The sequence below is a fragment of the Tepidibacillus sp. LV47 genome, assembly GCF_048381575.1.
GTDB lineage: Bacteria > Bacillota > Bacilli > Tepidibacillales > Tepidibacillaceae > Tepidibacillus.
The window spans coordinates 288,110-345,780 of sequence record NZ_JBLWIF010000001.1; the positions used below are offsets into that span (position 1 = coordinate 288,110).

Sequence of the window (57,671 nt, forward strand, 5' to 3'; positions counted from 1 at the left end):
ATAAAACGTGAATGGTATGATTGTAAGCTGAAGAACCTTACCAGCCTCTCTGGACTGCTTTAAAGGTTTCTTGATTTTATAAATTATAAACTTGCTTTTATCGTTTTTCTATTGATCGAACTTTGTGCTAAATTGTCCGTTTCTTCTACTTCTATTTCATTTTCTCCTTGTTTATTCGTTGGTAATACAAGGTTAAGAATCACTCCGACAATTGTTGCTAGTGCCATTCCTTCAATGTCTATATGAATCCCTTTTAAATGAAGGGCTGCATTCCCTACACCAATCACCATAATCACCGAAGAGATCACAAGATTTCGCTTATCGCTATAATCAATTCCATTTTCCACTAACATACGCAGACCTGCCGAAGCGATGATTCCAAATAAGAGTATGGATACTCCACCCATGACAGGTGTTGGAATCGTTGAAATTAATGCTCCTAATTTTCCGATGAAGGCAAAACTCATCGCGAAAAGCGCAGCTCCTGCGATGACATAGACACTGTATACACGGGTGATTGCCATGACACCAATATTCTCACCATAAGTGGTATTAGGCGGTCCACCAATTAACGCAGCAAGAGAAGTTGCCACACCATCACCAAGGATCGAGCGATGTAATCCTGGGTCTTTGACAAGATCCCGATTCATAATGCTACCTGTCACCATTAAGTGCCCAATGTGTTCTGTGATCGTGACTAAAGCAACAGGGACCATAATAATGGCTGCTTTCCATGAAAATTCAGGAGTTGTAAAGGTAGGGATTGCAAACCAAGGTGCTTCATAAACTTTGGTTAAATCCACGATACCTGCAAATAAAGAAATGATATATCCGCCGATAATTCCAAGTAAAATTGGTATAACACCTAAGAACCCGCGAAACATGGTACTAGCTAGGATTGCTATCGCTAGAGTAGCTAATGCAATGAAGAAGTGTTTTAGTGAATAAATCGTTTGTCCGTTAACTTTCACATTCATTGCCATATCAACAGCGACTGTAGCTAGTCCTAAACCGATAACGATAACCACTGAACCAATGACAACTGGTGGTAAGAGTTTATGAATCCATTCAGAACCAAACTTGTATATGATCAGTGCAACAATGGCATAAATGATCCCAGCAAGCAATGCTCCAAACATTGCTGCTCCTAATCCTTCTGTTTTAGAAACCGTGATAATGGGAGCGATAAAAGCAAAGGATGAGCCAAGATAGGCTGGAATTTTACCTTTTGTGATCATCAAATAGGCTAATGTTCCTATACCACTTGAAAGAAGTGCGACTGATGGATTTAATCCAGTTAAGATTGGAACCAAAATCGTTGCACCAAACATCGCAAACAAATGTTGAAAGCTAAGGGGAATCCAACTTAATAAATTTGGGATCTCATTTACATCTAAAACAGGTTTCTTATTCATGTTACTCCTCCTCTTTTCCAGAAAATTGTCTTTAAGCTTTTTAAAAGAGGTTTATATTAGTTTTTTTCCTAATAAAAAACCTCTTTCGAGACGAAAGAGGTTCAGTTCGAAGGGATTCTCGTTAAGCATTTCAATGATCCCTTACGAATAAGAACCCTTGTCAGCCTCTCTGGACTGATTTTAAAGGGTAGTCGTTTGTCGTATAACTACTTGTTCTTTTTGGTCCACTTCTTTTAATTGAACAGATATCATTTCCTGTCTTGAAGTTGGTATGTTTTTGCCAACATAATCTGGACGAATTGGAAGTTCCCGATGCCCTCGATCAATTAGAACCGCTAATTGAATCAATTGGGGGCGGCCAATATCGATCAAGGCGTCCAAAGCAGCACGAACGGTGCGTCCTGTATAAAGCACATCATCCACGAGAATAACTTTTTTTCCTTCAATGCTAAAATCGATGTGACTTCCTTGTACTAAGGGTTGATCACTTTTTTCTGATAAGTCATCACGATAAAGGGTAATATCTAATTCACCAATTGGTACGTCTTGCCCTTCAATCATCTTAATCTTTTCTCCTAGTCTCCTAGCTAGGTAAATTCCTCTTGTTTTAATGCCAATAAGAACGAGATCTTCTATTCCTTTATTCTTTTCTAAGATTTCATGTGCAATTCTTGTTAATGCTCGCCCAATTGCTGCTTCATCTAGTAATACTCTTTCTCTTACCACCTGATACACCTCCTTGCGCTCCATTTAGCGGTGATCGTGTGCATAAAAAAAAGCTTTTGCCACGAGAGGCAAAAGCTTGTAATATCAGACAACAAACACTATATCTTTTAATCATCCGATCACCTTTTCAGCCTCTCAGGACTGAGTTAAAGGAACTTTCAATTGTTATTCATATTATCTACTATCTCCATTTGTATGTCAAACATTTTTTGATAAAAACTTTAATTTTTTTATTTTCCTCTCAATTGTTCCAGCAACCGAACCATATCCTGTGGTAATTCTGAATCAAATTCCATATACTCTCCTGTTCGTGGATGGTGAAACCCTAACACTTTAGCATGTAAAGCTTGGCCATCAATATCTAGCGTTTTCTTAGGACCGTATAGAGGATCGCCCACTAATGGATGCCCAATATATTGCATATGTACGCGAATCTGGTGAGTTCTTCCTGTTTCTAACTTACATTCGATTAGCGTATACCCATTAAACCGCTCTTTTACCACAAAATGAGTGACAGCATGTTTACTATTTTTATGAACAACAGCCATTTTTTTTCGATCTTTGGGATCTCGACCAATGGGTGCGTCGATCGTCCCAAGATCATGAGGAATATTCCCATGAACCAAAGCCGTATAAACCCGATGGACGGTATGCTCCTTTAATTGGCGAACCAAAGATTCATGAGCTAAATCATTTTTAGCCACCATCATCAATCCTGAAGTATCTTTATCGATCCGATGAACAATTCCTGGTCTTAATACCCCATTAATCCCTGATAAATCCTTAATATGATAAAGTAAGGCATTAACCAAAGTTCCCGAATAGTGACCAGGTGCAGGATGAACAACAAGGCCTCTAGGCTTATTCACCACAACAACATCTTGGTCTTGATAAACGATATCTAAGGGTATGTTTTCAGGCTCTATTTCTAATTCTTTTTGGGGGGGAATCTTGACGACAATTTCATCATTTTCACTTACTTTATAATTAGCTTTCACTACTTGATCATTCACTGTGATATAGCCTTCTTTGATCCATTGTTGAATCTGTGTTCTCGACCATTGTTCAAACTGTTCTGCCAAAAATTTGTCAATTCGTTCTCCGACTTGATCCCCTTCAATTGTCCACTCATATTTTTCAAACCGATCCAATTTCACAACCTCATTCCTATTGAACTGATTTGGTAAAAAATAGTTTCCATATCATCAGAATCACACCGATCGTAATCGCTGAATCGGCAATATTAAAAATTGCAAAGTGAATAATTCGCACGTCGATAAAATCAATCACTTCGCCAAATATAATGCGATCGATTAAATTTCCAATGGCACCACCTAAGATCAGGGCCAAACCAAAAGTGAGTATTTTTTGGGTCTCCTTAACTTGCCAAATATAATAAATTAAGAAAACGGCAACAATTGATGTTAGAATGATAAAGAAAGTGCGTTGGTTCTGTAAAATACTAAAAGCAGCGCCGCGATTTCGCGTGGATGTAATGTGAAACCAGCCTTCAATCAAGGGTATGCTTTCATAAAGGTCCATGTTATGTATGACCATCCATTTACTTAATTGATCAATCAGTACAATGACAAATGATACAAGATAGTATAACAACATTGGTTCCTCCTCTATTCTTTCTCTGCCCATTGTAGCATAGGGGCGCCTCATCTACAACTTGCAAAACAAAAGCCCCCTTTTATTCCTTAAGGGGACTAAATATTTTAACTTCTTACTTCCTTTCTTCATCAATATAAATTTCTGTAATTCCTTCTTCTCCTTCATGACTTTTAATATAGGCTTCATAAGCTTTATTCCGTGCAATATCTACATGATCTACACTTGGACTGCCAGTGATATCCGTAATGATAAACCCTTCTACTTGATCCACATAACCATCTGGTTCATCGCTTTCAATGTATAAATGATCGTAATCTTCACCACGTGCAAAATAGTCGGCAGGATTCGATGTCCCATATCTTGTAACAACTTGCCAAGCATCTTCCCCATCAAATCCTGTTTCATTCTCTTTCCCATCAAAACTTGTTCTGCTAAAAGGAGGCATAAGGAATTGTTCCTCAATGGGGCGTTGTATCGAGATCTCGTTATTCGTTTGATGCTCAATACAATATTTTGCATAAGGGACTGCTTCTAATCGTTCTTTGGGTATCTCTATATGACAAGTCAAACAATACCCATAGGTTCCATTTTCAATTCGTGTTAATGCGTCGTCGATCAGAGCAAGAATATGTTTTTGGTTTTCTTTTAAAGCTAAATCTTTTCCTCGTTCAAACAGTTCTGATCCAATATCTGCTGGATGGTTATCATAAAGGGAAAGTTCTCCAATCGAATCTTTCATACTTTCATCTAAGTTAAAATGATTGTTGGTTTCCCATTCATGCAGAAGTGATTTTTTTTCTTCTAGCAATAATTCCTTGAAATGTTGAAGATCTTTTTGATTCATTATATCGCACCTCTTTTATCGAAAACTTCGCTCAATATCTAATTGGGCTTGGACAATTTTGACAATATCAGCTATATAATCCCCAATAATCGGTAAATTTAAAGCGCCTAATTTTTGTAAAATATAAATGATAGTAGCAGCAAATACGGTAAACCCAAGCGCAATCCCGATTCCCCTTGCAATCCCAGTTAAAAGGTTAATAAAAAACAATCGATGAGGCCGATTTAATAAAGCAACATAATCAGCGATTTGTACCCGTTCCAACTGTATACCTAATTCATCAATTTTTTTCCCAATCCATTCTAAGGAGTATTTTTCCTCATCCTTCTTCTCATTTTCTTTTTCAATCGATTGATTACCCTGAGTTTGATCCTTCATTTCCCTACCTCCTATATTCATTATTCATAGTTTACGCATTTTTACCATTACTAAACAAACTGACTTGGTTGATTACATAAAGTCAAGTTAAGTTATCATAGTCTGGTGGATCAACAATTTCTCTTTAGAAATAACATCCATACCCGGGCGCAAACGATAAAAGCTTAGGGCTGATTGAGCCCTAAGCTTTTATTTTTACCTTACTTATTCAGTTACTAAATGACTATAATGCTTCTCTACAATATCAGCACAACTTGGGCAGAGTTCTTCATGTTTCTTACCAACCTCTGGGCTTACCACCCAACAACGTTGACACTTTTCTCCTTCTGCCGGTGTAACGAGAACATGAAGACCTTCTAACTCCATGGCATCAGCTGGAGCTTCATGATCGTGTACATATACTTGGGAAACGATAAATAGTTTATCTAACTCATCAAATTGACGAAGTAATTCGGCCACTTCTTGTGATGGATAGATGTACACCGCTGCTTGTAAAGAATGACCAATCACTTTATCTTTTCTTGCTACTTCAAGGGCTTTTAAGACCTCATCACGAACTTTCAAGAATCGGTTCCATTTCTCCATTAACTGCTGATCCACTTCGATATGGGACCAGTCAGGCATTTCCGTTAATTGAACACTAATCTCCTCTACACCAGGAATATACTTCCACACTTCATCAGCCGTATGGGGAAGGATCGGTGCAATTAATTTGACTAAAGCTAATAAAACTTCATACAACACGGTTTGCGCAGCTTTCCTTGAAGGCGAATGTAAGGGTTGAATGTAAAGACGATCCTTAACGATATCTAAATAGAATGCACTCATATCGACGGTACAGAAGTTGTGAATCGATTGATAAACAGTATGGAATTCATATTCATCATAGGCTTTGATGACTTTATCAATGAGCAGCTTCGTTTTCATCATGGCATATTTGTCTAGTTCATTCATTTTGTCAAGAGGCACTTTATCCGTCTTTGGATCAAATCCCTCTAAGTTTCCGACTAAGAAACGAAGGGTATTGCGAATCTTCCGATAAACTTCTGAGATTTGTTTTAAGATATTATCCGAAATACGCACATCCGCTTGATAGTCAACCGATGCCACCCATAGACGAAGAATATCTGCCCCGAGTTGATCCATAATCTTTTGGGGAACAATCACGTTTCCTAAGGATTTGGACATCTTTCTCCCTTCGCCATCTAAGGTAAAACCATGGCTTAATACCGCCTTATATGGCGCTTTTCCAGTAACAGCAACACTTGTAGATAGGGAAGAGTTAAACCAACCGCGATATTGGTCAGAGCCCTCAAGATAGAGATCAGCAGGACGACGCAGTTCTTCTCTTTGGGTAAGCACCCCTTCGTGACTGGAACCAGAATCAAACCAAACATCCATAATATCCGTTTCTTTTCTAAAGTGAGTGCCGCCACAGGATGGACATTGATATCCTTCAGGCATTAATTCATGGGCCTCTCTTGCAAACCAAACATTTGTGCCTTCTTTTTCAACCAACTTGATTAGATGATTAATGGTATCATCATTTAAAATCGTTTCGCCGCAATCTTGACAATAGAAGATCGGAATAGGCACTCCCCAAATCCGTTGACGGGAAATACACCAATCACCACGTTCGGCAATCATATTATGGAGACGCTGTTCACCCCAATGTGGGACCCATTTAACATTTTTAATTTCCTCCAACATTTGTTGGCGAATTTTATCAATGGAAGCAAACCATTGTTCTGTCGCACGGAAAATCACAGGCTGTTTCGTCCGCCAGTCATGAGGATATTGATGTTTGATAAAGCCAAGTTTTAACAATTTGCCGACTTCATCTAGTTTCTTCGTCACTTCTTTGTTGGCATCCTCATAGAACATTCCCTCAAAACCTGGAGCATCACTAGTGAACTTCCCTTGGTCATCAATGGGGGATAAAACATCAAGACCATATTTTTGACCTACATAAAAGTCATCTTCCCCATGTCCAGGAGCGGTATGGACGCAACCTGTACCTGCATCTAATGTAACATGTTCCCCTAACATCACTAGGGATGTACGATCATAGAATGGATGTTGACAAAGAACACCTTCTAATTCTTCTCCTTTAAATTCTTGAAGGATTTCTACTTCTTCAAAGCCAATCTCAGCTTTCACTTGATCCAATAACTCCTTGGCAACAAGGTACTGTTGGTTATTGGCCTTAAAAAGTACATATTGGTATTCTGGATGAATGGAGATTCCTAAGTTTGCAGGTATGGTCCATGGGGTTGTGGTCCAAATGACAATATTCGAACCTTTTGGTAGTTTTCCTTTCCCATCTACTACTTCAAAAACCACATAAATCGATGGAGATTTCTTTTCTTTATATTCAATCTCTGCTTCAGCAAGAGCAGACTCGGATGATGGAGACCAATAAACAGGCTTTAATCCTTTGTAAATTAAACCTTTCTTCGCCATCTCTCCAAAAACCCGAAGTTGTCTTGCTTCGTATTCTGGTTTTAGTGTGATATAGGGGTTATCAAAATCCCCGCGTACACCAAGGCGTTTAAATTGCTCTTTTTGCTTTTCTACATAAGAAAGAGCATAGTCACGACACATATTACGGAACTCGATGGGACTGATTTCATGGCGGTTGATTTTTTGATTCTTAATAATCGCATGTTCGATAGGTAGGCCATGAGTATCCCATCCCGGAACGTAAGGAGCATCATAACCTTGCATCGTTTTAAAGCGAACAATAAAATCCTTTAATACCTTATTTAAGGCATGGCCAATATGAATATCGCCATTTGCATAAGGCGGTCCATCATGAAGGATAAACTTTGGTTTTCCTTTTTGTTTTTCTTGGACTTTATGGTAGATATCAACTTCGTCCCACCATTTTTGAATTTCTGGCTCTTTATTTGGCAAATTACCCCGCATTGGAAAATCTGTTTTTAACAGATTTAATGTTTTTGTATAATCCACCTTCTTCACTCCTCATGATTTTTTTCTATCGTAACAATGATACTAAAGGAATAAAAAAACCTTCTCAACCCAAATCTAGGGACGAGAAGGTTACCCGCGGTACCACCCTAATAGCTAAAAGCCACTTCATTCAGATAACGGCATACACCGACTTTTCCTACTTGCAGATACTTGCTTTCAGAAAGCAACTCATGGGTGATATTTCAATAAAATGAGATTACTAGGCTTCCACCAATCCCTAGCTCGCTTGGAATCCATTCTAATGAAACGTGTCCCAATCATAGTTTTTTGTATTTAAGATATATAATGAACAAATATACATTAATTATCGACAAAAAGTCAACGTTTATACGTCAATTATCTTTTTCTAATTGCTCAAGAGAATCAAGTTGTTCCATTTCATCCCATGCTTTTTCATCCAACATCTCTAATTGTGCTTCTAAAAGAGTACGGAATCGTTTGCGATAAATACTTGCTTTTTTCTTTAATTCCTCAATTTCTAAAGCGATGGTTCTTGCTTTAATCAATGCTTCATTAATGATGCGGTCAGCATTTTTTTCTGCCTCTTTGATGATTAATTGAGCTTCTTTTTTGGCATTGGCTTTCACTTCTTCCGCAGTTTCTTGAGCAACTATAATCGATTTGCTTAAACTTTCTTCAATATTGGTAAAATGTTGTAATCTTTCATTGGCTTGAAGAATTTTTTCTTCTAAATCTTTATTTTGACGGATCAACGCTTCATAATCCTTAATAATTTGATCAAGAAATTCATTCACTTCATCTTCATCATACCCACGGAATGCTCGACTAAATTCTTTATTATGTATATCCAGCGGTGTTAAAGGCACCAAAAACACCTCCAAAAAGTATATGATCGAAAATCTTTTTCGATTTCAATTTCGACATCAAAGGGAAAAATCCTTCATTTTCTTGCAACTTTTTTAAATGATTTTCCCTACTTTTATCAAGATTCGACCTTTTTTTGTTGTTCCATCTTCCTCTAAGATTTTAAATCGGCCAAATTTTCTTAACGATACCATATCGCCAACTTCTAGTTTGTAATCAACTTGATCTACAATTTGCCAATTCACTTTTAAGTGTTTTCCTTTAATCCATTCTGCTACTTTTGAACGAGATTGACGAAAAACATGAGCCACGACAGTATCCACCCGTAAAGAATGTACTGTAAATTGTAAATTCTCATATTGGATTAAAGGAGGATTTAAATGATCCCTTGTAATCGACTCTAAATTGATCTTGGTTTTGCCAATTTGCTTGAGTTCCATCCTTACGTAATCTGCTACTTCACTTGCTACGATCAATTGTTTTGTGGTATCCGTGATTAAAATGTCGCCAAATTTTTCTCGTTTTAAGCCAATGTTTAATAATGCACCTAACACATCTTTATGGGTGATTACGAAAAATTTATTTTCACCATAGATTTGAAAATAATGAAGCCCTAAATCTTCTTCTGAATAAAAATATGATGGAGCGATCAAAATTCTACCCCGTTCTGCCTCCTGATAACCTCCATCAAAAAACATCGTCAAATCCATATAAGAATTAACGATGTTTTGTACAATGACCTTTTGTCTTGGATCAACAAAATCCGTTCTAATCGGCTTGTGGCTTAGTGAAACTCGTTCACAAAAATCGATTACTCTTTCAACAAATGGTTGTTCCTCTTTGCGGTAATGATTTAATATATGTTCAAATTTCATCTGTTGTTACCCCAATATTGTAAAAAGATAACCAAGAACAGAATTGGCTCCTAAATAGATAAACCATAATGCGATTAATGCCGCAATAGGTGAAATATCGATCATCCCAATTGGCGGGATTAATCTGCGAAATGGACGTAAATACGGTTCAACGAGCCGAGCTAATAACTCGCCAATTGGACTATGTGCTAACTGTGGTAACCAAGACATAATAATGTATGCCAAGATCATATAATAATAAATCCTATAAGCGTAGTATAGTATTGTCATTAATGCTACCATGCTGTCACCCTTTACTGTTTATTTTCAATCGTTATTCTTCAATCATCTCCGTAATCGTACCTTCAATGGTAATATTTTCAGGTGTTAAGACAAAAATACTTGCTCCAACTTTTGAAATTTCTCCATTTAATGCATAAACACAACCGCTTAAGAAATCAACCATACGCCTTGCTTGATCCGAATTCATTCGTTGAAGATTAACAATCACAGGACGATGTAAACGCAAATAATCAGCGATTTGTTGCGCTTCTTCATAGGACCTAGGTTCGGATAAAATCACCTTGACATTTTTTTGGCTATGTATGCTAACTACGTTATTTTTATGCTTACGACTAGGTAAAAATTCTTCTTCTCTAACCTCTTCTTCTTGTTCTTCAGTGATCTCTTCTTCCTCATCGTTTAGGCCAAGAAAACCCATCAGCTTCCCCATCATAAGAAAACGCTCCTCCTTTTCTTTCCCTTTAATTTTTAAATAAAACACTTCCTAAACGGATAAAAGTTGCTCCTTCTTCGATCGCAATTTCAAAATCGTTCGACATTCCCATCGATAATTCTTTTATCGGTTCATGAAAGATTTTTTGTTGATTAATCTGATCTCTCCATTCTCGGAGACTTCTAAAGACAGAACGAATCAGCTCTTGATTCGCCGTATAAGGTGCCATTGTCATTAAGCCTACCACTTGAATGGTATCATATTGGCGAATCGCCTTGCAAAATTCGATTAATTCGTCAGGATTGACGCCACCTTTGCTCTCTTCACCTGAAATATTCACCTGAATGAAACATTTCACTTTTGTTTGTAATTGGTTTGCCCGTTTATGGATCGCCTCTGCCAAAGAGAGCCTATCCAAAGAATGAATATAATCGAACTTTCCAACGACTTGTTTAACCTTATTCGTCTGCAAATGGCCGATAAAATGCCAGACTCCCATTGAAGATAATGCTTCGTATTTAGGAAGCGCGTATTGAACCCTGTTCTCGCCAATATGTTCGATACCTAAGTCAAGCACTTCTCTTGTCTGTTCGATTCCAACGTATTTCGTAACTGCAATCATCTTCACTTCATTTTCTTCTCGCTTACTTTTTTCACACGCCTTTTTTATTCTTTGCTTTACTTGTTGAATATTTTCTTTTAGGGACATTATGACTCATCCTTCCTTAAGCCAATCCAAGCCGCCATTCGACCTGTTTTCCCTTTGTCTTTTCGATGGGAGAAGAATAAATGATGATCACAACTGGTACAATATGAAGAAACTTCGATATGATTCGGCAAAATTCCTGCATGAATTAGTATTTGTTGGTTTAATTTTTTTAAATCTAAATCATAATGTCCATTGTTTTTGTCGAAAATGATATCCTCCGGAATAAAAGAAAATGTAGATTGAATGGGCTGGATCACTTTTCCATCAACTTCATAACAACATTGCCCAATCGAAGGGCCGATTGCAACATGAATATCTTCACGATTTGATCCAAAGGCAAACACAAAAGTTTCGATCATTTTTTCTGCTATTTTCAATTGTGTTCCTTTCCAACCAGCATGAGCTAGACCAATTACTTTTTTTACTGGGTCTAGAAAAAATAATGGGACACAATCGGCATAAAATGATGTAAGTAAAATATTCGGTTCATTCGTAACCATTCCATCTGTATCTTGAATCGCATCTTCTCGTGATAATCGCCCTTTTCCTCGTTTCTCTTTAGAAATGATCTCGATATGATTCCCATGAACTTGTTCAGCTGATGTCCATGCATCAAAAGAAAAACCTAAAGCGTTCGTAAGCATTTTACGGTTGCTAATCACATCTTCTTCTTGATCGTTAACATGGAGGGCTAAATTCATCGTGGCATAAAAACCTTTACTTACTCCACCCTTTTTCGTACTAAATCCGACATTTAAACCAGGAACAAGTTTTTGCCATGATTTGATCACAAGATGGGGAATGGGTTGCTCCTGTAATTGAAATGGTTCCATCTCATCCACTCCTTTTTCACATTTTATCATATTGACTATCTTCATTGAATATAGCATATGAACTTATGTTCAAGGCTTTCAAACTTAAAATAGGTTTGTAATATACAAACCCAAAAGCTACAAAAAAAAAAGACAAGGAACTAAATCCTTGCCATCTATTCATTAATATTTTTTAAACGGATCAGCATCATCACCAGATTCGATTGACCGAAATGCACGATGATCATCCAGCTTTACCAATACCACATCAAGGCCAATCTTCACAATATTCTTCCAAGGAATGATATACTCCGTACCATTCCCGAATAGACCAAATAACTTCCCTTGATTCGGGATGACCAATGCCTCAACTCGACCAGTTTTTAAATCGATTTCAACATCCTGCACAATACCCAATTTTTTACCATCATAAATATTTACAACATCCTTAGTCTGAAACTCAGAAATTTTGATCATGATACTCACCTATCTTCTTCTGGTCTTTTAATATATATATGTAAGATAGGTGAAAAATGTACGAACGATTTTCAAGCGCGAATATATTTTTGCATTTGATGAATCGCAGCTTTTTCTAATCTAGAAACTTGTGCTTGTGAAATTCCAATCTCCTCAGCGACCTCCATCTGTGTTTTCCCTTCATAGAACCTCATGGATAGAATCATTTTTTCCCGCTCATTTAATCGATCAAGAGCTTGTTTGATTGCGATTTCTTCTAACCATTGAACGTCTTTATTCTTATCGTCACTAATTTGATCCATGACATAAATGGGATCGCCGCCATCATGGTAAATGGGTTCAAATAAGGAGACAGGGTCTTGAATGGCATCCAAAGCAAAAACAACATCTTCCTTTGGTACATTTAAAGCTTCAGAAATTTCATAAATGGTTGGTTCGCTTGCTTTTTGATTGGTAAGGGAATCGCGAACCTGTAAGGCTTTATAGGCAATATCCCTAATAGACCTTGAGACACGGATCGGATTATTGTCCCTTAAATAACGACGGATTTCGCCAATAATCATTGGCACCGCATAGGTGGAGAATTTTACATTTTGACTTAAATCGAAATTATCAATCGCTTTCATTAAACCGATGCATCCAACTTGAAAAAGATCATCCACATATTCCCCTCGATTATTAAAGCGTTGAATCACACTTAAAACTAAGCGAAGGTTGCCATTGATTAATTGTTCTCTTGCAGATCGATCTCCATTTTGGAGCTTCACAAATAGTTCTTTCATGACATCATTCTTGAGTACAGGCAGTTTCGATGTATCTACACCACATATTTCAACTTTATTTCTTGACATTCTTCTCCCTCCTATCGGAGTACCAGATATGTAAAGTATCTCCTCGGAGGGAATATTTTATGCTTTAAGTCATCTTATTAAATTCTTTTCGCAATCGTCTGATTATTTTCTTTTCAAGGCGTGAAATGTAAGATTGGGAAATTCCGAGCATATCAGCAACATCTTTTTGCGTTTTTTCGACGCCATCTTTTAAACCAAAACGAAGCTCCATAATCATTTTTTCTCGATCACTTAACTTTTCCAATGCTTTTTTCAATATTTTTTTATCTACTTCTTCTTCGATATTGCGGAAAATGGTATCATTTTCTGTTCCTAAAATATCGGATAATAATAATTCGTTTCCATCCCAATCGATATTTAATGGTTCGTCAAAAGAGACCTCAGTTTTCATTTTATTATTTCGTCGTAAATACATGAGGATTTCATTTTCAATACAACGAGAAGCATATGTTGCCAGCTTAATATTTTTTTCTGTATCAAAAGTATTCACCGCTTTTATTAAACCAATCGATCCAATTGAAACGAGATCTTCAATGCTAACACCGGTATTATCAAATTTTCTTGCAATATAAACCACGAGTCGAAGATTTCTTTCTATTAACATCGTTTTGACTGCTGGATCACCTTTTGGCAGTTTTTCTAATAAATGTTCTTCCTCTTCCTTTGTTAATGGTGGTGGAAGAGTGTCGCTACCGCCAATATAATAAACTTCCTCAGACTTTAATCCCAGTAAAAATAAAAGACGATACCAAATAAGAATCAATTGGATCTTCCATTTCTTAATCATTTGAGACCCCCTTGAAAAGCAATTTTTTACGATGCGATCAATAATTCCGGATGAATAATCGCTTGGTAAGACCTGTCAATCGATAATTGACCATAGTCTAAACCAATGAGAACCTTATTTGTCTCTATACGTTTTTCTCCGTTTTGGATCACCACCTTATCTGGCCGTAATGCCAGAAGAAATTGCATTTCTTTCGCCACACTACGAAATGGAATCAAATGAATTCTTGATAACCAATTTGGATCAATCTTATCGGCAATTTGTTCAAATTTATCCAATATAAATTGACGATTGTCAAAAGCTTGCTGAAGAACATCAGGTAAAATCGTAAGATCCTTAGCTTCGATGATTAATACCGGTTTTCGCGAAATAGGATCATAAAGTTGGTTCCCTGTATCCACTAATCCTTTGAATTGATAAGATTGATTTAATATGGTCAGTTCAACATCTACCAAATCCTGTTGTATCAATGTTTTTCTTCTTAGCGAATAATAGGTCTTATTCGAAAATAACCAAATCATAACTGGAGCGATGACAAGAAAAAGAAGATAAACAATGGAACCAGAAGAATGATGTATATAGATCCCATTGATGATTTCATGATCAATCTGTAGAAGGTATTGAAGTCCAAACACACCACCCCCAAATACAAAAGATACAAAATAAAATGTTGCCAACATTCGAATAAAATGGAAGAGATGAATAAAACCAAAAGATATAAGAACCATTGCTATAGAAACTAAGATTTTGGTTAAAAGAATATGAACAATCGTAAGAGACGGGATAAGAAAAATAAACGTATAACAAGCACCGATTCCAGCTCCCATGAACAAACGAAATTTTTTACTATTTAGTTGAAGAAATTTCCCTGTCGTCCATAAGATCAAATAATCAATGATAAAATTTAATAAAAATACGAAATCGGCATAAACAACCATCTTCTCCGCCCCTATTCGTTACCTCACTGAGACTATTTTTTTCATATAACTTGTAAGAATGAGAAAAGTATATAATAAAAATATATTCAAAGTCTGTCTAAACTTGCCGACAAGCTATCAATTTTTTTGTCAGCAAAACAAATTTTTTAGCGAAAAACTGAGATAAATAGGTTTGTATATTCCAACGCGCTTTGTTGTCCGTGTATTTCTTTGTAAGTTTTCCCTCCTACCGTTTATTCAGGGAGAACCGTAAGGTTAGGAGCAGTTAGAATATACAAGCCATAAAAAAAATAGACCATAAATGGTCTATTGAGAAAAGTTCATTTATTATTTATTACGATTTCTTAAAAATGTGGGAATATCTAAATTATCACTAATTTGAGTATTGAATGGTTTAATGTTTACATTCCCTTTGTTCCCTAAATGTTGTTGATCTTTTAAAGATTTTTGCGAAGGCTGACCAGATTTTTCTTCGTCAAACCCTGTTGCGATGACGGTCACAATGATTTCATCTTTTAAATTCTCATTTATGACAGCCCCAAAGATCATATTGACTTCAGGATCAGATGAAGATGCGACAATATCTGCAGCTTCATTTACTTCGTAAAGACTTAGATTTGTGCCACCAGTAATATTCATCAATACACCCTTTGCTCCGTTAATAGAAGTTTCAAGAAGAGGACTGCAAATTGCCTTTTTCGCTGCTTCGGCTGCACGATTTTCTCCAGTAGCAATCCCAATCCCCATTAGCGCCGAACCTTTCTCTGTCATAATCGTTTTTACATCAGCAAAATCTAAGTTAATTAAACCAGGAACTGCAATTAAGTCGGAAATTCCTTGTACGCCTTGTCGTAATACATTATCCGCTAGGCGAAAGGCTTCCAACATCGGTGTATTTTTATCGACGATTTCCAATAGACGATCGTTAGGAATGACAATTAGGGTATCCACTTTTTCTTTGAGAGCTTGTATCCCCATTTCAGCTTGAGCTTGTCTTTTTCTTCCTTCAAAACTAAATGGGCGAGTTACAACACCTACTGTTAGGGCACCAAGTTCCTTTGCGATTTCGGCAATGACAGGAGCTGCTCCCGTTCCTGTTCCGCCACCCATACCTGCCGTAACAAAAACCATATCCGCTCCTTTAAGCAGGTTTTCAAGTACTTCTCTACTTTCCTCTGCTGCTTTTTTTCCAATCTCAGGATTCGCACCAGCTCCTAATCCTCTTGTTAACTTTTCACCGATCTGTGATTTATGTTCAGCTAATGAACGGTTTAACGCTTGAGCATCCGTATTAACGGCGATAAATTCAACACCTTTTACCCCAGCTTCAATCATACGGTTAACGGCATTACTTCCTCCGCCACCAACACCAATGACTTTAATTTGTGCTAATTGCTCCATTTCAAGGTCAAATTCTAACATGAATATCCCCCTTACTCATCATAGGCACGCATTTCTGGATGATTAAATAAATTCACTAAACCAATTTTTTACTCGTTCAAAAGAACTTAATCCTTTTGATTTACGAGCAGACTGTTTTGAAGGAGTTGTAGATACAGCTTGTTTCATTTGGTTTGAAGCTTTTTTATATCTCTTTGCTGCATAGAGGATTAAACCGACTCCACTCGTGTAAGAAGGGTCTCTTACGCCAATGTAATCAGGCATGGAAATTCGTACAGATGAATGAAATTCTTCTTGGGCTACTGACAAAATTCCATTCATGGCTACAACCCCACCTGTTAAAACATAGCCGCCTGGTAATTCATTCGTATAACCCATTCGATAAATTTCCTGTAGAACCAATTGAAACATTTCTCGAATCCGCGGTTCTATAATAAAAGCAATATCTTTTTGATTAAACTCTTTCTCCACATTACTACCAATGCGAGTAACTTTAAATTTTTCTTCTTCAGAAGCCTCTTCAATACTAGCAACACCAAATTTCATCTTAACTTTTTCAGCGACGTCAAACTGAGTGCGAAGTCCAATCGATATGTCATTTGTGATATATTCCCCACCAATTGGTAGAACGCTCAATTTTGTAAGGCCACCTTGTTCGTAAACAGAGATGGTGGTTACTCCCTCACCCATATCGATTAAAGCAACTCCAAGATTCATTTCGTCTTTGGAAAGAGCAACTTGACTTGTCGCTAATGGCGTTAAGATAAAGCCGGCAATCTTTAATCCCGCTTTTTCAATGGTTCGTATTAAATTATGTATGATGGTTTTTGCACCAGTGATAATGGTCGCCTCGACCTCAAGGCGGACACCAATCATTCCTCTTGGATCATGAATACTACTTAAACCATCTACCATGAATTGTTTAGGAACTACATCGATAATTTCTCGATCAGGAGGTAAAGGAATCACTTTTGCAGCCTGAATCACTCGATCTATATCTACATCGCCGATTTCTCGGTCTTCACTAGAAACGGCGACTACACCATGGCTCGTTTCTAATTCAATATGATTACCAGAGATACCTACAAACACGTCTTCTATCGTAATTCCTACCATTCTCTCAGCATGATCTACTGCTTGACGAATCGATTGTACTGTTTGGTCGATATCGATAATGGCTCCCTTTTTCATTCCTAAGGAGTCAGCGGTTCCAACACCGATAATATTTAATGATCCATTATTCATTTCGCCAATGATTACTCGAACCTTGGACGTACCGATGTCTAAACTAACGATTACGTCGTTGTTGCCCAATCCTTGGCACCTCCTTTATTTTTCGATAGATTCAATTCTATTATACTAACGAGAAAACGAATGAACGAGAACAAAATTGTTTTCAAACAAATATACTAATTTATAATTTAACATATTTATAATTCAACATAATTTTGTTTTTCCCTTTTTTTTCGATCACTTTTTCTAATATTTTTTAGAAAAATCCCAAAATGATCATTTATGCCTATTCCTGAGTCTTTTGACCTATTTTCGGAAATTTGTCCAACAAGATTCTACGAATGACCGCAATATTATTAAATAATCTTACACCAAACGCCACGATTGCAGCTAGATAAAGATCAACGCCTAATTGAACCCCAATAAAAACAATTCCAGCTGCAAGCAAGGTATTAAAAAAGAAACCAGAAATAAACACAGTCGAATCAAAAGTTTTTTGCAAGTTAGCCCGAATACCACCAAAAACGGTATCCAATGCAGCCAATACAGCGATGGATAGGTAATTACTATATGCTTCAGGTACACGAATATCTGCATTGAATCCTAAGAAAAGTCCTATTAAAAGAGCTAAAATGGGAAGCCACATTATTTTTCACCAACTTCTTTTGGTTTCATATATTTTGGTTGAATATCTCCTACATAAGCAGGAACTTCTATTTCGTCTTTTTTCTCTATAACTAATTCTTTATTTAAAAGTTTAAAATAATCGAATAAACCTGCTACCTGTAATCCTGCTTTCATTTTTTCTTGATCTCCTATGGCATTGATTTGATAGGGAAACTGGATAAATTGCTGATTCACTTGAATCTGATTTCCTACATTGCGAATGGCAGTATTCGCAATAATCCTTTGGCCATTAATAGAAATGGCTTGTGCTCCATTCGCAAATAATTCATTGATTAGTGTTCGTAGATCTTCATCAACCACCATATTTTCAATTCCTTGATCAGAATTTGCTTGTCCGTTTGATTGAATCGTGAGGATTAGCCCTTTTCCCTTTACTGGAATAAGACCAGCCAACATTTGAGACTTCTTTAATTCTTCTTTCATGATATCAGTTGTTTCTTGGTTTTTATGATTATTTTTATATTGAGACAGAAGTTCCTGCTTTTTTTCCAGATCTTTTAAAAGCGCTTCTTTTCTTTCCATTTCTTTACTTAAATCTGACCGAAGTTCTGTAATATCCCTTGAATTAGAAGACAAGATTTCTTGTGTTGAATGATATTGAATGGAAATCATAAAGCCAGTAATCATACTGATCAAAATAATCACTGATGGGATTTTCTTTTTCATAAAATGGGACATCTTTTGATCATTCTCCTACCTGAGAAGTGTTTAATAGAGACAGTTTATTGGAATTTGTCGTACCCACATAACTTGGTATTACAATTTTATCTTTTTTTTCTGTGGTGATTTGAATTTCCCAATTTCGTAAGGTTTGTAGTACTCCTCCGGGCATTTCCAAACCACTCAATAATGTGTCAGGGTCACCAATCGCTTTGATCTCAAATGGCGGCGCCTTCTTGATCGAATTCACAAGAATCGTCGGCCCAACACAGGTAATGGTACTTGTAGCGATCATTCGCTCGCCATTGACACTTACAGCTTCTGCACCCGAAGCAAACAATTCATTCACTACTCTACGCAAATCCTGTTCATGAACAATATAGCTCGAAACATCACCTGAAATCTCTTTTGCTTTTTTGCTATCATTTAATGTTACAATGATCCCTGGACCTTCAACATCCATAAAACCTGCTAACATTCGCGTATTATTGAGCGTTTCGTGAATTTCTGCTAGCTCATTTTGATCAGTCTGAGCTTTTTTTTCGATTCGTTGAATCTCATCCTCCACTTCACGAATTTGTTCCTCTAATTGTTTATTTTCTTTTTTTAGATTGACAAGTTTTTCAGAAATGAGTTGCTCTTTATTCCAAGAGTATGTAGTTTCTAGTTGTTCCCGTTTATTTGTAAGCTGATATTGAAATCCGATTAAAAAACCTAAAAATAAAAAAACAACGCTTAAGTAGAACTGTAACTTATTCACTTTCATTCTTCTCACCACGATTTTTAAATTCCTCAAAGCGAATGGATTCAAGCATATAAATATCCCCTAGTTTCGTTGTTTTCCCTTTTACATTTTCGATGATACTTGGATATAAATTCATCTGGCTTGCGAGTTTTTCAAGGGGAACGTGGACCTTATACCCCTCATTCATAATGAGTAAAAGTCTAGTAGGATCATCAACTTGACCATTTTGGCGGATTTCTGAAATTTGTTTGAGAACATGAGGTTGAATTTTTTTTAATTCGTCGATGAGTATCGGAAGAAGTTTTTGATCCTTCCATTCGGTAATAAAAGGACCACTCATATACTGATCCTTTACTGGTTTTTTGAGCAAATAACCATTTTCTAAAATCGGCAACCATTCATTATTTTTTTGGTACAAGTAAGCGATGGGTTGATATTCTATAATTGTAATCTTTAAATGACCAGGAAACTGTTTTTGAACGTCCACTTTTTTGATTTCCTTGAGTTTTATTAATTTTTCTTGTAAAGAAGAAGGGATTAAAAAGAAATACTGCATATTTAAACGAAGATTCCCTTGATCAAAAATTTCTTTTTCCGTTAGAAAATGATTCCCTTGAATCTGTATATCAGTGATTCTACTAATCGATGAGTTAAAAAAAGCAATAATGGCCAGCACAAAAAAGAAAAATAACACGAGTTTTAAAACTCGTCGATTTCCTTTTGGTTTTACTGTTCTCTTTCGATAGGGCGGAATCGTTTGTTCCAAATTCAATACCATCATCCCCCGTCTTTGTTCTGTTTTTTTCACAGTTTTCGTATAAAAAGCGGCATGAAATATGCCGCTACATTTTCTTTATTCGCATTATATTAGCACCTAATGCTTGTAAAGTTTCTTCTAGCTTCTCATAACCGCGATCAATATGATAGATATCATGAACTGTTGTTTTCCCTTCAGCAGCCATTCCAGCAAGAACTAATGCTGCACCAGCCCTTAAATCGGAAGCCACAACTTCTCTACCAAATAAATGATCGACTCCATAAATCGTAGCCAATCGGCCATCTACTTCGATCTTGGCTCCCATTGAAATCAATTGTTTGACATGCTTATATCGAGAATCAAAAACCGTTTCTTCAATAGTACTTATACCATCTGCTATAGATAACAAAACCATAAATTGTGCTTGCATATCTGTTGGAAAACCTGGATAGGGGGATGTTATTATTTTCTTTACTGCTTTAAGGCGTCTATTATCCCTTTTAATAGTCATTATATCATGGTCATTTTCAATTTCAATACCAACATTATGAAGATATTCAATAACCTTAGATAAATGTGCTGGAATCACATTTTTTAAGGTGATTTTACCACCAGTGATCCCAACAGCAGCCATAAATGTTGCTGCAACAATCCGATCAGGAATAATTTGATAATAAGGAACAGAATGAAGCCTCTTTACTCCTTCAATCGTGATCATATCTGTTCCTGCACCAGAGACTTTCGCTCCCAACATATTCAAGAAATTTTGTAAATCGACGATTTCCGGTTCCTTCGCTGGATGAATAATCTTTGTTTCCCCATCAGCTCTTGTGGCAGCCATCATAATGTTTTCTGTTGCACCTACACTAGGGTAATCAAGAACAATAGTAGTCCCTGTCAATCGATCTGCTCGACAAATAATATGGTTTTCTACCTCTTCAATCTTGGCACCTAAAGCTTTTAAACCTTTTATGTGGAGATCAATTTTTCGTTCACCAATGGCACATCCACCTGGTTTTGAAACCGTCACCTCATGAAAACGTGCTAGCAAAGGGCCCATGAGAAAGATCGATGATCTCATTTGCGACATCAATTCTTCAGGTACGACTGTTGATAAAATAGTGCGTGTATCTAAGGAAATGGTATTCTGTTCTCGTTTTACATCTACTCCAAGTCGAGTTAGAATCTGAACCATAACATCAATATCTAATAAACGAGGAACATCATCGATTTGATGGATTCCTTCGGCTAAAAGAGATGCTGCAAGAATCGGTAGTGCTGCGTTTTTTGACCCTTGTATTTTTATGGTTCCATAAAGAGCCCTCCCACCTTCGATGACAAAACTCTCCAAAGTTTCACCTCCGATTTATTCCTCACCCACCACTTCCACTTCAGGTTTTAGCCAGATCTTAAAGGCTTCCCAGACTTTCACCTGAACCATTTTAATTAAGGCGAGAACATCTTTCGCAGTGGCTTGACCAACATTCACGATAAAATTCCCATGGATTGTCGAGATTTGTGCACCACCAATTTGATACCCTTTTAATCCTAATTCTTCGATTAAACGTCCAGCATAATCACCTTCAGGATTGCGAAATATGCTTCCAGCACTAGGTAGGTGGTAGGGTTGTGTCTTGGTACGTCGTTCTTTAAATCGGATCATTTGTTCAATCATTTTTTTTCGATCTCCAGGCTTTAATTGAAAAAGTGCAGATAAAAGAATCCCTTTTTCTTTTTGTAATCGGGATGTTCGATAAGCAAAAGCAAAATCTCGATTCGACCATTTTTCAACTTTTCCATTTTCTAAAAGAACTTCTGCTTCAACAAGTACCTTAGAAATATCAGATCCATGGGCACCAGCATTCATATAGATCGCCCCACCAATTGTTCCAGGAATTCCGCCAGCGAACTCTAATCCAGATAAACTTTGTTTTGCCGCCAAATTAGCAAGACGGATGATCGATACATTGGTACCAACAAATACTTGTTGTCCATGAAATTCGATCTGTTCGAACTCCTTAGAAGCAAGATGGAGAATTGCTCCCCGATAACCTTGATCGAGGACAAGAAGATTCGACCCTCTTCCTATCACTTTCCAAGGAATGTTCTCTTCAGCTAAAATCTTAAGTGTTTCCACTAATTTTTCTCGATTTTTTGGAATAATAAACCCATCACAGGCTCCACCTATTTTCCAAGAAGTATGTTTGGATAATGGTTCATTTTCAAGTATTTCCCCGATATTCGCTTGTTTTAGTCTGTTGATCCAGTTCATGGTTTTCTCTATCCCCCTAAATTTGCTGGGTCATACGATATATTATGCCTTTTACTGAATTTGTGACAGTTGTCTACTTTTTCGTTTGAATGAGTGACTTCATGATCAATACAATTCTTCTTGCTGCATCAGGTTGTCCAATTAATTTCGATGCATGTACTACTTTTGTTCGATTTTGTTCATCCATCATTTCTAAAATGGTTTGCATAAGGATTTGGCCATTTAGTTCTTTTTCTCGAATCATTTTGGCTGCCCCTTGTTCTTCTAGCCATTTTGCATTTTTTTCTTGATGATTATTAGTTACATAAGGAGATGGAATTAAAATGGCTGGTACTCCTAATGCAGTAATTTCTGCCAATGTGGATGCACCTGCGCGACTAACAATCAGACTTGTCGCAGCCAAAATTTCAGGCATGTTATATAAGTATGGAAAAATAGAGACATTGGAATAATCCTTTAAATCAATTTCTCTGTTTTTGATTTCCCTTCGAATATGCTCATAATGAACTTCACCTGTAACATAGACAAAATGATAGTTTTGATATTGACCAAGGAGAGGTAAAATTTCTAAAAAGCATTCATTAATTGCATTTGCTCCACGACTGCCGCCAACAAATAGGATAATTTTTTTATTTGGCGAAATTCCTAATGATTGAAATCCATTCATCGGGTTAGCATTGACCACTTCCGTCGCTCGAGGATTACCCGTTAGTTCAATTCTTTTCGCATGGGAAAAATGTTCTCTTGCCCCTTCAAAGCTAATTGCTACCACATCGACATAACGGGAAAGAAATTGATTGGTTAAGCCTGGAATTACATTTTGTTCGTGAATGATCGTTGGAATTTTTTCCTTACTAGCAGCATAAAGAACTGGTCCGCATACATAGCCACCAGTTCCGATTACAACATCAGGTTGAAACTCCCGAAGGTATTTTTTTGCTGTTTTTATACCTTTTAAAAACTTAACAATCGTTTTGACATTCTCGAAAGAAAGTTTTCGTTTAAATCCAGTAATCTCAATATCAACAAAAGGTATACCTGTTTTTCCGACGATCCCTTTTTCGAGCCCCTTTTTTGAACCAATATATAAAAATTCGGCATTTGGAATCTGCTTTTTGATTTCTTTAGCAATTGCTAAGGCTGGATAAATATGTCCTCCTGTCCCTCCACCAGATAATACAACCTTCATTTCTCATCACCCATTTAACGCGAATAACGCGAGATATTTAGCAAAATTCCAATCGCTGTTAACGTTAAGGTAAGGGAAGATCCCCCATAACTTAATAAAGGAAGTGTAATTCCCGTTACAGGAAACATTCCTATCACGACACCAATATTAATGATCACTTGAATCCCAATCATGCCAATGATCCCAACTGCTAAAAAACTTCCAAATAAATCTGGCGCTGTAATAGCGACACGTAAACCCCGCCAAAGAAGAATCAAAAAAAGGACTAATACGGTAGCTCCACCAATAAACCCTAGTTCTTCGGCTAAAATCGCAAAGATAAAATCGGTTTGTGGTTCAGGTACATAGAGATGTTTTTGCCGACTCATGCCAAGACCTAATCCTATTAATCCCCCTGGTCCAATTGCATATAAAGATTGAATGAGCTGATAACCAGACCCAAGGGGATCTGACCAAGGATCTAAAAAAGCCCATATCCGCTTCATTCGATAAGGTGCAGCGGCGATTAACCCGGCAAAACCTGCTACTCCAACTAATCCTAAACCAATAAGATGTTTGAATCTCATTCCCGATACATATATCATTAAAATCGATGTTCCAACTAAAACTGTTCCTGTTCCTAAATCCGGTTGTAACATGATTAAAGCAAAAGCTGCCGCTACGATTCCTAAAGGGGGCAAAAGTCCTTTTGTAAAATAGGTGATCTTATTTTGCCTCTCAGATAAAAACTTAGCTAAAAAAATAATCATTCCTAGTTTTGTAAACTCAGACGGCTGAATACTAAAAGCACCAACACCAAGCCAACTGGTTGCCCCTCCTCGTGTTAAACCGACACCAGGAATTAAGACTACAATTAGTAAGGCAAAACTTATCGTAAGAGCAAGTTTTGCCCATTGTTTCCAAACCCAATAATCTATGCTCATCGTTACATATAATGCAGCCATTCCTAATATAGCAAAAAGCAATTGGCGTTTCACATAAAAATACCAATCCCCAACTTCGCGATAAGCCAGTACGGCACTTGCGCTAAAAACCATGACAATCCCGATTCCAAGGAGCATGATTGTGGAAAGAATAATCCACCAATCTGGATTAGATCTTGATTTTGTCATTGACCAAACCCCCACCGTGTTTCTTACAGCTTGTATTAGCCTCTTTAAATTTTATGCACGGCTTCCTTAAACATTCTTCCTCGTTCTTCAAATGAAGAAAACATATCCCAACTTGCACAAGCTGGGGATAATAAGACAACATCGCCAGATACGGCTATACGGTCCGCTAATTTTACAGCACTATCTACATTATCGACGGTATAGATTTGATCTAATCCTGCAATTTGTGCAATCTTAGCAAGTTTTTCAGCTGTTTGGCCAAAGAGAATCAATTGTTTCACATGTTGTCTGAAGGGTTCGATCAATTCCTGAAAATCAATCCCGCGGTCAAGACCACCAGCAATCAAGATCACTTTTTGTGGAAAAGATTTTAATGCCGTAATGGTTGCTGTTGGGTTTGTTGCTTTGGAATCATTATAATAGGATACGTGATTAGGGGTAGTTCGAACATATTCTAATCGATGTTCAACACCTTTAAAATCTTTTAGAACTTCACGAATCGTCTTAAAATCTGCCCCAAATAATCTAGAAGCTGTGAGCGCAGCCAACACATTTTCTAGATTATGCACCCCTTTTAAAGATAGTTCATGAACAGATAGAACAGGTTCAATCATTCCTTGATCCTTCCAATATATCATTCCTTTGTGGGCATATGCTCCTCTAACTACCTCATGTTTCGTCGAGAATAGGTAGACTTGGCTTTTGATTGATGGAATCAATTTTACGCATTCTTCACAATCTGCATTCAACACAGCAAAATCGTCAGGGGTTTGATTGAAAAACATCCTAGCTTTTGCAGCGATATAATCCTCCATCGTTTGATGATAATCTAAATGTGCCTGATAAATATTCAGTAATAGGCCAATCTTTGGTCGAAATTGTTCTGTACCTTTGAGTTGAAAGGAGCTAAGTTCGGTAACAAGAACTTGATTTTCCTCGGCTAAAATAGCTTGTTCACAAACGACTGTTCCGATATTCCCCGCAACAATTGGACGAAAATGAGCGTGTTTTAGGATCTCACCGATTAATGCAGTTGTTGTTGTCTTTCCATTTGATCCTGTAATCCCAATAAATGGAGCTTTCGCTAATTGATAGGCAACTTCTACCTCTGTAATCACTGGGATGCGTAAAGATAAAGCTTGTTGAATTGGCGGTATATGATAAGGAATCCCTGGATTCTTAATGACAAGATCCGTTTCAGACGTAATTAAGTCATCTGGGTGGGAACCACAGATGACCTTAATTCCTAAGCTTTCTAATTCCCTTTTTTCTTTGCATTGATCCTCTGGTTTTACGTCATTGACAACGATTTTTGCTCCAAGTTTGTGTAATAATTTCGCAACTGTTGTTCCACTCTTTGCTAATCCCAATACAACGATTTGTTTATTCTTATAATCCATCATCTCAACACCTCTAAATAAACTCCAATTCCTGCAAAAACGAATCCCACTAACCAAAAGACTGTCACAACTTTCCATTCTGACCAACCAGACAGTTCAAAATGATGATGAATGGGACTCATACGAAAGATTCGTTTTCCTCGGGTTTGGAATGATATTACTTGAATAATAACCGATAAGGTTTCAATGACATATACCCCGCCAATGATTACAAGAAGTAATTCAGTTTTAGTTAAAATGGCCATCGTTGCTAAGGCTCCACCAATCCCTAATGAACCCGTGTCACCCATAAATACTTTTGCAGGATGAGCATTAAAAATCAAAAATCCTAATACAGCTCCAACCATAGCAGCGCCAAAGATCGCTACTTCAAATTGTGAGTTACTTAAAGCAATAATCGAAAATGCGCCAAAGGAAATGGCGCTGCTTCCTGCCAATAAACCATCTACACCATCAGTTAAATTAACGGCATTTGACGAGCCTACTGTCATCAAGATTAAGAAAGGAAAATAAAGCCATTTTAGGTCAATTCCCCATGAAAGTCCCGGAAGATATAGCGCTGTATCAAATCCTTGTTTTTGTAAAATATAATAAAGAACTATGCCAATAAACAATTGACCAAATAATTTTTGTCTAGCAGTGAGACCTAAATTCCTTCGTTTGATAATTTTAATGAAGTCATCTAAAAATCCCAAAAAACCAAAGCCTAATGTCACAAATAATAACAAATAAAGATTCATCGTATGGGGAGCGAATTTTATTACAGTAAAAATGAGTGCTAAATAAATGATAATACCACCCATCGTCGGCGTCCCTGATTTCCCTTGATGAGATTTTGGACCCTCTTTGCGAATAGACTGTCCTGCCTTTAATTTTCTTAATACGGGGATAAATAAAGGACCAAGGAGAGTCGAGATCAAAAGCGATACAATGATGGTATAAATAATAATTCGAAGTTCCATAATCTTATCTCCTTTTTCCTAACGAAATGCCAATCTCATTCTTCTTTCTGAAATGTTCAGTTTAATTAAGAAGCTTTTGCACTACTCGTTCTAAATGCATTCCCCTTGAAGCTTTCACGAGAATGATTGAATCTTGATCAGATTGATGAAGAATAAATGGAACAATCTCATCGACATTCTGAAAATGATAAACATGGTCCTTTCTTAATCCATGTTCAATTGCACTATTTGCAATCAATCGAGCCAAATTACCAGTCGTGATTAATAAATCAATCTTCAATTCGGCACATAACCGACCTATCTCTATATGATAATACTCTGCCTGATCTCCTAATTCAAACATATCTCCTATAATCGCAATTCTTTTTTTGTATTGAGTAAGTGTTGTTAGAAGTTCTAGGCTTGCTTTCATCGACGTAGGACTCGCATTATAAGCATCATTGATTAATGTACTCCCGTTTTTTGTGATGATCTTTTCTAAACGCATACTTGTTAATTCAGGATGTTTTAATCCTTCTTTTATCTGATAGACTGGGATGCTAAACTGATTTCCCACTTCAATTGCCATTAGAGCATTGATGACATTATGAATGCCGATGATGGGAATAGAATATTCATTATCAGAAGAATCTTTAAATTGAACTTCATTTAGAGCTTGATTGATCTCTGTTGGATAACGATCGTTTGACCTATCAGTACCCACCCACCTTATTTGAAATGGTGGGTTTTGTTTCTTTAATGCATTTCGTAAAAGGGGCTCATCGCCATTTAAGATTAATACCCCATTTTCTTTCAAACCTTCAGTGATTTCTAATTTTGCCTTAGCAATATTTTCTCTCGTTTTTAAGAATTGAAGATGAGACTCGCCAATATTGGTAATTACCGCTATATCTGGTTTTGCGATTTGGGTTAAAACTTCGATTTCTCCTCGATTACTCATTCCCATTTCGATTACGGCTATCTCTGTGTCCTCTGGCATAGTTAATAAAGTTAATGGCACACCAATGTGATTATTGTAGTTCCCCTTTGTTTTATGAACCCGATATTGGGTCGCTAAAACAGAGGCAATCAGATCCTTTGTCGTAGTCTTGCCATTGCTTCCTGTGACACCAACGACTTTGGGATTGATTTTGTTTCGATAATAACATGCTAAATCTTGAAAGGCTTTTAATGTATCATCCACCAAAATAAGGGGGATTTGAATCCCTTCTGGAATGGGTTTAAAACGATTCCATAAAGCAGCAATTGCTCCTTTTTCGATTGCAGTGTCAATAAAATCATGGCCGTCAAACTGTTGACCAACCAAAGGAATAAACATCTCTCCCTGACGTATTTTTCTAGAATCTGTCCCTATTCCATGAAGGAATAAATCAGCTTCAAATGCCTGAATCACATTCCCAGATACTGCTTGAATCACTTCTTTTAAGGTAAGTTTCATTGCCCTTTTCTCCTTATCGCTTCTTTCGCGATCTCTCGATCATCAAAATGGATCACCTTATCATGCAAAATCTGATAGGTTTCATGACCTTTCCCTGCAATCACAATCACATCATCTTTTTGTGCTTGTTGAATGGCAAATTCAATCGCTTCCTTCCGATCAACAATTGCCACATACTTATTCGGGTCCACATTTGTCTCACGGATCCCGACCAAAATGTCATCAATGATTTGTTTAGGGTCCTCTGTTCGGGGATTATCGGATGTAACAACAGCCATATCACTATATTTAACAGCGATTTTCCCCATCAGCGGACGTTTGGTCTTATCTCGATCTCCACCTGCACCAAACACACAATAAATTTTACCTTTCGCAAACTCTTTTACAGTTTTCAAAACATTCTCCAAACTATCGGGAGTATGAGCATAATCCACTAAGACCGCAAAATCTTGGCCTAAGGTAACTGGTTCAAATCGACCATCTACCCCACTAACTTCTTCTAAACTTTTCTTCATGGATTCTAGGGGGATCCCTTCTATCAAACCAACCGTAATCGCAGCTAACGCATTATATATGTTGAATTTGCCTACAAGCTTTAGCTGCAAATCAATTGAACCTTTAAAAGTTTCAACGGTAAATTGATTCCCTTGCGCTGTAATCTTAATGTTTATTGCACGAACATCAGCATCATGATCGATTCCATATGTAATCACCTGAGCAGGCGTGATCTTCCGATAATATTCACTTGCCTCATCATCTGCGTTTAGTACCGCATATTGATTTTCCCTTGTTTGGTTTGAGTATACATTTCCCAACTGGGAGAATAAAAGTCCTTTTGCTTGGCGATAATGTTCCATAGTGCCATGGTAGTCTAAGTGATCTTGTGTGAGGTTCGTAAACACGCCGATATGATATTTCACTCCCCGAACCCTACCCATATCAAGAGCATGGGAAGAAACCTCCATCACCGCATAATTTGCGCCTACCTCAACCATTTTTGCCAAAGATCGTTGTAATTCGAGGGCATCAGGAGTGGTATTTTTCACATCATATACCTCATTGCCAATCTTCATTTTAATCGTTCCAATTAATCCTGTTATATGTCCTTGATCAGATAAAATTTTATCGATCAAATAAGTCGTTGTTGTTTTTCCATTTGTTCCTGTTACACCTATCACTTTCAAATGTTGAGATGGATGGCTATAGAAACGGTCGGATAAAAACGCCATCGCAAAACGGCTATCTTTAACAATGACTTGTGGTACGGCAACGGGCAATTCACGTTCACAAATGAGTGCGACTGCTCCATTTTCAATTGCCTTTTGTGCAAAATCATGCCCATCTACAGTAAAGCCGGGTACACAAAGAAAAACATTCCCTGGCCTAACTTTTCGCGAATCGACTTCGATACCATTTATTTCCACATCAATGCTACCAATGATTTTTGCAGTAAGTAATGGTTCTATCAAATGGCTTAATTTCATCCTACGAACCTCCAGTTTTCTTATATATAAACAATAACAGGAACAAAATGACTCAACAGAAAAGCCAGGCAACCATTTTCCTGGCATATAACATCAAATTTATTTTAATCTCCTTTTTTCTGATTGTCACCCATATATATTCGTAAAATTGAACCTTTTTTTACTCGAGTTCCAGGTTTTGGGATCTGTTCGAAAACAACATCCCCTGTTCCTTCTACCTCTAAAGTAAAGCCTGTATAATAACTGTTGATGAGATCATGTTTTGTCTTCCCAATTAAATTGGGAACTTCTACATAGGGTGTATCAATGCCATAACGATAATTTTTCTCTAATTGTTCTTTCCTTTTTGGTACTTCTAAATATTGCAGTGTAGAGTCCAAGATATTTTTTACAATCGGAGCTGCAACAGTCCCCCCAAATTGAACCGTCCCTTTTGGGTTATCAATAGCAACATAAATCACAACTTTAGGCTTATCAGCCGGTGCAAAGCCTATAAAAGAAACAATATGATTATTTTCTAAATATCTGCCATTAGGTCCTACTTTTTGTGCGGTACCTGTTTTTCCCCCTACACGATACCCATCGATGTAAGCATTTCGTCCTGTTCCATTAGCGACTACGCTTTCTAATGTTTTTCTGACTTGTTCTGATGTTTCAGGAGAAATGACTTGGCGTTTAACTTGTGGTTGAATTGTTTTTAATACTTTTCCCGTCTCTGGATCACGAACTTCTTTCAACAAATGAGGTGTTAACAACTTTCCGCCATTAATGGCAGCAGCTACAGCTACCACCTGCTGAATTGGGGTGACAGAAACGCCCTGTCCAAAGGATGTAGTCGCTAGATTGACAGGGTTTAAGATCCCTTTTTTACTAAATAAGATCCCTTTTTGTTCACCATATAAATCAATTCCTGTTTTTTCGCCAAAGCCAAATTTTTTGATATAGGAATAAAGTTTTTCCGCCCCCAATTTTTGTCCCATAACGACAAAACCAGGGTTGCAAGAGTTTTCCACCACTTGTAAAAACGTTTCCGAACCGTGACCTCCATCTTTCCAACAATGTAAGGTTGAATCTGCTACCTTAATATAGCCTGGATCAAAAAAGTGATCATCTAAATGAATCGTTTTTTCTTCTAGTGAAGCAGCCAACGTAATAATCTTAAACGTGGATCCCGGCTCATATGCCATCCATATGGGTAAATTGCGATTATACGTTTCACTAGGATATTGATTAAACCGGCTAGGATCATAATTAGGCCTGCTTGCCATTCCTAAAATTTCTCCAGTATTTGGATCCATCGCGATAGCAATTGCATGATCTGGACTGTAAGTTGCCACTGCTTGATCTAATTCTCGTTCAATAAAAAATTGAATATTTTTATCAATGGTTAAAACGAGATCATAACCGTTTTTTGGCGGGATGAAACGTTGGCTTTGACCTGGCATCTTTCTTCCTTTTGCATCCGCATAGAAGGATATAGCACCATTTTTTCCTTTTAACAATTCATCATAAACGACTTCAATCCCTGCTAATCCTTGATTATCAATGCCAACAAATCCCAATATATGTGAAGCTAAATCCTTCTCAGGATAGTAACGCTTACTCTCTTCAGTGATGGCTATCCCTGGTAATTTTAATTTTTCAATCTCATTCGCTTTTTCTTCAGGAATTTTTCTCGCTACACGAACGATTAATTCTTTTTGTGTGATTAATTTATAGATTTTTTCTTGACTCATTCCGAGGATATTTGCTAATTCTTTTGCTGTATAGTTGGGATCTTTAATTTGAACAGGAATCGCCATAACCGATGGTGCACTAATATTATAAGCTAAAACCTCTCCATCCCTCGTAAAAATCTTTCCTCGTTTGGCTTCAACGGGTATATCTCGACTCCACAAATCTTCTGCTTTCTCCGCTAACCATTGACCTTTCGCTAATTGTATATAGCCAAGTCTTCCAATAAGTGTGACAAAGAGAAGACTCCCTATAACGAAAGAAAGCCAGATTCTTTTCCGAACCGTAACTTGTGAAACTCGCCGCACGATTTGTCCCCCTTTTTTATCCATCACTCTTTTTAAAAATATTCATTTGGTAAAAAAGATAGAACAAGCCAATACGGGAAGAACTACAGTTTGATTCAGAAATTTAATCTGGCCATCTTTCACTATTCTTTTTTAGAATCAACATAAACATTCGGTTCATTCTCGATTGCTTGATCACTTAACTTTAATTCTAATATTTGACCTGTGTAAAGAGTATTCGGCGCTTCACTTTGCTCCCTAACAAAACCGCTGCCTACAATTTTAATGGAAATATCTAAGGCGGAACAATACTCCATCGCTTCTCGTAAAGATTTTCCTCTAAGATCGGGAATTCGAATCTCCTCTTTGGGTATCGTAATCAAATAAACATGTTCACCAAGAGCTAATTGGTTACCTGCCTTTGGATATTGGGCTAGTATGGTTTTCCCATCACCAATCACAATCGGAATTATCCCTTGTACCTTTAATTTTTTTTCTATAGTTGAAACCGACTGGTTGAGAAAATTTTCAAGCTCTATATGACGTAATTCCTCATTACTTGTCTTTGTCTTGGTATCCATTGGTACTTTTAAATAACGAAGACTGTTTTGCATGATGTCTTTAAAAATCGGTGCCGCAATAGTACTTCCAAAGTATGGTGTGTCTCCCACATTTGGTTGTTCAACAACAACATAAGTAAGCAATTTGGGATCATTAGCTGGGGCAAAACCGATAAAGGAGACAATATATTTCCCTTTTAAATATCCCTTTCCATTGGGATTGGGAATTTGTGCTGTACCTGTTTTACCTGCAACATGATACCCTTCAATATATCCTGGACGATTATCAAATTCAACAACTTTCTCTAAAACTTCCCTTGTTTTACGAGCGGTTTCTTCGGAAATCACTTGTCCTTTTTCCTTAGGTGCATTTTTGAAGATTACTTGGTGAGTCTTAGAGTCACGAATTTCTTTGACGATGTAAGGCGTCATTAAATGTCCACCATTTGCAACTGCTGATACGGCCATTACCTGTTGAATAGGAGTAACAGCTACCCCTTGTCCAAAAGACATAGTTGCAACATCAATGGGACGTGCCTCCATTTCATCTCTCATAATCCCACTCATTTCACCAGGCAAGTCGATTCCTGTTTTCTGATCAAAGCCGAAATCGCGAATATAAGAGAAAAGTTTTTCCTTTCCTAACCTTTCATACCCTAAATGGACAAAGGCAACGTTACTTGATCGTTGAACACCTTCTAAGAAAGAGATCCTTCCCCATCCTTGTCCATTATTATGGTCTTTGATCGTTCCTCCTGGAACATGAATCGAACCGGATAAGTATTTTTCATTTGGATTGAAAACCCCTTCTTGAATCGCTGCTGCTAATGTGACAATCTTAAACGTAGATCCTGGTTCAAATTGATAACTGGTTATATAGTTACGGTAATCCTGAATCTTCCAATATTCATTTGGATCAAAAGTAGGACGATTTGCCATCGCCAAGATTTCACCAGTTTTTGGGTTAGCTACGATCGCCATCATCTTTTTGGGATGGTACATCGCTTCTGCTTTATCTAAAGCATTTTCTACGTATTGTTGAATCGTTTTATCAATCGTTAATACGAGTTCATTTCCGTCTTTTGCCGGTTTGAAATATTCCTGTCCATCAGGTAATTGGTAACCTTTTGGATCTTTCTTAACCTTTATCTCCCCTGGTTCCCCGCGTAAATATTGATCATATTGTAATTCAATACCCATCGCACCAACTTGTATTTCACTTTTCGTTTTTTCATCGATCTTATAGTTGACAAATCCCAACATGTTTGCCGCTAGAGAATGATTGGGGTAATATCTTTTCGTTTCCTCGCGCAAAAAAATTCCAGGTAAGTTCAATTTTTTTATCTGATCAGCGGTTTCTTTATCAATTTTTCTCCCGCCATTTTTCAGTTCAACCTGATAAGCTTTCTTCGTTAACATCGAATATAGCGTACTTTGGTCTATGTTTAGTAAGGGCGATAATTTTTGTGCTGTCATTAAGGGGTCTTTGACATGATTCTCATAATTTTTTGATAGAACGGCAATTACTGAATAAGCCGAGGCATTATAAGCTAACGGTTCATTATTCCTGTCATAGATCGTTCCTCTTTTCGGTTTTAAAACCATCGATTCATCCCATAAATTTCGCGCCTTTTCTTGCAACATCTTTGCATCTACAATTTGAATATAAAAAATCCGTACGATTAAAAGGAAAAAGAGTGCGGTTACACCAAAACCAATCCAGAGTGAACGTTTTTTCAAGTTGTTTTTCATTGCAAACGCACCCCTAATCGTTATTGTTTAGGATTTAATTGATTGGATAACATAATGACTTGTTCTTCGTTTAACTTCATTCCTAACCTCTCTTTTGCAATTGCTAAAATTCGTTCAGGTGAACTTAACTCGGCAATTTTCAGTTGCAAATTTTCATTTTCTATTTGAATGGCTTTTATTGATTGTTCCTGTTTTTGAATCTGGTAGTTATATTCAACGATTTGTGCATAATTAGAAATAATCACACTTGCAATTGCACCAACTATTAAGACGGTAACAAGATAAAATAGTTTTTCTCCAATTGGTATTGAGGATTTCTTTATTTTTATGGCTGATTTTTTATGAACCGTCTGTTTTTCTCTTAATTGATAAGCTAGATTTCCATTCGTATAATATGCCATTGAATATTCCTCCTAAAGTTTCTCCGCTATTCTTAATTTTGCTGAACGTGCCCTTTTGTTCTTCTCTATTTCTTCTTTGCTTGGAACGATTGGTTTTTTGGTAATGATTTTGATTGTGGGTGTTTGCCCGCAAGTACATATAGGGAAATCGGAGGGACAAATACATCCTCTTGCATGCTCAGCAAATACCTGTTTACATATCCGATCTTCTAAAGAATGAAAGGTAATCACACTCACTCTTCCACCTGGATTAAGAATGTCAATTGCATCGTGAAGGGTCTTTTCAAATACGTTTAACTCATCATTGACTGCTATCCGAATCGCTTGAAAGGTTCTTCTTGCTGGATGGGGTCCTGATCTCCTGGCTGGTGCTGGGATTGCATCTTTGATGATATCAACCAGTTCACCCGTTGTTTCGATTCTTTTCTTCCTTCGATATTCCCCAATTTTTTTTGCAATTTGCTTTGCAAATTTTTCTTCTCCATATTGGGAGATAATTCTGGCTAATTCTTGTTCCGCCCATTCATTTACAACGATCTCTGCTGTTAATTCTTGGCTTCGATCCATCCTCATATCTAACGGAGCATCATATTGATAACTAAAACCCCGTTCTTCTTCATCCAGTTGGGGAGATGAAACCCCTAAATCAAAAAGTATACCATCTACCTTTTTGATTCCCCGCTCATTTAGGACCTCTTTAAGGTATTTAAAATTCGTTTTAATCAGTGTTACTTTATTTTGATAAGGTTTTAGTCGTTCTTTAGCTGCCTTAATTGCATATTCGTCCTGATCAAGGCTAAAAAGATGGCCATTATCTCTTAATATCGATGCAATTTTTTCTGAATGTCCTCCCCCGCCTAATGTACAATCCACATAAACTCCGTCTCCTTTGATATTTAAACCTGCAACGGCTTCATCCAATAAGACTGTGGTATGTTGAAACATGATGAGTTACCTCCACGGTTATAAGTCAAAATCAACGATTTTTTCCGCGATTTCATTGAAAGATTCTTCCGATTCCTCATAATATACTTCCCAAAGTTTCTTACTCCAAAGTTCCACCCGATTGGAAACCCCGATAAATACACATTCTTTTTCCAACTCAGCATATTCACGTAAGTTTACCGGAATACTGACTCTCCCTTGTTTATCGATTTCGCATTCTGTAGCACCGGAAAAGAAAAACCGTGTGAATTTCCTTGCATCTGCTTTGGTAAAGGGTAATGATTTAAGTTTTTGTTCGATTTCTTTCCATTCCGATTGGGGGTAAATAAATAACGATTTATCTAAACCTCTTGTGATGATAAATACATTTCCTAGTTCTTCGCGGAATTTAGCGGGAATGATGACTCGTCCTTTGTCATCAATATTATGTTGAAATTCACCCATAAACATGCCAAGTCACCCCCACTAATCCACCATTTTAATCCACTTTCCTCCACTATGCACCACTTGACTATCCATATTCTGCAAAACAAAAAAAAAATCCTGCTTATTTACAGGACTTTTTTAAAAATAGTACTTTATACCTTGTACCATGTATCCACTTATAAAAACAACTCGTCTGGATAACATATTAAATGAACTGCAAAACCATTGGAAAAAGAGGTGTTTCTTTTTTATGGAACCTACACAAACCTTAACAGATATGTTAAATAAGCAAATCTCAAATTTTGGTGTATTATTTGTAAAACTCCACAATTATCATTGGTTTGTAACAGGAGAAGGTTTTTATGAGTTGCATAAAAAATTTGAGGAATTTTACAATGAAGCTGCGGGTTACGTAGATAAATTGGCCGAAAGGCTATTAGCTATTAATGGCAGACCAGTTGCCACAATGAAAGAATTTTTACAACAAACTTCAATCACTGAATCAAGTGGAAATGAAAATGCACAACAAATGGTACAAAATGTTGCAAACGATTTTAATACAATTATTAGTGAGTTAAAACAAGGAATTGAGGTAGCTGAACGAGAAAAAGATCATCCTACGGTAGATATGCTTATCCATATTTGCAAGAATTTAGAAAAACATGTATGGATGTTAAACGCATATTTGCGTAAATAGAACACTGGCTTGTATGATTCTAACACGCTTCTATACCTCGCGGCTTTCCTGGAATAAACAATCGGAAGAAAAGCTCGCTCGCCAAAGTCGCGCTTATAGAATCATACAAGCCAGAATCCGAAAAAAATTTTCATTCAAAAGAAATACACGCACAACGGAGTGCGTTGGTATAGACAAACCTATTCTGTTCCTAACCCTAATTGAGCCTAGCATAAGCTAGACTTTAACGAACAATTGAAGGTTCATATATACAATAGGGTTCTTCTGCCATATAATTACCCGTTTCATAAAACGCTCTGGCTCGGCATCCCATACAGACATGTTGATATTCACATATACCACATTTTCCTTCTAATTGAGATTGATCGCGAAGGCGAAGAAACACAGGGGAATCATTCCATATCTCTTCGATCCTTTGTTGTTTGACATCTCCCGCTTCAACTGGAAGATAGCCACAGGGTTGTACTTTTCCTTTATAAGAGATAAAGAAAACGCCTGTACCTGCAAGACATCCTTTCGTCATAGCTGCCATTCCGTGTGTTTGAAATGTAATGCGTTCTCCCCGTTCTTTTGCTTTTTGGCGTATAATCCGATAATAATGGGGTGCACAAGTGGCTTTGATCTCTAAAGGTACTTCGCGTGATTGTTCATAAAACCAACTGAGTACTTCTTCATATTGTTCAGCTGGTAACATTTCATTATCCGCGATTTGAATCCCACAACCGACAGGAACAAGCATGAATAAATGTAACGCAACTGCTTTCTTCTCAACAGCAAGCCTAAGAATATCCTCAATCTCTCTTACGTTATGTTTACTTATCGTCGTGTTAAACTGAACATCGACTCCTGCATCTTGGAGGAATTTCGCTCCTTGCAGCGCTAAATCAAATGCTCCATCAATCCCCCGGAATCCATCATGGGTTTGTTTATTTGCGCCATCAATACTAATCGAGACTCGTTTTATCCCAATTTCCTTGATTTTCCTAGCGGTGATTTGATCAATCAAGGTACCATTTGTTGCTAAGGCCACTTTCAACCCTCTGTTGATTGCATATGTAGCAATTTCAAAAAAATCAGGGCGATATAATGGTTCTCCACCTGTTAAAACAAGAATCGGATCTGAGAACGAAGCAATCTCATCAATAACGCGAAATGCTTCTTCTGTTGTTAACTCATCCTGATTCCGAATTGGCTTAGCCGTGGCACGACAATGGACGCATTTTAAATTACACCCCTCAGTTAATTCCCAAAAAACAAGACGTGGAATATACGCTTTTTGCGAGAACGATCCCATATTTCCTTGTATCAAATAACCCATACGTAGTACTCCCCCTTATCTCAAGCCGATCTCTTCATCGGTTAGGTAACAAGCTGGGTCAGACTCCCAGAAATCCCCAGTTGCCGCTTCTGCACGAGAACGAAAATTTCCATTGCAAATATCTAACCATTTACAGGATGCACATCTTCCTTTTAATAACGGCTTTCGGTTTTTTAGTCCTTTTAAAATAGGATGTTCAGCCTTTGTCCAAATATCTCCGAAATGAGTTTCACGCACATTGCCAAAAGTATGGTTCATAGTAAACTGATCCGCGTGAACGTCTCCCTTCCAATCAATATTGGCAATAGCGATTCCAGAACGATTTCCTCCATTTCTTTGCAGCATCTCTAAAATATAAGCCGCTTGATCTGGGTTTTGATCTTTCATTTTCAAATAGAGATAGACCCCGTCAGCGTGGTTGTCAACGGTTAGAATCTCTTTATCTAATCCTCGACGATGAAAATCTATTGTTCTTTCGATAATAATATCAAGTGCATCCCTTGTTTCTTCATAGGTTAAGTCATCTTTCATCATCTGGCTTCCTCTACCAGAATAACCAAGATGATAGAAACATGCCCGATTGATATTTTCTTTCTCAATGAAATCAAAAATTTGCTGTAATTGAAGATAGTTATGTTTATTAATGGTAAAACGAAGACCAACTCGTTGATTCACTTCAACCAAATTGCGCAATCCCTGCAAAGCTTTTTTAAATGCACCTTTGGAACGACGAAATTCATCGTGTTTCTCATCGATCCCATCAAAGGAAATTCCCACATAACCAACGCCAATCTCTTTGATTCGTTTTGCGGTCTCTTTATCGATTAAAGTTCCATTGGTCGAAACCGTAACCCGAATTCCTTTCTTAATCGCATACTCAGCTAAATCGAGAATGTCAGGGCGAATTAATGGCTCTCCTCCAGAAAGCAATAATACCGGCACAGAAAACTCAGCGAGATCATCAATCATTTTCATTGCTTCTTCTGTCGTTAATTCATTCTCATACTTTTTATTTTCCGAATTGGAGTAACAATGAATGCAGTTCAAATTACAAGTTCTTGTTACATTCCATACCACAACAGGCCCATGGTTTAAATGTGTTCCATGGATACGTCCCCTTGCCCCTTCACTGTAACGTAACTTATCCCCATAATGGGTTGAATTGGTTAAAAGTTTTGTGATTCCTATCATTTCTTTTCTCCTCCAATATCGAACAACATCTTTATCATATGTAAAACCATTCCTTTACAATACCCATTATACCTTTTCTCTTTTCTTTTGGACAAAATTCCTTTACTTTATCCTTGAAAAAGGCCCACTAAGAAAAATAGGAAATAAAAAAAACTAAGGGAGATAAATGATAACTTCGAAGTGGAAGTGATGATCTTCTTATAATTCAGTACCCCACGTACTTTTTTCTGCAGATAACCAATGATAAAAAAGATCAATAATATCCATAAAAAACTCCACAAGAATCCCAGTTTGCTATGTAAAATTGAATTTATTTCCGCACTGACTGCACCATATAATAGAAATGTTGTGAAATGAATAGCAAATTCTCTTGCCGTTCTCTTCTTTTTTCCAGCAAATAAAAGCAAATAGTAAATCAGAAAAAAAGAGATAAATGGGATTGTTGCAATTAAAGCGTATGTTTTGATAAAAGCCTCCAATTCTCATCACTTCCTCTTGATCATCTGATTTTCCTTCGCGTGTACCATAAGCGTAATCCCTTCTAATAGAGGAGTCGACAGATGATAACGTTTTCCTAAATCGATGATAGGTTGGGTGATACTATCGATTTCAGTTATACGTCCCCTTTTAAGATCTTGTAGCATAGATGATTCATTTTTCCTAGTAAGGATACACACTTGTTCAATGCCTTGTGCTATATTTTCGTCGATTGGAATTTTTGCCTTTTTTAAAACATGATCAATTTCTCGTAATAGCTGATTCATTAGTGTTTTCAAATATGGATCTTCAAGCAACTCACCATTTTTCACTTCAAATAATGCAGTCAATGGATTGATTACAGCATTGATGACAAGCTTATGCCAAATCTTCTCTATAATCTTTTCGGAATAGAAAGCCTGAAATCCTGCTTGGTGAAATAATTGTAATAAATCTTCCAGTGAATCATCGATTTGTTCTTCTACCCTACCCACCCATATCTCGCCTTTTCCTGTATGAAGAACTTGATTCTTCCCTTTTCGTAAAGCTCCTTCTGTTGTAACTGCCAAGTAGATAGGGATTTTAATTTTCCTTTTGAGATATTCAAAATGTCCTATTCCATTTTGAAAACAAAGGACTTTGGTATGTTTGTCCGCCCACTTGTTGATAATAGTTTCAATTCCTGCAATGTCGGTTTGTTTAACGGTGAGAAAAATCCAATCTACAACTTGTCCATCGTCGAATTGGGAATAAACATCAACGTTTAATGAATAGTTCGTTCCATCTGTGTCCTGCAAATAAAGATGCTCTTTTTTAAGCAAATGTTTTTGTTCTTCCGTTTTTGTTACAAGATAAATTTTTTCATTTGTATGAATGGCTAATAAAGAAGCGAATAATAAACCAAGAGAGCCAGCTCCAATAACGGCAATTTGCATCTTTTCCACTCCAAATACAAAGATTATTTTTAATTTAAAACCATCAATATGATTTAAATTTAAAAAATTTAATTAAATTATATCTATCGTTAGACTTTTGTAGTATAATATAGAAAATAATGAATTTTCTAATAATATCATACATTCTTACAACTGCCGAAATATTTTCTCATTTAAAAAATTATAGGAAGGTGAAGATCATTATGTCAATCATAATCCCACAAGTTGTACCACTCAAAATTAATTATAAAACGATGGAAGAGTTCAAAAAGTTTCGTGAATATGGTTTAGAGGAATTAGCCATGTTAGAGGATTTAGAGGCAAATTTAATTGAAGATGATGCAAATTCGCCATTCTATGGGATCTATGAAGGGGATAAATTAGTTGGTCGAATGAGTTTATATGCAGTGAGTAAGAAATATGATCAGTATTTCTTTCCACCTCAAAACCATTACGAATTATTTAAGCTTGAGGTTTTGCCCGAATACCAAGGAAAAGGATACGGAAGTGCATTAGTAAAATATGCAATGAGTCTTGGCTATCCCATCAAAACCAATGCCAGAAACGCCTCTGATCAATTCTGGTTAAAGATGGGATTTAAACCTGCAAGATACGTCTTGCAAAGAGATCGTGGAGAAAATCCATATCTCTGGCATCCTGATTTTGAAAAAGAATAGAAAGACTAGAGTAAAAGCCAGGCGCACAATAAGGGAGATGATAGCGTTATCATCTCCCTTATTTACTTATCAATTCGTTCTAAATTTCCATTTGAATCCATCTTAAATACAGGTTTTGTATTATCATCTTCTGTTAAAAATGCCATTTTTCTGGCTCGGTCAATAATCTGAATAAGAGCTTTATAATCTTCATTTACGACTTGATAATCGGATTCCAAATATTTCACTTTCTCTTTTAACTCTTTATTCTCATGTTTCAATTGTTCTAACTCTCTACTCTTCTCTTCCAATTCTTTTTCTATAGTTTTGTATTTTTTCCCAATTTCTTGTGCATATAATTTCTGTTTTCTTAAGAAACGGATGACGCTATCAAAGGTTAGTTCCGAATCTATCTCTTGCTTAGTAGATGATTCTTTTGTTAGTTCATCACTAAGCTCTATATCAAACGTTTCTTTGGCAGATTGATAATATTTTCTTTTTTGCCGTTGGGCTTTTGCAATTTGGATCGCTGCTTCATATTTTTTGCGTACTAAACTATTCCACCGAAATCCGCATGCAGCAGGAGTACGATTTAATTTCTTCCCTATTTCTTCAAATGCTTTTAATTGTGTACTGCCTTCTCGAATGTGACGCAAAATTACCTCCGCTAAGAGAAGGTCTTCATCTTCAGTCCATGCATCTTGTCTAGTCGTTGCCATAAAAAATCCCCCCGTAAAAAACAAGTTAATATATCTTATGCAGATACTAGTTTTCATAGAATGAAAAACTATTATTTTTATATCCATTTCTTCTTTTTTTAAACGGGGGAAATGTTTATTTTACCTATTTTTTTGTAAAAATTCTTCTACAGCTCTCTGATGTTCTTCTGTTTCCCATAATAAGCTACAAGAATCCATTTCCTTCTTTTGATTTTCGATAAAGGTCTTTCCATCTCTAACTGCGTTTGCTAAATCAATATAAGCTTTTAAACTTTCGAGGGAATGAGAATTGATTTTTTCGGCAATCAAAAGAACTTCATCAAAACTAGCAACCTCCTTTTCTGCTAATCCATATTGAAGGATCTTATCTTTGCTTAGAATATCCCCTGTTAATAAGAGGGAAAGTGCTTTTGATCTCCCTATTTTTTCAATTAATAACGTTCCTCCACCCCATCCCGATGTTACTCCTAATTGAATTTGAATAAATCCCATCTTCGCCTGGCTGCTAATGTAGCGTAGATCACAAGCCATCGCAAGTTCCGCTCCTCCTCCAAGAGCATAGCCGTTGACATACGCAATCGACGGTTTCCCTAGATTAACGATCTTTGCGATGACTTTTCCCATTTTCTCTAACATGGGTCGTACTTCAGCACTGGTTTTTAAATGGTGGAATTGCCTCAAATCACCGCCAGATGAAAAAGATTGTTCAATCCCTGTTAAAATCAATGTTTTAATTTTCGAATTCTCTTTAGCTTGATCAAGCGCTTCGCTTAATTCATCCATCATTTCAAAATTTACAGCGTTATGATAAGCAGGGCGGTTTAATGTTATAATCAAGGTATCTTTTCTCTTCTCAAGTAGAATAGTTTTCATCTTTTTTCTCTTCCTTCCCTTATATATTTTCACTAAGTAAGAAAAAATGGGTAATGAAATGAAACTGGAGGGACTATGAATGATTCGGACGATTGCCATTACAAAAGAGCGAAAGTTAATTGAAAATATACCCATCCAACAATTAAAAAATGAAGATCTTCTTTGGTATTGGGTTGATTTTATCTCACCAACTGAAGAAGAATCAAAACTGTTAGAAACATTCTTTTATTTTCATCCCCTTGCTGTTGAAGATTGTTTGCAATATATTCAACGTCCAAAACTAGATCATTATGATGGATACCACTTTTTTGTTCTTCATTCACTCAATCACCAAACCTTTGAAGCAGAAGAAATGGACCTATTTATTAGTAAAGATTTTCTCGTATCTTTTCACCAAACAAGGTTAAAAGAAGTAGAAATGGTATTTTCCGAAATGAAAACGAGTTCTCATGTATGGGAACAGGGGACATCCTATGTGATGTATCGATTGATTGATAAGTTGGTGGATCATTATTTTCCGATTATTTATCAACTTGAAGATCGAGTAAATGAGCTAGATAACAGTACACAGCCCATTCGTCAATTAATGGAAGAACTCTTTGATTTAAGAGGAAGATTATTAAGAATACGCCATACCATTGTCCCAATGGGTGATCTTTTATATCGAATTCTTAATTCCAAGCATCTTGAAATTGTTCACGATCAATTGCTCTATTTTGCTGATATTTATGATCATCTCTTGAAGCTCTCAGAGATGATTGAATCGAATCGAGAAATCACAGCAGACATTCGCGATAGTTATCTATCGTTAAACTCCAATCGTATGAATACGATCATGATGACATTAACCGTCATCACAACCATCTTTATGCCACTAACATTTATTGCCGGAATTTATGGAATGAATTTTAAATATATGCCAGAACTATCTTGGAAATATGGATATTATTATGTGCTAGGATTCATGGCTATCCTCGGTTTTACCATGTTTTATTGGTTTAAAAAGAAAGGTTGGTTTGGAGATTAATATTTCAATTATATCAATTATATAAAAAAAAGTTTGTATATTCCAACGGTTATGGAATATACAAACCTTCAGGTAAAATAAATTGAATTAGGATGCAAAATATTGTTCAAGAGCTGGCCGATTATATCCAATGACTACATTCTCACTATCTAAGACGATGGGGCGTTTTAGCAATCGGGGGTCCTTTGATAACATTTCAAGCAACTCGCTCACTTTCAGTTCTTCAATATTGATATCAAGGTTTTTATATAATTGGCTACGGGTAGATAACAATTCTTCAGTTCCATTTGGAATCCTTTTTAAGATCTCTTTTAGTTCCTCAACGCTTGGGGGATTCTTGAATAGATGACGCTCCTCAAAAGGAACTCCTTTTTCAGTTAACCAAGCTTTTGTCTTTCTGCAGGAAGTGCAACTAGGATATGTAAAGAAAATTACTTTACCTGCCATTTCCCATCTCTCCCCTTAATAAATTTTCTCTTTCTTTGAAAGTCTGATATTACGTAAAATATATCGTTAATACTTTGGAAACACTTTTATGTTTGACTTTCTTTTTACACTATAATTATATTATTAAATTAATTATTACGTCAATAGTGTTTATTATTTTTTAAGATAAATTTTCTTATTTCTTTCTTCTTATTTGTGCCAACAAACTTTGTAGACAAACCCTTTTTGTTTATAGTAATATTAATAATATGATTATAGAACAAAGTTGCCTAGTCAACTTTGTTCCTGATTTTTGTGAGCATAAACGAAAGGGGGGGTTGTCCCAATGGAAAACGAAACACTTCGTTTAACAAATGTCCTTGCTGATCCTACTCGTTTTGCAATCTATCAATATATTTTTTCCATTGGACGTCCTGTAAACACGATAGAAATAGCAGATAAATTTGGTATCCATCCTAATGTAGCACGATTACATCTAAGTAAATTGGAAGATGTCAATTTATTAAAATCAGAAACAGAAAAAACAGGTCGTGGTGGTAGACCAAGCCGCATCTACACCCTTTCTGATGAAGTTGTTAACTTACAATTTCCTCCCCGAGATTATCAATTATTAGCAAAAATCGCAATTGAAACCTTATTATCTCTTGGTGAAATTGGACAAAAAGCATTAGTACAAATGGGAAGAAATTTTGGTAAAGAAGCAGCAAAACAAGCGATGTTAAAGGAAGGAATTTCTAACGCAAATTCTCTTTCATTAGATCAGAAATTACAAAGTATTGAACGTCTTGCTATTGCACAAGGTCTAAAACCTCGAATTGAAAAGGTCGACGATTATACCATTCGATTTTCGGTGAATAATTGTATCTTTAACGAAACCGTTGAAGCGATTAAAAACCATGCTATTTGTCAAATGCACCATCATTTCCTTGAAGGAATTTTTGAAACATATCTTGGGGATGTTGATCTTATTCAAGAAAATTCCATGCTGGGTGGCTTTAATGCTTGTCAATATACAGTCATTAAGCTTCCTGTAGAATAACGAGAAAAAAGAGATAGGTTTTACTTGATGAAGCCTATCTCTTTTTTTATTGGCTGGAATGGATATTCAACTTGTATAGGATTATATGTTCCAACGCTGCTCCTAAACTTTCGGCTTTCCGTAAATAAGGTCGGTAGGAAAGCTCGCTCGCTAAAGTCGCAGCTTTTGGAACACACAAGCCTATCAAAGTACAATCCTATAAACATACAAGCATATTGAACTTACAACTACCAACCAAGTCCATATTGTTCAATGATTCCTGTCATAAAACGAAACTTATGATCAGGTACATTTTTCTTTTGAACCAGTACCTTAAAGGTCTCTCCCATTTCTCCTGGCGTAATTAATTGTCGGATGGCTCGATTCATTTTTAATGCTTCGTCATGGAACAAGTCTCTATGCCCCATTTGACTTACTTCTATCTCCTGTAAATACTCTAAAATTCCACTATTTAAAAGAAAATAACTTTGGGTCGTAAATAAAATTGTTTTTAATCCTAACTTTTCCCCTGTATTCATTAAAATTGAAAAATTCACATGTGAAGTGATATCTTGATCCCCAATATTTTGATAGGGATTTTCATTGGCCACATGACGATGATAACACATTAAAGTTCCATTATGACGGTGGCTTGCATATAGCTCATCAGCTGGATAACCGTAATCGATGGTAATCATATAACCTTTATCTAAGAATCTTGCCATCGTTTCCATCCATTGAATGGCATCTAAATTTACTTCAGCGATTTGCCCTTCTTTCAGGGTGATATTTTGCTCTTGAAAGTATTTTGCTAATTCCTGTGTACTTAATTGATCGAGAACCTCTATAAATTCCCTTTTTTCGTCATCCCAAGTTACATAGATTTCTTTTAGTTTACCATCTTGCATTTGTACCATATGTACGGGAAACGAATCAACTAATTCATTGGAAAAGATCACCCCTTGAAAGGGCTTAGGAATTTCATCCAAATGATTCACCCATTTCACGTGTTCAAGATGTTCTTTTAGGTATTCTTTTTGTAAATGCTGATGGTAAGGACTTGTTTCAATCATATAATAGGTAAGTTTCTCATAGATCTTTTGATTTTTCTCCTTGATACCTGTTAAAACATCGCGAGCAAAACGTCCATTACCACCACCCATTTCAAGAATGTTATAATTCCTCTGATCTGTACAAAAAGGTAACATTTCTAAAAATGTATTAGCGATCGTTTTGCCAAAAACAGGACCAACGGATGAACTTGTATAAAAATCCGCCGTCTTTCCGATTTTGGTACGATCCTTTGTATAATAACCAAGCTCAGGTTCATACAATGCCATCTTCATAAAATGATAAAACGTAATACGATGATCTTTTTGCTTTTGTATTTCTTGAATGATTTTTTCAGTTAATGGATTCAGACTGTGTTCCATACTGGTCACCCTTTACTAAAATTTTTAAAAAAATTATTTTACACTATTGACATATTAAATATACAATAATATTATATTAACAGAATCACCTTTAAGATTCTAATAAAAAACCACCCATGAGTACAGCTGATGGTTTAAAACCATGTCCCCCAAAAGCTGATACAAAATGAACGGATTTTCAACCTCCCCCAATGAAACACCCTTCATAAAGAAGGGTGTTTTTATTTATTCATGATCACATGTTGAACTAATTCCTTTCCTTTTGCGATGATCGTTAGATCGATTTTTCCCACATCATTGAATATAGTTCGGATCGTGTACTTCCTTTTCCTTTCTCATCATAGCAATCAATATATGTTTTCTAACGTACATATGGATTGTTCTGTTTTTCTTCACCAATTGTAGTTGACTCACCATGTCCTGGATAAACCTTGGTATCTTCTGGTAGAAAATATAGTTTATTGCGAATTTGCTCTATTAACTGAGTATGGTTTCCTCCATATAGATCCGTTCGACCAATCGAATGATAAAATAATGTATCACCAGAGAAAAGGAATGGTTTTAAATAATAAGAAGTTCCTCCAGGTGTGTGGCCAGGAGTATGAATGGGTTGTATTTGAAATGGACCAATATTGATGAGTTGTTCCTCTTTGATTAGGTAATCAGCAGGTTTACAAATAACCTGACCAAAATACGGAAAGATTTCTGAACCATTATAACGGGGATTAGATAACCATTCACTTTCTGCATGATGTACATACACAGGTACAGAAAAACGTTCTCTTATGTATTCAAGTCCTCCAATATGATCTAAATGAGCATGTGTTAGTAAGATTCCTTTTAATTGAATTTGATACTGATTTAGGTACGTCTCGATCGGCTTTGGTTCAAATCCTACATCGATTAAAATCGCTTGTCCTTTCTGGATGATTAAGTAGCTGTTGGTTTCGAATTCTCCTAAAACAAATGGTTTGATTTCCATTATCAAATCACCTCAAATAAAGAAACGTTTACTTAAACATTATAATGGAAAGCAAACCGCTACAAAAGCGATATGGTATCTCCATACCGCTTATTTTCTATAATAAATCCGCTGCTAATTGAGCTAGAATTGAACGTTCTCCTTTATTTAATTGAATATGACCACTGATTTTTTCCTGTTTAAATCGTTCGACAACATATGTTAAACCATTATTCATCGCATCAAGATATGGATGGTCGATCTGATCTGGATCCCCCATCAATACGATTTTACTTCCTTCTCCTACTCTTGTAATAATGGTCTTTACTTCATGTTTTGTTAAGTTTTGCGCTTCATCAATAATGATAAACTGATTGGGAATACTTCGTCCGCGAATATAGGTTAATGCTTCTACTTGAATACTTCCTATTCCTGCAAGGATTTTATCCAGTTCCCCTGGCTTTTTGGTATTAAACAAATATTCGAGATTATCATAAATCGGCTGCATCCATGGGCGTAATTTTTCTTCTTTTTCTCCAGGTAAAAAACCTAGATCTTTTCCCATTGGAATGACGGGTCTAGCTACTAATAATTTGTGATAAACATGTTCATCTTCTACTTTTAATAAACCTGCAGCAAGGGATAATAGGGTTTTTCCTGTTCCTGCTTTTCCTGTCATGGTAATCAATGAAATATGATCATCTAACAAAAGTTCTAATGCCATTTTCTGTTGGATATTACGCGGTATAATCCCCCATACCGATTCGTTAATACGTAACGGTTCGAGAAATGTACATATTGGATTAACCTTTGCTACAGCTGACTTACTCGTTCCAAGACGATCTTTTAATATATAAAATTCATTGGGATAAACTTGATTGATGTCCAAGTTGATTTCCTTTAATTCTAACTTTTTTTTTGCATAAAACTCGTCAATTTTATCAGGATCAACCAATATCTCATAATATCCCGGATAAATTTCTGTATCCATAATCACTCGATCCGATAAATAATCTTCTGCCCGCAGTCCTAATGCATCCGCTTTAACCCGAACTAATGCATCCTTACTGACCAAAATAACAGGTCGCCCCGATTCCTTTTGCTCTTCTTCAGCTTGAAGATTCATAGCCAAAGCTAATATCCGATTGTCATTGGTAATATTGGGAAAGTTATCTTGCATTTTTTGAAAAGATCGATGATTTAATTCGACACGAAGAAGGCCACCTTGTTTTAATTTCACTCCAGTGTGAAGTTTACCGTTTTCTCTAAGGTTATCTAGTAAACGGGAAACTTGCCTCGCGTTTCTTCCAATTTCATCCATAAAACGCTTTTTTGCATCGATTTCTTCAAGTACAACTGCCGGAATAACGACTTCATTATCCTCAAAAGCGAAAATTGCTCTTGGGTCTTGTAATAATACATTTGTATCCAATATAAAGATCTTTCCCAAAATTTCGCCTCCTAATTGTTTTTTGTGCATATATTGCCGAATACATTAGGACCATCAGAAGTATATTCTCGCTGCTAATTTTATTTACTATCATTCTATGCAGCAAAACGTAAAGATGTATGAATATATGTGAAAAAGTTGTACATTGATTTTCTAGGAATGGTAACACTAAGAGTAAAGCGTAATGAAAGGAATGAGAAGCATATGAAAAAATGGTTCCTTATCTTCATAACATCATTATTAACATTTGTAGTAGGCTGCCAAGCCATAAACAAACCGCCAGCAAATGAAGCAGCACCACCTAACAAACAAATCAAACAATCTCAGCGGCTTCCACAAACAGTTCCAGAACCAAAAAGAGATCAAAGCCCGCAAGCAATTGCCCATCGATTAGCAACAATTGCCGCAAGCGTTCCCCAAGTAAAAGATGCAACGGCAATTGTATTTGGAAAATATGCGATCGTTGGTTTAGATTTAGATGCTCATCTTGATCGTTCACGAATTGGAACGATTAAATATTCCGTCGCCGAAGCATTAAAAGATGATCCTCAAGGGGCAAATGCATTAGTAACCAGTGATCCAGATATCGTTCAAAGAATTCGTGAGATGAATGAAGATATTAAAAGGGGACACCCGATCAAGGGATTTGCTGAAGAATTATCGGATATTGTTTCTCGTATCATTCCACAGACACCAAAGGAAGTACCAAAACGTGAAGAACCTCCGACAAAAGAGAATCAACAAAAAATGAACCAAACCAATGATCCAAAAGCTCCTAGAAAAGATCTTTACCAAAAATAGAAGTTAGAAAAAACCCCCGTTATTATACGGGGGTAAACTTTTTAACTATTGATTATATTTCGGCTCTGACTCAATATCTTCAAGGAGCTTTTCAATGAGAACACGTTGGAATTTTAGTTGTTGTTCTTTTCCATCTTTTTCAAAAAAGACCGTATATTCAAAAGGATCCCGTTCATAACGGACATTCTTTAGTCCATGATCTTCTTCAAGAATTAAAGCAAAAAAATCTTTTGTTTCTTTTGCTGCCAGGTCTTGAGGTCTTGCCTCATAAACAACAGCGATTTGCAACCAATTATTCACTGCATCTTCTAATTTCATGTTTGGCTCCCCCTCCTCTGACTTCTATTTTTAGTATGATTCCATTAAAAATACCTACTGATTGGAGTTGTTGCTTAAAGAACGAAGTAATTCAATTTCTTCCGCATATTCCAACTCTTTTTCAACAGGTGTCTCAAGGATAAAAGGAAGATGATTGATCTTTTCACATTGTAAAAATTTTTGTAAAGCCTCGATTCCAATATAGCCTTTGCCAATTTTTTCATGACGATCTTTGCGACTATTAAACGGTGCTTTACTATCATTAAAATGAATCACTTCAAGATGATCGAGATATCCTGTTTCTTCAGCCCGTTTGATAAAATCATCAAAAGTTGCCAAATTCCATTGACCAGCTGCAAAAGCATGACAAGTATCAAAACAAAAACCGATTTTTTCTGGATATTTGGTAGAATTTCGAATCTTCATTAGTGTTTCTGGATCAAGACCTAACTCAGAACCTTGTCCAGCCGTATTCTCTAATAATAATTTGGTAGGACCGTCATATTGTTCAAGAATCAGATCGAGGGTTTCAATCATTCGCCTTATCCCGTATTCCTCACCTTCGCCAACATGCTTCCCACAATGAACCACAGCCCCGATCGCACCATAGGCTTCCGCGATTTGTAAATCTTCGAGAATCGAGCGAACGGTTGCTTCTTGCAAATCATCATTTGGCGTGGATAAGTTCGTAATATAAGGGGTATGGCAGACCAAAGAAATCCCTTGTTCCTTGCAAAATTGAACACCTTTTTCAGCATCAACCAAATCTAATTTTTTAGGTTTTAATCCCCGGGGATTCTTGGTGAAGATTTGAAAGGTATTGGCCCCTAGCTCATGAGCGGTTTTTGCTGCTTTTTCCAATCCTTTAGCTACGCTCACATGGCAACCGATTTGCATTTTTTACTCCCTCCTTTTTCGGAGTTATACTTGTTCCATTTTTTTTATTTTTGCATATTTATCTCGTTCCTGCTTTTTAAGAAACTTTTTCCGTAGACGAATCGATTTTGGTGTAATCTCACAATACTCATCTTCATCCAAATATTCTAGTGCCTGTTCTAAACTAAGAATTCGTGGTGTCTTCATCTTAACGGTTTCTTCTTTGGTTGAAGAGCGAATATTGGTGACATGTTTTTCTTTGCAGATATTCACGATGATATCATTTTCACGATTATGTTCACCAACGATCATTCCCTCATATACATCTGTACCTGGGGTTACAAATAATACTCCCCGATCCTCTACCGATAAGATACCATAGGTTGTGGCTACCCCAGTTTCTGAAGAAACAAGTACCCCTGCTCTGCGACCCCCTACTGATTGTTGAACAGCAGGTCGATATGAATCAAAAGAATGGTTTATGATTCCATATCCTCTTGTAAGGGTGAGAAACTCTGTACGATAACCAATCAGTCCCCTTGAAGGAATGATGAATTCTAAACGAATCTGTTCAAATCCTAATTGAGTCATATTTACCATTTCTGCTCTTCTAGGGCCTAAGCTCTCGATCACAGCCCCCATATACTCTTCGGGAATATCGATAATCAACCTTTCATAAGGTTCCATCTTTTGACCATCGATCTCTTTGATGATCGCTTCAGGTTTTGAAACTTGCAGCTCATAACCTTCCCGTCTCATATTCTCGATTAAGATGGATAAATGTAACTCTCCACGACCAGACACAATAAACGCATCAGGACTGTCCGTTTCCTCAACCCTTAAGCTCACATCTTTCTCTAATTCCGCAAATAATCGTTCTCTAAGTTTTCTTGATGTGACATATTTCCCCTCTTTTCCAGCAAAGGGACTATTGTTCACAAGAAAGGTCATCTGTAACGTTGGTTCATCAATATGGAGTAATGGCAAAGGTTCAGGATGCTCCATATCAGCAACCGTTTCCCCAACGTTTATTCCTTCAATTCCTGCAATGGCAACAATGTCTCCTGCTTTTGCTTCTTCAATCTCAATTTTCTTAAGACCTTCAAATCCATATAGTTTGGCTATCCTTGCTTGTTTTACTGAACCGTCACGCGTAATAACAGCAACACTTTGATTTTTCTTCATCATTCCTCGTTCAATCTTACCAATTCCAATTCTCCCGAGGTACTCACTATAATCGAGTAAGGTGATCTGCATTTGTAAGGGAGCTTCAATCTCCACATCCGGTGCTGGAATATGTTCAATGATCGCATCAAATAAGGGTTTCATATCATGAGTTAAATGATCTAGATCGGTTCCACTTATTCCCTTTAATGCAGAAGTATAAATAACTGGGAAGTCGATTTGTTCATCACTAGCTCCAAGCTCGATAAATAATTCCAGCACTTCATCTACTACTTCTAGCGGTCTTGCGTTTTCCCGATCTACTTTATTCACCACGACAATTGGTGTAAGACCTGCTTCTAAAGCCTTTCGTAAAACAAATTTGGTTTGGGGCATACTTCCTTCAAAGGCATCGACGACAAGTAGCACTCCATTCACCATTTTCATGATTCGTTCTACTTCCCCGCCAAAGTCGGCATGACCCGGAGTGTCGATAATATTAATGATTTTGTCTTTATAGCGAACAGCGGTATTCTTCGCCAGGATCGTGATTCCCCGCTCCCGTTCCAAATCATTTTGATCAAGCATTCTTTCTTGGATCTGCTCGTTCTCACGAAAAATTCCTGATTGGGTTAATAATTTATCAACAAGTGTTGTTTTCCCATGATCAACATGTGCGATAATGGCAATGTTACGTATTTCTTCCCGTTTCATGTAGCAAATCCCCTTTAATAAGTAAAATTTAAAGGATAAGAATAAAGAACGACGCCTTTAAGAAGGCGTCACAAAACCCCTGAATTGTTATTTTAGCAGTTATCTTCACTTGAAACAATAAACATTACACTTTTTACTTCACTTCGACATGTGCTTTTTTCTCTAGCGGTTTAATCGTTGCAGCTACATCTTCATGACCATATCCTGCTTCTTTCGCATCCCCAATCATATCTTTTGCAACCTTTGCCAACCTTACAGGAACCAGAATCTGATCTGCCATATCTGTTGCTAATCCCATATCTTTGTATAACAAATCAATCATAAACCGTTGTTCAAAATCGCGACTTTTAATCAGTGGATAACAGCGGTCAATCATATAACTCCACCCTGTACTGCTTTTAATGACCTCATATAAAGCCTCGATACCAATTCCTGCTTTTGCTCCTAAAACAAATGCTTCGGATAAGGCAGCTGTATGGATGCCAACAAGCATATTATTAATTAATTTGGCAATGCTGCCATTTCCTGTTTTTCCCATGTAGAGGATGGTTTTACCTATTGCTTCAAAAACAGGTCGAGCCTGATCAAAGATCTCTTTATCCCCGCCAACCATAATCGTTAAAGTTCCTGCTTCTGCTCCCATTGGTCCCCCACTAATTGGAGCATCAAGAAAGTGTACTCCTTGCTCCTTGGCATTTTCATAGATTTGAAGATTCAAATGGGGTCCTACGGTACTATGGTCGATTAAAATCGTCCCTGGTTTTGCCCCGGCTAGAATTCCTTCTCCCCCAAAATAAACTTTCTTTATATCATCGGGCATTGGAAGAGCAGTTAAGACAACATCGACTTGTTCTGCTAATTCTTTTGCCGTTTTTGCTTCGATTGCCCCTAATTCTACCGCTTTTTCAATCGGGCCTCTAGAACGGCTAAAGACAAAAACCTGAAAACCCGCTTTGAGCAAATTTTTTGTCATGGGAAAGCCCATCGTCCCCAAACCGATAAACCCAACTTTCATCAAGATCCCTCCAGTCTAATTTTCCCATTTCTTATTGTACCACTTCCCTCTTTTTAATAAAAATCAGTAGCCAAATTTTTTCTTCCGTTGTATAGTTATGTTAGTGTATAAAAATTAACCATTCGGTATTTATATGCAAAGTTTAGAAGTAATTGCAATGATTAATTTGCTTAAAGGGGTGTTTTCGTTGAAAAAATTATGGGGTGGACGTTTTACTAAAAGTGCAGAAGCATGGGTCGATGAGTTTTCTGCATCCATTTCCTTTGATCAACTCTTGGTTGAAGAAGATATTGAAGGAAGTCTTGCCCATGTGAAAATGCTTGGGCATTGTGGCATTCTCCCTCAAGACGAAGTAGAACAAATCATCCAAGGTCTTGAAAAATTAAGGATGAAAGCTAAGAATAATGAATTAACCTTTTCTGTTCAATACGAAGATATTCATTTAAATATTGAAAAAATGCTCATTGATGAGATTGGGCCTGTAGGCGGTAAGTTACACACAGGAAGAAGTCGTAATGACCAAGTGGCGACAGATATGCATTTATATCTGCGAAAAGAAGTGAAAGACATTCTTCAATTGATCCGGGAATTTCAAAAGGTATTAATTGAAAAAGCGGAAAATCATATAGAAACCATATTACCTGGATATACCCATTTACAACGAGCCCAACCCATCTCTTTTGCTCATCACCTTCTCGCTTATTTTTGGATGTTAGAGCGGGATTATGAAAGGTTTCATGAGAGTCTAAAAAGAATTAATCTTTCCCCGTTAGGTGCTGGAGCATTAGCAGGTACCACATTTCCCATTGACCGGCATTACAGTGCACAACTCTTAGGATTTGAGGGAATTTATGAAAATAGTTTGGATGCGGTTAGTGATCGGGATTTTATCTTAGAATTCTTAAGTCATGCTTCGATTTTGATGATGCATCTTTCTCGCTTTAGCGAAGAAATCATTCTTTGGTCTAGTAGCGAGTTCCAATTTATCGAATTGGATGATGCCTTTGCTACTGGAAGCAGTATGATGCCCCAAAAGAAAAATCCCGATATGGCCGAACTGATTCGGGGAAAAACAGGTCGCGTTTATGGTCATTTAATTGGTCTCCTTACTGTTTTAAAAGGACTTCCCCTTACTTATAACAAAGATTTACAAGAAGATAAAGAAGGGATGTTTGATACAGTCACAACGATCAAAGGATCGCTTAAAATTTTTGCAAAAATGGTAGAGACGATGACTGTTCGTAAAGAGGTAATGGAAAAAACAACGAAAGAGGATTTTTCCAATGCAACCGAATTAGCAGATTATTTAGTCACTAAAGGTATGCCCTTTAGACAAGCCCATGAGGTTGTTGGTAAACTAGTCCTTTATTGTATTCAGGAAGGGAAATACTTACTTGATCTTCCATTGTCGGTTTACAAAGAAGCTTCTGATTTATTTGCTGAAGATATTTATGAAGTTCTAAAACCTCGTACAGTTGTTGCAAGGAGAAATAGTGCTGGTGGAACAGGGTTTGAACAGGTGAGAAAGCAACTGGAAAAAGCTCGTAAGGTACTAGAATAATAATGGCTTGCATGATTCTAACGCGCTCCTAATCTTACGCCTTTCTGTAAATAAGGTCGGAGGAAAAGCTCACTCTAAAGAATCGCTTATAGAATCATGTAAGCCAATACGAGGTTTGTATATTCCAACTCTTACGGAATATACAAACCTCACTATTGCTAAGTTTTTTGTCTGTTTACATATTTTATTTTCCGCCAAAACGAATGGCGATTGAAATTAAGGTTCTAACCATTGCGCCAGTTGCACCTTTGGCATGAATTCCTTTTGTTTCTTTTGTATCAGCTGTTCCAGCAATATCCAAATGAACCCAAGGTGTATCTTCTGCAAACTGCTTTAAGAACATAGCACCCTGAATGGCCCCTGCTCCAAAACCAGCATCATTCTTTAAGTCGGCAATATCACTTTTGACAAGTTCTTCATAATCGTCATCAAGTGGTAATTCCCAAACTTTTTCACCAGCAATTTTTGCAGCTGCGAACACTTCTTTCTTCCATTCTTCATTATTGGTAAATAAACCAGTAATGGAATAGCCTAAAGCTGAGATTACAGAACCTGTTAAAGTGGCGACATCCACCAACTTCGTCGCACCTAAATATTTGGCATAGGAAATAGCATCTGCTAGAATCAAACGGCCTTCTGCATCCGTATGTTTAATTTCAACCGTTTTGCCAGAGAAGGTATCCACTACGTCTCCTGGATGAATCGCATGCCCCGAAACCATATTCTCACATGCAGGGATTACAGCGATTACGTTTACATGTGGTTTTAAGGTGCCAATTGCATTCATCGCTGCAAGTACTACAGCTGCTCCAGCCATATCCCCTTTCATTTCATCCAAATCTTTTTCTGGTTTCAGCTGGATGCCTCCAGAATCAAAGGTAATTCCTTTTCCGATAAAACCGATGGCATCTTTGCAATCAGGTGCACCAAGATATTTTAAAATGATCATTTTAGGAGGTTCATTACTTCCTTGTGCAACCCCAAGAAATGCTCCCATATTTAACTCTTCTAATTGGTCTTTTTCTAAAATTTCAATCTCCATTTGATGTTTTCTAGCAATTTCTTTCGCTTTTTCAGCTAGAATGGCAGGCGTCATTCGATTTGCTGGTGTATTCGTTAAATCCCTAGCAAGGTTTTGCGCCTCGGCAAAGATATGCCCTCTTTCTATACCAGCTTCAACCGCACTTAGCGAGATCCCATCAACGGCAACAATCGCTCTTTCAATCTTATGTTCCGTTTTCTCTTTTTTCTTATAAGGACTGTATTCATATGCACCTAACATCATTGCTTCAACGACGACTTGTCCCAAATCAACAGGATTCCATATATCTTTATATTTTTGCGTAATCGCAAACGTCAGTTCTTTGATGCCAATAGACTTTGCTTTTCTTGTCGCTATTGCAAATGCTGCCCTTGCTTTCTCTAATGTTAATTTTTCTTCTTTTCCTAGACCCAAAACAAGTACACGCTTTGCTGGAATTTTACCCCAAGTGTGAACAATCGTCACCTCTCCAAATTCACCTTTAATTTCCCTTTCCGCAATTAACTGAGAAATTCGATGATCCAACTTTTCATCCACTTGTTCCGCTAAACCCCTTAACCGATCCCTATC

57 protein-coding genes and 1 other annotated feature (1 of these 58 cut by a window edge) are annotated in these 57,671 nt (G+C 36.9%); of the genes, 6 read left to right on the plus strand and 51 right to left on the minus strand.

The window, feature by feature from the left end; all coding sequences use genetic code 11:
* Positions 1–83: 83 nt before the first annotated feature.
* The 36 genes from uraA to mraZ form a co-directional block, all read right to left on the minus strand.
* The gene (uraA, locus tag ACMW72_RS01425) at positions 84–1,415 is read right to left on the minus strand and encodes a uracil permease (protein ID WP_418367051.1); all 1,332 of its coding nucleotides are present in this window, start codon (positions 1,413–1,415) and stop codon (positions 84–86) included.
* A 180-nt stretch (positions 1,416–1,595) separates the two neighbouring features.
* Positions 1,596–2,141, minus strand: coding sequence for a bifunctional pyr operon transcriptional regulator/uracil phosphoribosyltransferase PyrR (pyrR, locus tag ACMW72_RS01430; RefSeq protein WP_418367052.1), 546 nt, complete (start codon positions 2,139–2,141; stop codon positions 1,596–1,598).
* Between the two features lie 230 nt (positions 2,142–2,371).
* Entirely contained in the window at positions 2,372–3,292 is a 921-nt protein-coding gene (locus ACMW72_RS01435) for an RluA family pseudouridine synthase (protein WP_418367053.1), read from the minus strand.
* Between the two features lie 16 nt (positions 3,293–3,308).
* Complete coding sequence (gene lspA / locus ACMW72_RS01440; RefSeq protein WP_418367054.1) at positions 3,309–3,758, minus strand: signal peptidase II; 450 nt, start codon at positions 3,756–3,758, stop codon at positions 3,309–3,311.
* Positions 3,759–3,870: 112 nt separating this feature from the next.
* The gene (locus ACMW72_RS01445; protein WP_418367055.1) at positions 3,871–4,602 is read right to left on the minus strand and encodes a TraR/DksA C4-type zinc finger protein; all 732 of its coding nucleotides are present in this window, start codon (positions 4,600–4,602) and stop codon (positions 3,871–3,873) included.
* Between the two features lie 15 nt (positions 4,603–4,617).
* Positions 4,618–4,980: a DUF5665 domain-containing protein gene (locus ACMW72_RS01450; RefSeq protein WP_418367056.1), complete on the minus strand. Its 363-nt coding sequence runs from the start codon at positions 4,978–4,980 to the stop codon at positions 4,618–4,620.
* A gap of 204 nt (positions 4,981–5,184) precedes the next feature.
* A complete protein-coding gene (ileS, locus tag ACMW72_RS01455) occupies positions 5,185–7,953 on the minus strand; it encodes an isoleucine--tRNA ligase (protein WP_418367057.1) in 2,769 nt (922 codons plus the stop codon).
* Positions 7,954–8,027: 74 nt separating this feature from the next.
* Positions 8,028–8,244, minus strand: a binding site (T-box leader).
* Between the two features lie 62 nt (positions 8,245–8,306).
* Entirely contained in the window at positions 8,307–8,801 is a 495-nt protein-coding gene (locus tag ACMW72_RS01460; protein WP_418367058.1) for a DivIVA domain-containing protein, read from the minus strand.
* Positions 8,802–8,894: 93 nt separating this feature from the next.
* Entirely contained in the window at positions 8,895–9,674 is a 780-nt protein-coding gene (locus tag ACMW72_RS01465) for an RNA-binding protein (RefSeq protein ID WP_418367059.1), read from the minus strand.
* A gap of 6 nt (positions 9,675–9,680) precedes the next feature.
* Positions 9,681–9,956, minus strand: a complete 276-nt coding sequence (locus tag ACMW72_RS01470; protein WP_418367060.1) for a YggT family protein — start codon at positions 9,954–9,956, stop codon at positions 9,681–9,683.
* 31 nt (positions 9,957–9,987) lie between these two features.
* On the minus strand, positions 9,988–10,386 hold the full coding sequence (locus tag ACMW72_RS01475) for a cell division protein SepF (RefSeq protein WP_418367377.1): 399 nt from the start codon (positions 10,384–10,386) through the stop codon (positions 9,988–9,990).
* Between the two features lie 31 nt (positions 10,387–10,417).
* Positions 10,418–11,098 (minus strand): YggS family pyridoxal phosphate-dependent enzyme, encoded by a 681-nt coding sequence (locus ACMW72_RS01480; RefSeq protein WP_418367061.1) that lies wholly within the window; start codon positions 11,096–11,098, stop codon positions 10,418–10,420.
* Positions 11,098–11,931 carry a peptidoglycan editing factor PgeF gene (gene pgeF, locus ACMW72_RS01485; RefSeq protein ID WP_418367062.1) on the minus strand — a complete coding sequence of 278 codons (834 nt, stop codon included), beginning with the start codon at positions 11,929–11,931 and terminating at the stop codon, positions 11,098–11,100. Before pgeF ends, ACMW72_RS01480 begins: the two co-directional genes overlap by 1 nt.
* Before the next feature lie 162 nt (positions 11,932–12,093).
* Positions 12,094–12,384, minus strand: a complete 291-nt coding sequence (locus tag ACMW72_RS01490) for a YlmC/YmxH family sporulation protein (protein ID WP_418367378.1) — start codon at positions 12,382–12,384, stop codon at positions 12,094–12,096.
* A 74-nt stretch (positions 12,385–12,458) separates the two neighbouring features.
* On the minus strand, positions 12,459–13,238 hold the full coding sequence (gene sigG / locus ACMW72_RS01495; protein ID WP_418367063.1) for an RNA polymerase sporulation sigma factor SigG: 780 nt from the start codon (positions 13,236–13,238) through the stop codon (positions 12,459–12,461).
* Between the two features lie 64 nt (positions 13,239–13,302).
* Positions 13,303–14,025, minus strand: coding sequence for an RNA polymerase sporulation sigma factor SigE (gene sigE / locus ACMW72_RS01500; RefSeq protein ID WP_418367064.1), 723 nt, complete (start codon positions 14,023–14,025; stop codon positions 13,303–13,305).
* A 26-nt stretch (positions 14,026–14,051) separates the two neighbouring features.
* On the minus strand, positions 14,052–14,963 hold the full coding sequence (gene spoIIGA / locus ACMW72_RS01505; RefSeq protein ID WP_418367065.1) for a sigma-E processing peptidase SpoIIGA: 912 nt from the start codon (positions 14,961–14,963) through the stop codon (positions 14,052–14,054).
* A gap of 327 nt (positions 14,964–15,290) precedes the next feature.
* Complete coding sequence (ftsZ, locus tag ACMW72_RS01510) at positions 15,291–16,385, minus strand: cell division protein FtsZ (RefSeq protein ID WP_418367066.1); 1,095 nt, start codon at positions 16,383–16,385, stop codon at positions 15,291–15,293.
* Positions 16,386–16,427: 42 nt separating this feature from the next.
* Positions 16,428–17,678 (minus strand): cell division protein FtsA, encoded by a 1,251-nt coding sequence (ftsA, locus tag ACMW72_RS01515; RefSeq protein ID WP_418367067.1) that lies wholly within the window; start codon positions 17,676–17,678, stop codon positions 16,428–16,430.
* Positions 17,679–17,883: 205 nt separating this feature from the next.
* Positions 17,884–18,243, minus strand: coding sequence for a small basic family protein (locus tag ACMW72_RS01520; protein ID WP_418367068.1), 360 nt, complete (start codon positions 18,241–18,243; stop codon positions 17,884–17,886).
* Complete coding sequence (locus ACMW72_RS01525) at positions 18,243–18,962, minus strand: DUF881 domain-containing protein (protein WP_418367069.1); 720 nt, start codon at positions 18,960–18,962, stop codon at positions 18,243–18,245. The genes ACMW72_RS01520 and ACMW72_RS01525 overlap by 1 nt, the downstream gene beginning before the upstream one ends.
* 7 nt (positions 18,963–18,969) lie before the next feature.
* Complete coding sequence (locus tag ACMW72_RS01530; RefSeq protein ID WP_418367070.1) at positions 18,970–19,710, minus strand: DUF881 domain-containing protein; 741 nt, start codon at positions 19,708–19,710, stop codon at positions 18,970–18,972.
* Positions 19,697–20,461, minus strand: coding sequence for a cell division protein FtsQ/DivIB (locus tag ACMW72_RS01535; RefSeq protein ID WP_418367071.1), 765 nt, complete (start codon positions 20,459–20,461; stop codon positions 19,697–19,699). Before ACMW72_RS01535 ends, ACMW72_RS01530 begins: the two co-directional genes overlap by 14 nt.
* A gap of 70 nt (positions 20,462–20,531) precedes the next feature.
* Positions 20,532–21,797: a UDP-N-acetylglucosamine 1-carboxyvinyltransferase gene (gene murA / locus ACMW72_RS01540; protein ID WP_418367072.1), complete on the minus strand. Its 1,266-nt coding sequence runs from the start codon at positions 21,795–21,797 to the stop codon at positions 20,532–20,534.
* Between the two features lie 15 nt (positions 21,798–21,812).
* Positions 21,813–22,718 (minus strand): UDP-N-acetylmuramate dehydrogenase, encoded by a 906-nt coding sequence (gene murB / locus ACMW72_RS01545; RefSeq protein ID WP_418367073.1) that lies wholly within the window; start codon positions 22,716–22,718, stop codon positions 21,813–21,815.
* Between the two features lie 73 nt (positions 22,719–22,791).
* A complete protein-coding gene (murG, locus tag ACMW72_RS01550) occupies positions 22,792–23,907 on the minus strand; it encodes an undecaprenyldiphospho-muramoylpentapeptide beta-N-acetylglucosaminyltransferase (RefSeq protein ID WP_418367074.1) in 1,116 nt (371 codons plus the stop codon).
* 14 nt (positions 23,908–23,921) lie between these two features.
* The gene (spoVE, locus tag ACMW72_RS01555; RefSeq protein WP_418367075.1) at positions 23,922–25,019 is read right to left on the minus strand and encodes a stage V sporulation protein E; all 1,098 of its coding nucleotides are present in this window, start codon (positions 25,017–25,019) and stop codon (positions 23,922–23,924) included.
* Between the two features lie 44 nt (positions 25,020–25,063).
* Entirely contained in the window at positions 25,064–26,422 is a 1,359-nt protein-coding gene (gene murD / locus ACMW72_RS01560) for a UDP-N-acetylmuramoyl-L-alanine--D-glutamate ligase (RefSeq protein WP_418367076.1), read from the minus strand.
* A complete protein-coding gene (gene mraY / locus ACMW72_RS01565) occupies positions 26,419–27,381 on the minus strand; it encodes a phospho-N-acetylmuramoyl-pentapeptide-transferase (RefSeq protein WP_418367077.1) in 963 nt (320 codons plus the stop codon). The genes murD and mraY overlap by 4 nt, the downstream gene beginning before the upstream one ends.
* A gap of 61 nt (positions 27,382–27,442) precedes the next feature.
* A complete protein-coding gene (locus tag ACMW72_RS01570) occupies positions 27,443–28,819 on the minus strand; it encodes a UDP-N-acetylmuramoyl-tripeptide--D-alanyl-D-alanine ligase (protein WP_418367078.1) in 1,377 nt (458 codons plus the stop codon).
* On the minus strand, positions 28,816–30,303 hold the full coding sequence (locus tag ACMW72_RS01575; protein WP_418367079.1) for a UDP-N-acetylmuramoyl-L-alanyl-D-glutamate--2,6-diaminopimelate ligase: 1,488 nt from the start codon (positions 30,301–30,303) through the stop codon (positions 28,816–28,818). Before ACMW72_RS01575 ends, ACMW72_RS01570 begins: the two co-directional genes overlap by 4 nt.
* Positions 30,304–30,407: 104 nt before the next feature.
* Entirely contained in the window at positions 30,408–32,345 is a 1,938-nt protein-coding gene (locus ACMW72_RS01580; RefSeq protein WP_418367080.1) for a stage V sporulation protein D, read from the minus strand.
* 122 nt (positions 32,346–32,467) lie between these two features.
* Entirely contained in the window at positions 32,468–34,636 is a 2,169-nt protein-coding gene (locus tag ACMW72_RS01585; protein WP_418367081.1) for a penicillin-binding protein, read from the minus strand.
* Between the two features lie 20 nt (positions 34,637–34,656).
* Positions 34,657–35,037: a cell division protein FtsL gene (gene ftsL, locus ACMW72_RS01590; protein WP_418367082.1), complete on the minus strand. Its 381-nt coding sequence runs from the start codon at positions 35,035–35,037 to the stop codon at positions 34,657–34,659.
* A gap of 12 nt (positions 35,038–35,049) precedes the next feature.
* On the minus strand, positions 35,050–35,982 hold the full coding sequence (rsmH, locus tag ACMW72_RS01595; protein WP_418367083.1) for a 16S rRNA (cytosine(1402)-N(4))-methyltransferase RsmH: 933 nt from the start codon (positions 35,980–35,982) through the stop codon (positions 35,050–35,052).
* An 18-nt stretch (positions 35,983–36,000) separates the two neighbouring features.
* Positions 36,001–36,432 carry a division/cell wall cluster transcriptional repressor MraZ gene (mraZ, locus tag ACMW72_RS01600; protein ID WP_418367084.1) on the minus strand — a complete coding sequence of 144 codons (432 nt, stop codon included), beginning with the start codon at positions 36,430–36,432 and terminating at the stop codon, positions 36,001–36,003.
* 226 nt (positions 36,433–36,658) lie between these two features.
* Between mraZ and ACMW72_RS01605 the strand changes: the two genes are divergently transcribed.
* Positions 36,659–37,105, plus strand: coding sequence for a Dps family protein (locus ACMW72_RS01605; RefSeq protein WP_418367085.1), 447 nt, complete (start codon positions 36,659–36,661; stop codon positions 37,103–37,105).
* A 223-nt stretch (positions 37,106–37,328) separates the two neighbouring features.
* On the opposite strand, the gene ACMW72_RS01610 is transcribed toward ACMW72_RS01605, so the two are convergent.
* The 4 genes from ACMW72_RS01610 to ACMW72_RS01625 form a co-directional block, all read right to left on the minus strand.
* Complete coding sequence (locus tag ACMW72_RS01610) at positions 37,329–38,423, minus strand: radical SAM protein (RefSeq protein ID WP_418367086.1); 1,095 nt, start codon at positions 38,421–38,423, stop codon at positions 37,329–37,331.
* A gap of 15 nt (positions 38,424–38,438) precedes the next feature.
* Positions 38,439–39,614 (minus strand): putative heme d1 biosynthesis radical SAM protein NirJ1, encoded by a 1,176-nt coding sequence (gene nirJ1 / locus ACMW72_RS01615; RefSeq protein ID WP_418367087.1) that lies wholly within the window; start codon positions 39,612–39,614, stop codon positions 38,439–38,441.
* Positions 39,615–39,721: 107 nt separating this feature from the next.
* Positions 39,722–40,093, minus strand: a complete 372-nt coding sequence (locus ACMW72_RS01620; protein ID WP_418367088.1) for a DUF3397 family protein — start codon at positions 40,091–40,093, stop codon at positions 39,722–39,724.
* A gap of 6 nt (positions 40,094–40,099) precedes the next feature.
* On the minus strand, positions 40,100–41,026 hold the full coding sequence (locus tag ACMW72_RS01625; RefSeq protein ID WP_418367089.1) for a ketopantoate reductase family protein: 927 nt from the start codon (positions 41,024–41,026) through the stop codon (positions 40,100–40,102).
* A gap of 203 nt (positions 41,027–41,229) precedes the next feature.
* On the opposite strand from ACMW72_RS01625, the gene ACMW72_RS01630 reads away from it, so the two are divergent.
* Complete coding sequence (locus tag ACMW72_RS01630) at positions 41,230–41,703, plus strand: N-acetyltransferase (RefSeq protein WP_418367090.1); 474 nt, start codon at positions 41,230–41,232, stop codon at positions 41,701–41,703.
* Between the two features lie 62 nt (positions 41,704–41,765).
* Here ACMW72_RS01630 and ACMW72_RS01635 read toward each other — a convergent pair whose 3' ends face one another.
* Together ACMW72_RS01635 and ACMW72_RS01640 are read right to left on the minus strand one after the other, a co-directional pair.
* On the minus strand, positions 41,766–42,401 hold the full coding sequence (locus ACMW72_RS01635) for an RsfA family transcriptional regulator (protein ID WP_418367091.1): 636 nt from the start codon (positions 42,399–42,401) through the stop codon (positions 41,766–41,768).
* Between the two features lie 120 nt (positions 42,402–42,521).
* Positions 42,522–43,274: an enoyl-CoA hydratase/isomerase family protein gene (locus ACMW72_RS01640; protein WP_418367092.1), complete on the minus strand. Its 753-nt coding sequence runs from the start codon at positions 43,272–43,274 to the stop codon at positions 42,522–42,524.
* A 79-nt stretch (positions 43,275–43,353) separates the two neighbouring features.
* Here ACMW72_RS01640 and corA point away from each other — a divergent pair, with 79 nt between their 5' ends.
* Entirely contained in the window at positions 43,354–44,301 is a 948-nt protein-coding gene (gene corA, locus ACMW72_RS01645; RefSeq protein WP_418367093.1) for a magnesium/cobalt transporter CorA, read from the plus strand.
* A gap of 87 nt (positions 44,302–44,388) precedes the next feature.
* Here the strand turns inward: corA and ACMW72_RS01650 are convergent, their stop codons facing one another.
* Positions 44,389–44,748 carry a Spx/MgsR family RNA polymerase-binding regulatory protein gene (locus tag ACMW72_RS01650; protein ID WP_418367094.1) on the minus strand — a complete coding sequence of 120 codons (360 nt, stop codon included), beginning with the start codon at positions 44,746–44,748 and terminating at the stop codon, positions 44,389–44,391.
* 325 nt (positions 44,749–45,073) lie between these two features.
* Here ACMW72_RS01650 and ACMW72_RS01655 point away from each other — a divergent pair, with 325 nt between their 5' ends.
* A complete protein-coding gene (locus ACMW72_RS01655; RefSeq protein WP_418367095.1) occupies positions 45,074–45,787 on the plus strand; it encodes a helix-turn-helix transcriptional regulator in 714 nt (237 codons plus the stop codon).
* 227 nt (positions 45,788–46,014) lie between these two features.
* Here the strand turns inward: ACMW72_RS01655 and ACMW72_RS01660 are convergent, their stop codons facing one another.
* The 3 genes from ACMW72_RS01660 to ACMW72_RS01670 all read right to left on the minus strand — a co-directional run bounded on the left by ACMW72_RS01660 (position 46,015) and on the right by ACMW72_RS01670 (position 49,610).
* The gene (locus ACMW72_RS01660; protein ID WP_418367096.1) at positions 46,015–47,199 is read right to left on the minus strand and encodes a class I SAM-dependent methyltransferase; all 1,185 of its coding nucleotides are present in this window, start codon (positions 47,197–47,199) and stop codon (positions 46,015–46,017) included.
* Positions 47,200–47,560: 361 nt separating this feature from the next.
* On the minus strand, positions 47,561–48,181 hold the full coding sequence (locus ACMW72_RS01665; RefSeq protein WP_418367097.1) for an MBL fold metallo-hydrolase: 621 nt from the start codon (positions 48,179–48,181) through the stop codon (positions 47,561–47,563).
* 97 nt (positions 48,182–48,278) lie between these two features.
* Positions 48,279–49,610: a PhoH family protein gene (locus ACMW72_RS01670; protein WP_418367098.1), complete on the minus strand. Its 1,332-nt coding sequence runs from the start codon at positions 49,608–49,610 to the stop codon at positions 48,279–48,281.
* A gap of 204 nt (positions 49,611–49,814) precedes the next feature.
* Between ACMW72_RS01670 and ACMW72_RS01675 the strand changes: the two genes are divergently transcribed.
* The gene (locus tag ACMW72_RS01675) at positions 49,815–50,411 is read left to right on the plus strand and encodes a YhcN/YlaJ family sporulation lipoprotein (protein ID WP_418367099.1); all 597 of its coding nucleotides are present in this window, start codon (positions 49,815–49,817) and stop codon (positions 50,409–50,411) included.
* Positions 50,412–50,456: 45 nt separating this feature from the next.
* On the opposite strand, the gene ACMW72_RS01680 is transcribed toward ACMW72_RS01675, so the two are convergent.
* The 4 genes from ACMW72_RS01680 to ACMW72_RS01695 all read right to left on the minus strand — a co-directional run bounded on the left by ACMW72_RS01680 (position 50,457) and on the right by ACMW72_RS01695 (position 54,498).
* On the minus strand, positions 50,457–50,729 hold the full coding sequence (locus ACMW72_RS01680; protein ID WP_418367100.1) for a hypothetical protein: 273 nt from the start codon (positions 50,727–50,729) through the stop codon (positions 50,457–50,459).
* 54 nt (positions 50,730–50,783) lie between these two features.
* Positions 50,784–51,626: a deoxyribonuclease IV gene (locus ACMW72_RS01685; RefSeq protein WP_418367101.1), complete on the minus strand. Its 843-nt coding sequence runs from the start codon at positions 51,624–51,626 to the stop codon at positions 50,784–50,786.
* Between the two features lie 24 nt (positions 51,627–51,650).
* Positions 51,651–53,483, minus strand: coding sequence for a translational GTPase TypA (gene typA / locus ACMW72_RS01690; RefSeq protein ID WP_418367102.1), 1,833 nt, complete (start codon positions 53,481–53,483; stop codon positions 51,651–51,653).
* Between the two features lie 133 nt (positions 53,484–53,616).
* A complete protein-coding gene (locus ACMW72_RS01695) occupies positions 53,617–54,498 on the minus strand; it encodes an NAD(P)-dependent oxidoreductase (protein WP_418367103.1) in 882 nt (293 codons plus the stop codon).
* 187 nt (positions 54,499–54,685) lie between these two features.
* Between ACMW72_RS01695 and argH the strand changes: the two genes are divergently transcribed.
* A complete protein-coding gene (gene argH / locus ACMW72_RS01700; RefSeq protein WP_418367104.1) occupies positions 54,686–56,059 on the plus strand; it encodes an argininosuccinate lyase in 1,374 nt (457 codons plus the stop codon).
* Positions 56,060–56,243: 184 nt separating this feature from the next.
* Here the strand turns inward: argH and ACMW72_RS01705 are convergent, their stop codons facing one another.
* A protein-coding gene (locus tag ACMW72_RS01705) for a leucyl aminopeptidase (protein ID WP_418367105.1) crosses the window boundary here: on the minus strand, positions 56,244–57,671 show its 3' portion. It continues 72 nt past the right edge of the window; only the last 1,428 of its 1,500 coding nucleotides appear in the window; its start codon lies beyond the right edge, outside the window; its stop codon occupies positions 56,244–56,246.

Coding starts and splice junctions, on each gene's coding strand:
- uraA (WP_418367051.1), bottom strand. CDS start 1,415: ATGAATAAGAAACCTGTTTTAGATGTAAATGAGATCCCAAATTTATTA.
- lspA (WP_418367054.1), bottom strand. CDS start 3,758: ATGTTGTTATACTATCTTGTATCATTTGTCATTGTACTGATTGATCAA.
- ACMW72_RS01445 (WP_418367055.1), bottom strand. CDS start 4,602: ATGAATCAAAAAGATCTTCAACATTTCAAGGAATTATTGCTAGAAGAA.
- ACMW72_RS01450 (WP_418367056.1), bottom strand. CDS start 4,980: ATGAAGGATCAAACTCAGGGTAATCAATCGATTGAAAAAGAAAATGAG.
- ACMW72_RS01465 (WP_418367059.1), bottom strand. CDS start 9,674: ATGAAATTTGAACATATATTAAATCATTACCGCAAAGAGGAACAACCA.
- ACMW72_RS01470 (WP_418367060.1), bottom strand. CDS start 9,956: ATGGTAGCATTAATGACAATACTATACTACGCTTATAGGATTTATTAT.
- ACMW72_RS01475 (WP_418367377.1), bottom strand. CDS start 10,386: ATGGGGAAGCTGATGGGTTTTCTTGGCCTAAACGATGAGGAAGAAGAG.
- ACMW72_RS01480 (WP_418367061.1), bottom strand. CDS start 11,098: ATGTCCCTAAAAGAAAATATTCAACAAGTAAAGCAAAGAATAAAAAAG.
- pgeF (WP_418367062.1), bottom strand. CDS start 11,931: ATGGAACCATTTCAATTACAGGAGCAACCCATTCCCCATCTTGTGATC.
- sigG (WP_418367063.1), bottom strand. CDS start 13,238: ATGTCAAGAAATAAAGTTGAAATATGTGGTGTAGATACATCGAAACTG.
- sigE (WP_418367064.1), bottom strand. CDS start 14,025: ATGATTAAGAAATGGAAGATCCAATTGATTCTTATTTGGTATCGTCTT.
- spoIIGA (WP_418367065.1), bottom strand. CDS start 14,963: ATGGTTGTTTATGCCGATTTCGTATTTTTATTAAATTTTATCATTGAT.
- ftsZ (WP_418367066.1), bottom strand. CDS start 16,385: ATGTTAGAATTTGACCTTGAAATGGAGCAATTAGCACAAATTAAAGTC.
- ACMW72_RS01520 (WP_418367068.1), bottom strand. CDS start 18,243: ATGTGGCTTCCCATTTTAGCTCTTTTAATAGGACTTTTCTTAGGATTC.
- ACMW72_RS01525 (WP_418367069.1), bottom strand. CDS start 18,962: ATGTCCCATTTTATGAAAAAGAAAATCCCATCAGTGATTATTTTGATC.
- ACMW72_RS01530 (WP_418367070.1), bottom strand. CDS start 19,710: ATGAAAGTGAATAAGTTACAGTTCTACTTAAGCGTTGTTTTTTTATTT.
- murB (WP_418367073.1), bottom strand. CDS start 22,718: ATGAACTGGATCAACAGACTAAAACAAGCGAATATCGGGGAAATACTT.
- murG (WP_418367074.1), bottom strand. CDS start 23,907: ATGAAGGTTGTATTATCTGGTGGAGGGACAGGAGGACATATTTATCCA.
- spoVE (WP_418367075.1), bottom strand. CDS start 25,019: ATGACAAAATCAAGATCTAATCCAGATTGGTGGATTATTCTTTCCACA.
- murD (WP_418367076.1), bottom strand. CDS start 26,422: ATGATGGATTATAAGAATAAACAAATCGTTGTATTGGGATTAGCAAAG.
- mraY (WP_418367077.1), bottom strand. CDS start 27,381: ATGGAACTTCGAATTATTATTTATACCATCATTGTATCGCTTTTGATC.
- ACMW72_RS01570 (WP_418367078.1), bottom strand. CDS start 28,819: ATGAAACTTACCTTAAAAGAAGTGATTCAAGCAGTATCTGGGAATGTG.
- ACMW72_RS01575 (WP_418367079.1), bottom strand. CDS start 30,303: ATGAAATTAAGCCATTTGATAGAACCATTACTTACTGCAAAAATCATT.
- ACMW72_RS01585 (WP_418367081.1), bottom strand. CDS start 34,636: ATGAAAAACAACTTGAAAAAACGTTCACTCTGGATTGGTTTTGGTGTA.
- ftsL (WP_418367082.1), bottom strand. CDS start 35,037: ATGGCATATTATACGAATGGAAATCTAGCTTATCAATTAAGAGAAAAA.
- rsmH (WP_418367083.1), bottom strand. CDS start 35,982: ATGTTTCAACATACCACAGTCTTATTGGATGAAGCCGTTGCAGGTTTA.
- mraZ (WP_418367084.1), bottom strand. CDS start 36,432: ATGTTTATGGGTGAATTTCAACATAATATTGATGACAAAGGACGAGTC.
- ACMW72_RS01605 (WP_418367085.1), top strand. CDS start 36,659: ATGGAACCTACACAAACCTTAACAGATATGTTAAATAAGCAAATCTCA.
- ACMW72_RS01610 (WP_418367086.1), bottom strand. CDS start 38,423: ATGGGTTATTTGATACAAGGAAATATGGGATCGTTCTCGCAAAAAGCG.
- nirJ1 (WP_418367087.1), bottom strand. CDS start 39,614: ATGATAGGAATCACAAAACTTTTAACCAATTCAACCCATTATGGGGAT.
- ACMW72_RS01625 (WP_418367089.1), bottom strand. CDS start 41,026: ATGCAAATTGCCGTTATTGGAGCTGGCTCTCTTGGTTTATTATTCGCT.
- ACMW72_RS01630 (WP_418367090.1), top strand. CDS start 41,230: ATGTCAATCATAATCCCACAAGTTGTACCACTCAAAATTAATTATAAA.
- ACMW72_RS01635 (WP_418367091.1), bottom strand. CDS start 42,401: ATGGCAACGACTAGACAAGATGCATGGACTGAAGATGAAGACCTTCTC.
- ACMW72_RS01640 (WP_418367092.1), bottom strand. CDS start 43,274: ATGAAAACTATTCTACTTGAGAAGAGAAAAGATACCTTGATTATAACA.
- corA (WP_418367093.1), top strand. CDS start 43,354: ATGATTCGGACGATTGCCATTACAAAAGAGCGAAAGTTAATTGAAAAT.
- ACMW72_RS01650 (WP_418367094.1), bottom strand. CDS start 44,748: ATGGCAGGTAAAGTAATTTTCTTTACATATCCTAGTTGCACTTCCTGC.
- ACMW72_RS01655 (WP_418367095.1), top strand. CDS start 45,074: ATGGAAAACGAAACACTTCGTTTAACAAATGTCCTTGCTGATCCTACT.
- ACMW72_RS01660 (WP_418367096.1), bottom strand. CDS start 47,199: ATGGAACACAGTCTGAATCCATTAACTGAAAAAATCATTCAAGAAATA.
- ACMW72_RS01665 (WP_418367097.1), bottom strand. CDS start 48,181: ATGGAAATCAAACCATTTGTTTTAGGAGAATTCGAAACCAACAGCTAC.
- ACMW72_RS01675 (WP_418367099.1), top strand. CDS start 49,815: ATGAAAAAATGGTTCCTTATCTTCATAACATCATTATTAACATTTGTA.
- ACMW72_RS01680 (WP_418367100.1), bottom strand. CDS start 50,729: ATGAAATTAGAAGATGCAGTGAATAATTGGTTGCAAATCGCTGTTGTT.
- ACMW72_RS01685 (WP_418367101.1), bottom strand. CDS start 51,626: ATGCAAATCGGTTGCCATGTGAGCGTAGCTAAAGGATTGGAAAAAGCA.
- typA (WP_418367102.1), bottom strand. CDS start 53,483: ATGAAACGGGAAGAAATACGTAACATTGCCATTATCGCACATGTTGAT.
- ACMW72_RS01695 (WP_418367103.1), bottom strand. CDS start 54,498: ATGAAAGTTGGGTTTATCGGTTTGGGGACGATGGGCTTTCCCATGACA.